The 57,363-nt window shown below is 66.4% G+C and carries 48 protein-coding genes and 1 tRNA gene (1 of these 49 only partly in view); 26 read left to right on the forward strand and 23 right to left on the reverse strand.

The features are described from left to right. Positions 1–149 precede the first annotated feature (149 nt). Positions 150–860, reverse strand: a complete 711-nt coding sequence (locus tag U4Z31_RS06430) for a class I SAM-dependent methyltransferase (RefSeq protein WP_321809769.1) — start codon at positions 858–860, stop codon at positions 150–152. 300 nt (positions 861–1,160) lie between these two features. Here U4Z31_RS06430 and U4Z31_RS06435 point away from each other — a divergent pair, with 300 nt between their 5' ends. Further along, positions 1,161–2,810 carry a DUF3459 domain-containing protein gene (locus U4Z31_RS06435; protein ID WP_321809770.1) on the forward strand — a complete coding sequence of 550 codons (1,650 nt, stop codon included), beginning with the start codon at positions 1,161–1,163 and terminating at the stop codon, positions 2,808–2,810. Positions 2,811–2,847: 37 nt separating this feature from the next. On the opposite strand, the gene U4Z31_RS06440 is transcribed toward U4Z31_RS06435, so the two are convergent. From U4Z31_RS06440 to U4Z31_RS06460, 5 genes are all read right to left on the reverse strand, one after another. Beyond that, positions 2,848–3,432 carry a thiamine phosphate synthase gene (locus U4Z31_RS06440; RefSeq protein WP_321809771.1) on the reverse strand — a complete coding sequence of 195 codons (585 nt, stop codon included), beginning with the start codon at positions 3,430–3,432 and terminating at the stop codon, positions 2,848–2,850. Positions 3,433–3,454: 22 nt separating this feature from the next. Then, a complete protein-coding gene (locus tag U4Z31_RS06445) occupies positions 3,455–4,795 on the reverse strand; it encodes a hemolysin family protein (RefSeq protein ID WP_321799888.1) in 1,341 nt (446 codons plus the stop codon). Between the two features lie 76 nt (positions 4,796–4,871). Beyond that, the gene (locus tag U4Z31_RS06450) at positions 4,872–5,651 is read right to left on the reverse strand and encodes a sensor histidine kinase (RefSeq protein WP_044846580.1); all 780 of its coding nucleotides are present in this window, start codon (positions 5,649–5,651) and stop codon (positions 4,872–4,874) included. 67 nt (positions 5,652–5,718) lie between these two features. Then, entirely contained in the window at positions 5,719–6,642 is a 924-nt protein-coding gene (locus tag U4Z31_RS06455; protein WP_124921418.1) for a DMT family transporter, read from the reverse strand. A gap of 41 nt (positions 6,643–6,683) precedes the next feature. After that, positions 6,684–7,541 carry a LysR family transcriptional regulator gene (locus U4Z31_RS06460; protein ID WP_321809772.1) on the reverse strand — a complete coding sequence of 286 codons (858 nt, stop codon included), beginning with the start codon at positions 7,539–7,541 and terminating at the stop codon, positions 6,684–6,686. Positions 7,542–7,650: 109 nt separating this feature from the next. Here U4Z31_RS06460 and U4Z31_RS06465 point away from each other — a divergent pair, with 109 nt between their 5' ends. The 3 genes from U4Z31_RS06465 to U4Z31_RS06475 all read left to right on the forward strand — a co-directional run bounded on the left by U4Z31_RS06465 (position 7,651) and on the right by U4Z31_RS06475 (position 10,699). Further along, on the forward strand, positions 7,651–8,034 hold the full coding sequence (locus U4Z31_RS06465; RefSeq protein WP_321809773.1) for a tautomerase family protein: 384 nt from the start codon (positions 7,651–7,653) through the stop codon (positions 8,032–8,034). Between the two features lie 139 nt (positions 8,035–8,173). Next, complete coding sequence (locus tag U4Z31_RS06470; protein ID WP_321809774.1) at positions 8,174–9,805, forward strand: CHAD domain-containing protein; 1,632 nt, start codon at positions 8,174–8,176, stop codon at positions 9,803–9,805. Between the two features lie 48 nt (positions 9,806–9,853). Next, on the forward strand, positions 9,854–10,699 hold the full coding sequence (locus U4Z31_RS06475) for a TOBE domain-containing protein (protein ID WP_124486439.1): 846 nt from the start codon (positions 9,854–9,856) through the stop codon (positions 10,697–10,699). A gap of 182 nt (positions 10,700–10,881) precedes the next feature. Here U4Z31_RS06475 and U4Z31_RS06480 read toward each other — a convergent pair whose 3' ends face one another. The 4 genes from U4Z31_RS06480 to U4Z31_RS06495 form a co-directional block, all read right to left on the reverse strand. After that, complete coding sequence (locus U4Z31_RS06480; RefSeq protein ID WP_321809775.1) at positions 10,882–11,583, reverse strand: sulfate/molybdate ABC transporter ATP-binding protein; 702 nt, start codon at positions 11,581–11,583, stop codon at positions 10,882–10,884. A 106-nt stretch (positions 11,584–11,689) separates the two neighbouring features. Continuing rightward, positions 11,690–12,367: a molybdate ABC transporter permease subunit gene (gene modB, locus U4Z31_RS06485; RefSeq protein WP_124921428.1), complete on the reverse strand. Its 678-nt coding sequence runs from the start codon at positions 12,365–12,367 to the stop codon at positions 11,690–11,692. A gap of 10 nt (positions 12,368–12,377) precedes the next feature. Further along, a complete protein-coding gene (modA, locus tag U4Z31_RS06490) occupies positions 12,378–13,175 on the reverse strand; it encodes a molybdate ABC transporter substrate-binding protein (RefSeq protein WP_321809776.1) in 798 nt (265 codons plus the stop codon). A gap of 136 nt (positions 13,176–13,311) precedes the next feature. Beyond that, positions 13,312–14,010 (reverse strand): phosphatase PAP2 family protein, encoded by a 699-nt coding sequence (locus U4Z31_RS06495; RefSeq protein WP_321809777.1) that lies wholly within the window; start codon positions 14,008–14,010, stop codon positions 13,312–13,314. A 248-nt stretch (positions 14,011–14,258) separates the two neighbouring features. Here U4Z31_RS06495 and U4Z31_RS06500 point away from each other — a divergent pair, with 248 nt between their 5' ends. Both U4Z31_RS06500 and U4Z31_RS06505 read left to right on the forward strand, forming a co-directional pair. Beyond that, positions 14,259–15,353, forward strand: a complete 1,095-nt coding sequence (locus U4Z31_RS06500) for a PHB depolymerase family esterase (RefSeq protein ID WP_124486435.1) — start codon at positions 14,259–14,261, stop codon at positions 15,351–15,353. A gap of 96 nt (positions 15,354–15,449) precedes the next feature. Further along, a complete protein-coding gene (locus U4Z31_RS06505) occupies positions 15,450–15,626 on the forward strand; it encodes a DUF3563 family protein (RefSeq protein ID WP_006753395.1) in 177 nt (58 codons plus the stop codon). 108 nt (positions 15,627–15,734) lie between these two features. On the opposite strand, the gene U4Z31_RS06510 is transcribed toward U4Z31_RS06505, so the two are convergent. The 5 genes from U4Z31_RS06510 to U4Z31_RS06530 form a co-directional block, all read right to left on the reverse strand. After that, entirely contained in the window at positions 15,735–16,154 is a 420-nt protein-coding gene (locus tag U4Z31_RS06510; protein ID WP_040139352.1) for an organic hydroperoxide resistance protein, read from the reverse strand. A 153-nt stretch (positions 16,155–16,307) separates the two neighbouring features. Further along, positions 16,308–16,760, reverse strand: coding sequence for a MarR family winged helix-turn-helix transcriptional regulator (locus tag U4Z31_RS06515; RefSeq protein WP_044845259.1), 453 nt, complete (start codon positions 16,758–16,760; stop codon positions 16,308–16,310). Between the two features lie 157 nt (positions 16,761–16,917). Next, positions 16,918–17,727 (reverse strand): BPSS1780 family membrane protein, encoded by an 810-nt coding sequence (locus U4Z31_RS06520; protein WP_044845260.1) that lies wholly within the window; start codon positions 17,725–17,727, stop codon positions 16,918–16,920. Then, a complete protein-coding gene (locus U4Z31_RS06525; protein ID WP_321809778.1) occupies positions 17,718–18,716 on the reverse strand; it encodes a homoserine kinase in 999 nt (332 codons plus the stop codon). Before U4Z31_RS06525 ends, U4Z31_RS06520 begins: the two co-directional genes overlap by 10 nt. A gap of 107 nt (positions 18,717–18,823) precedes the next feature. After that, complete coding sequence (locus U4Z31_RS06530) at positions 18,824–19,231, reverse strand: hypothetical protein (protein WP_044845262.1); 408 nt, start codon at positions 19,229–19,231, stop codon at positions 18,824–18,826. A gap of 140 nt (positions 19,232–19,371) precedes the next feature. Here U4Z31_RS06530 and U4Z31_RS06535 point away from each other — a divergent pair, with 140 nt between their 5' ends. Beyond that, complete coding sequence (locus tag U4Z31_RS06535) at positions 19,372–20,898, forward strand: AMP nucleosidase (protein ID WP_044845316.1); 1,527 nt, start codon at positions 19,372–19,374, stop codon at positions 20,896–20,898. Between the two features lie 119 nt (positions 20,899–21,017). Here U4Z31_RS06535 and U4Z31_RS06540 read toward each other — a convergent pair whose 3' ends face one another. Further along, complete coding sequence (locus U4Z31_RS06540; protein WP_044845263.1) at positions 21,018–21,308, reverse strand: hypothetical protein; 291 nt, start codon at positions 21,306–21,308, stop codon at positions 21,018–21,020. Between the two features lie 394 nt (positions 21,309–21,702). Further along, positions 21,703–22,461, reverse strand: coding sequence for a TIGR00730 family Rossman fold protein (locus U4Z31_RS06545; RefSeq protein ID WP_044845264.1), 759 nt, complete (start codon positions 22,459–22,461; stop codon positions 21,703–21,705). A 1-nt stretch (position 22,462) separates the two neighbouring features. Between U4Z31_RS06545 and polA the strand changes: the two genes are divergently transcribed. From polA to U4Z31_RS06560, 3 genes are all read left to right on the forward strand, one after another. Continuing rightward, a complete protein-coding gene (polA, locus tag U4Z31_RS06550; protein WP_124523276.1) occupies positions 22,463–25,216 on the forward strand; it encodes a DNA polymerase I in 2,754 nt (917 codons plus the stop codon). 280 nt (positions 25,217–25,496) lie between these two features. After that, positions 25,497–26,831: an NAD(P)/FAD-dependent oxidoreductase gene (locus U4Z31_RS06555; protein ID WP_044845266.1), complete on the forward strand. Its 1,335-nt coding sequence runs from the start codon at positions 25,497–25,499 to the stop codon at positions 26,829–26,831. A 426-nt stretch (positions 26,832–27,257) separates the two neighbouring features. Then, positions 27,258–28,133 (forward strand): dienelactone hydrolase family protein, encoded by an 876-nt coding sequence (locus U4Z31_RS06560; protein WP_321809779.1) that lies wholly within the window; start codon positions 27,258–27,260, stop codon positions 28,131–28,133. A gap of 49 nt (positions 28,134–28,182) precedes the next feature. Here U4Z31_RS06560 and U4Z31_RS06565 read toward each other — a convergent pair whose 3' ends face one another. Together U4Z31_RS06565 and U4Z31_RS06570 are read right to left on the reverse strand one after the other, a co-directional pair. Further along, on the reverse strand, positions 28,183–29,052 hold the full coding sequence (locus U4Z31_RS06565) for a sulfurtransferase (protein WP_124486430.1): 870 nt from the start codon (positions 29,050–29,052) through the stop codon (positions 28,183–28,185). Between the two features lie 116 nt (positions 29,053–29,168). Further along, positions 29,169–30,275, reverse strand: a complete 1,107-nt coding sequence (locus tag U4Z31_RS06570) for an aromatic ring-hydroxylating oxygenase subunit alpha (protein ID WP_044845269.1) — start codon at positions 30,273–30,275, stop codon at positions 29,169–29,171. A 271-nt stretch (positions 30,276–30,546) separates the two neighbouring features. Here U4Z31_RS06570 and U4Z31_RS06575 point away from each other — a divergent pair, with 271 nt between their 5' ends. From U4Z31_RS06575 to folE2, 4 genes are all read left to right on the forward strand, one after another. Then, on the forward strand, positions 30,547–30,840 hold the full coding sequence (locus U4Z31_RS06575) for an exodeoxyribonuclease VII small subunit (RefSeq protein WP_044845270.1): 294 nt from the start codon (positions 30,547–30,549) through the stop codon (positions 30,838–30,840). Continuing rightward, on the forward strand, positions 30,837–31,721 hold the full coding sequence (locus tag U4Z31_RS06580) for a farnesyl diphosphate synthase (protein ID WP_321809780.1): 885 nt from the start codon (positions 30,837–30,839) through the stop codon (positions 31,719–31,721). Before U4Z31_RS06575 ends, U4Z31_RS06580 begins: the two co-directional genes overlap by 4 nt. Before the next feature lie 80 nt (positions 31,722–31,801). Next, entirely contained in the window at positions 31,802–33,706 is a 1,905-nt protein-coding gene (gene dxs / locus U4Z31_RS06585) for a 1-deoxy-D-xylulose-5-phosphate synthase (RefSeq protein WP_044845272.1), read from the forward strand. A 154-nt stretch (positions 33,707–33,860) separates the two neighbouring features. Next, complete coding sequence (gene folE2, locus U4Z31_RS06590) at positions 33,861–34,670, forward strand: GTP cyclohydrolase FolE2 (protein ID WP_044845273.1); 810 nt, start codon at positions 33,861–33,863, stop codon at positions 34,668–34,670. Between the two features lie 131 nt (positions 34,671–34,801). Here the strand turns inward: folE2 and tsaD are convergent, their stop codons facing one another. After that, the gene (gene tsaD / locus U4Z31_RS06595) at positions 34,802–35,842 is read right to left on the reverse strand and encodes a tRNA (adenosine(37)-N6)-threonylcarbamoyltransferase complex transferase subunit TsaD (protein WP_044845274.1); all 1,041 of its coding nucleotides are present in this window, start codon (positions 35,840–35,842) and stop codon (positions 34,802–34,804) included. Positions 35,843–36,205: 363 nt separating this feature from the next. On the opposite strand from tsaD, the gene U4Z31_RS06600 reads away from it, so the two are divergent. From U4Z31_RS06600 to U4Z31_RS06640, 9 genes are all read left to right on the forward strand, one after another. Further along, positions 36,206–36,472 (forward strand): hypothetical protein, encoded by a 267-nt coding sequence (locus U4Z31_RS06600; protein ID WP_321809781.1) that lies wholly within the window; start codon positions 36,206–36,208, stop codon positions 36,470–36,472. 148 nt (positions 36,473–36,620) lie between these two features. Then, positions 36,621–37,037: a sulfocyanin-like copper-binding protein gene (locus tag U4Z31_RS06605; protein ID WP_321809782.1), complete on the forward strand. Its 417-nt coding sequence runs from the start codon at positions 36,621–36,623 to the stop codon at positions 37,035–37,037. 235 nt (positions 37,038–37,272) lie between these two features. Further along, positions 37,273–38,349, forward strand: a complete 1,077-nt coding sequence (locus U4Z31_RS06610) for a TIGR03118 family protein (RefSeq protein ID WP_321809783.1) — start codon at positions 37,273–37,275, stop codon at positions 38,347–38,349. Positions 38,350–38,979: 630 nt separating this feature from the next. Further along, positions 38,980–40,200: an NAD(P)/FAD-dependent oxidoreductase gene (locus tag U4Z31_RS06615; RefSeq protein WP_321809784.1), complete on the forward strand. Its 1,221-nt coding sequence runs from the start codon at positions 38,980–38,982 to the stop codon at positions 40,198–40,200. Positions 40,201–40,306: 106 nt separating this feature from the next. Further along, the gene (gene rpsU, locus U4Z31_RS06620; protein ID WP_006479415.1) at positions 40,307–40,519 is read left to right on the forward strand and encodes a 30S ribosomal protein S21; all 213 of its coding nucleotides are present in this window, start codon (positions 40,307–40,309) and stop codon (positions 40,517–40,519) included. Positions 40,520–40,704: 185 nt separating this feature from the next. Continuing rightward, complete coding sequence (locus U4Z31_RS06625; RefSeq protein WP_257770406.1) at positions 40,705–41,151, forward strand: GatB/YqeY domain-containing protein; 447 nt, start codon at positions 40,705–40,707, stop codon at positions 41,149–41,151. A gap of 72 nt (positions 41,152–41,223) precedes the next feature. Beyond that, positions 41,224–43,095 carry a DNA primase gene (dnaG, locus tag U4Z31_RS06630; RefSeq protein ID WP_321809785.1) on the forward strand — a complete coding sequence of 624 codons (1,872 nt, stop codon included), beginning with the start codon at positions 41,224–41,226 and terminating at the stop codon, positions 43,093–43,095. 88 nt (positions 43,096–43,183) lie between these two features. Further along, positions 43,184–45,601, forward strand: coding sequence for an RNA polymerase sigma factor RpoD (gene rpoD / locus U4Z31_RS06635; RefSeq protein ID WP_082088531.1), 2,418 nt, complete (start codon positions 43,184–43,186; stop codon positions 45,599–45,601). A gap of 138 nt (positions 45,602–45,739) precedes the next feature. Then, a tRNA-Ile gene (locus U4Z31_RS06640) sits at positions 45,740–45,818 on the forward strand. Positions 45,819–46,283: 465 nt separating this feature from the next. Here the strand turns inward: U4Z31_RS06640 and U4Z31_RS06645 are convergent. Both U4Z31_RS06645 and U4Z31_RS06650 read right to left on the reverse strand, forming a co-directional pair. Continuing rightward, positions 46,284–47,273, reverse strand: a complete 990-nt coding sequence (locus U4Z31_RS06645) for an alpha/beta hydrolase fold domain-containing protein (protein WP_321809786.1) — start codon at positions 47,271–47,273, stop codon at positions 46,284–46,286. Between the two features lie 179 nt (positions 47,274–47,452). Continuing rightward, the gene (locus U4Z31_RS06650) at positions 47,453–50,014 is read right to left on the reverse strand and encodes an ATP-binding protein (protein WP_044845318.1); all 2,562 of its coding nucleotides are present in this window, start codon (positions 50,012–50,014) and stop codon (positions 47,453–47,455) included. A 260-nt stretch (positions 50,015–50,274) separates the two neighbouring features. On the opposite strand from U4Z31_RS06650, the gene U4Z31_RS06655 reads away from it, so the two are divergent. Then, a complete protein-coding gene (locus U4Z31_RS06655) occupies positions 50,275–51,246 on the forward strand; it encodes a LysR family transcriptional regulator (protein WP_044845281.1) in 972 nt (323 codons plus the stop codon). 681 nt (positions 51,247–51,927) lie between these two features. On the opposite strand, the gene U4Z31_RS06660 is transcribed toward U4Z31_RS06655, so the two are convergent. Beyond that, entirely contained in the window at positions 51,928–52,146 is a 219-nt protein-coding gene (locus U4Z31_RS06660) for a hypothetical protein (protein WP_321809787.1), read from the reverse strand. Between the two features lie 1,288 nt (positions 52,147–53,434). Between U4Z31_RS06660 and U4Z31_RS06665 the strand changes: the two genes are divergently transcribed. Together U4Z31_RS06665 and U4Z31_RS06670 are read left to right on the forward strand one after the other, a co-directional pair. After that, positions 53,435–55,885 (forward strand): glucose/quinate/shikimate family membrane-bound PQQ-dependent dehydrogenase, encoded by a 2,451-nt coding sequence (locus U4Z31_RS06665; RefSeq protein WP_321809788.1) that lies wholly within the window; start codon positions 53,435–53,437, stop codon positions 55,883–55,885. A gap of 417 nt (positions 55,886–56,302) precedes the next feature. Then, positions 56,303–57,363, forward strand: partial view of a phospholipase D family protein gene (locus U4Z31_RS06670; RefSeq protein ID WP_321809789.1) — the 5' portion only. 490 nt of this gene lie beyond the right edge of the window; the window shows 1,061 of its 1,551 coding nt (coding positions 1–1,061); the start codon lies at positions 56,303–56,305; its stop codon lies off the right edge, out of view.

Genomic DNA, 57,363 nt, shown 5'->3' on the forward strand with positions numbered 1-57,363 from the left:
TGGCTCGCTATCGAGACAGCGAGCGATCGGCGGATGCGTGCCGCCGTCGCCACGCGCCATCGCGGCTTCGAGCGGAAAGCGCGTCCGGATGGTGGCCGCGCTGACGCTGCGGCTCGCCGCCTCGCCCCGACTCACGCCGCCTCATGCCGTCACGCGCCGCGCCGCACCGCGATCCACGCGCCCCAGAACAGGCTCGAGAAAAAGCGCAGCGGCGCATCGAAGCCCGCATCGTGCAGCAACGCGAAGACGGCTTCCTCGGCAGCGGGCGGATCGGCGCCCTGCAGGATTTTCGCCAGCTGCGCACGCACGGCGTCGGGCGTCGCGCCCTTCATCCGCCAGCGCTGCTGCCACGCGTCGAGCAGGCGAGGGTGCTCCGCATAGCGGCGATAGTTGGCCGCGATCACGAGCGGTGCACCGGGCTTCAGGCGGCGCGCGATCGCATCCAGCAGCGCGGCCTTCGCCGCATCGCCGGGGACGTGATGCAGCACGCCGATCAGCGTCGCGCCGTCGAACGCCGGCGCATCGGGCAGCGCGTCGACGCCGGCCTCGACGAATTGCGTGCGGGCGGCGAACCCCGCCGCTTCGACGTTGGCACGCGCGAGCGCGAGCATCGGCGCGGACGGATCGACGGCCGTGAACTGCCAGTCCGGTTCGAGCGCCGCGGGCACGCAGATTTCCTGCCCCGTGCCGCCTGCGCCCACGACGAGGAGCCGCGCATCGCGTACACCGATCGCCGACGCGAGCATGCACGCGGCGAGTTCGTGGCACGCGTCGTAGCCGGCGAGCGCGATGCGGGATTGTTCGGCGTATTCGTGCGCGCGTGCCGGATCGAACTTCGCGGCGCTGGCGGGGAGCGACATGGAGATTCCTCGAATTCGGGCGCGGGCGGGGTGCCCACGCGCATCGCACCGAGCGTAAGCGCGGGGCCGCGGCGCAACAAGGCGAGCGACCATTCCGGTATGCGGACTACCCGATTCGGCGCGCATCGCGCGCAATCGATGCCGGGGTCGATTCGCATTTAAAAATGTGAGGATTCGATGCGTCGCGATCGTGAAAGCGGCGCATACTTTTCTTCCCCCCAGCCTGGCCGTCGCATGCCGGGCCCGATGCGCCGCGCGGATCGCGCGGCCATGCCGCTCGGCACGCACGAGGAGCGCATCATGTCAGATTGTCCGCACGATCCGTATGCGCAGCACTACATACACTGCCTGCCGTCCGGCGCGCAGCCCTGCGGTGCGCTCGGCACGTCGCCGCGCACGCATTTCCGCGTGTGGGCGCCGGGCAGCACGCATGTTCAGCTCGAACTCGATACCGGCTCCGGCCCGACGCTCGTCCCGATGACGGCGGCCGGTCCGCACTGGTTCGAAGTGTTCGTCGAATGCGGTGCGGGCGCGCGTTACCGTTACCGGCTCGACGATGTCGTGTCGATTCCCGATCCCGCGTCGCGTTCGCAACCGGACGGGCTCAACGGCCCGAGCGAGGTCGTCGATCCGCGCGCGTTCACATGGCGCAACACGTTCTGGCGCGGCCGCCCGTGGGAAGACATCGCGCTGTACGCGATTCGTCCGCACGCGGTGGGCGGCTTCGACGGCGTGCGCCGCCGGTTGCCGCAGCTCGCGCGCCTCGGCGTGACCGCGCTGGAGTTGCTCGCGTCGCCGCACGACAGCCTGCCGTTCGCGCCGCTCGCGTCCGAGGGCGGTCCCGACGCGTTGAAGGCATTGATCGACGCCGCGCACGGCTACGGTCTCGCGGTGCTGCTGGAACTCGATTACGCGCGCTTCGGCAGCGGCACCGACGCACTGCGCCATTACGCGGTGCCGTTCTTCCATACGCGCGACGATCCGCTGCAGGCGGCGCCGCTTGCGCTCGACCATCCGGAAGTCTGCGACTTCTTCTGCGACAACGCGCTGTACTGGATCGACGAATACCGTTGCGACGGCCTGCGGTTGCGCGAGGCCGACCGGATCGGCACGTCGTGGCTGCGCGAGATCGCCGACCGCGTGCGCGCGGCCGTGCCGGCCGACCGGATGATCCACCTCGTGCTCGGCAGCGAGCGTCATCCGGTGCACCTGGCCGATACGCATTTCGATGCGCAGTGGAACGGTTGCGGAGAACGCGCATTGCACCGGCTGACGGGGCGCGACACGTCGGCGCACGAAGGGATTTCGCCCCACCAGTCGATCCACACGCTCGCGCGCGCGCTGACCGCCGCAGGCGCGGCGTTCCAGCCGGCGGCGGCGGGCGACGGCCCGTGCGCCGAAGGGCTGTCGCTCACGTCGCTGGTGCTGTCCGACGGCGCGTGGCGCGACAGCGAACAGCGCGACAGCGAGCAGGCGGCGGGCCTCGCGGCGCTTGCGTTGTCGCTGCTCACGCCGCAGATCCCGCTGATCTTCGACGAAACCGCGCGCGATGTCGATCGCGCGCATTTCGTGCAGTCGGCGCTCGCGGTGCGCGCGAAGCTGATCGCGCCGCGGCTGTCCGATTGCCGGCCGCAGGACGCGCATGCGTTGAAGGCGAGCGGTGACGGCGATGCCGACGCGCTGCTCGCGTCATGGCGGCTCGCCGACGACGAGACGCTGACCATCGCGTTGAACCTGTCGCCCGACGCGGTGCCGTTCGATGCGCCGAGCGGGCAGGTCGTGTTCGAGACGCCGGCACGCGCACGCGACCGGGTCGACGAAGGAGAGTTGCCGCCGTATTCGCTCGTCGCGTGGCTGACGGGCGACGTCAACCAGTACGCGCTGACGCACGACGTGCGTCGGATCGACGACCGCGCATGGCGCGCGATGCGTCCCGTTCCGCACGCGTGATGCCCGGAGGGTCGGGCGCTGGCGCGCCCGGCCGCCCTTACCAGAAACCGCGAATGCCCGCGACGCCGTACGCGCCGTGGCGGCGCGCGTCGTCGAGATGCGCGCGCGTCATGCCGCCGAGCGCATAGACCGGCATCGCGGCCTGCGCGGCCAGCGCAGCGAATTGCGTCCAGCCGAGCGTCGGCGCGCCGGGATGGCTCAGCGTCGGCAACACGGGCGACAGCGTGACGAAATCCACGCCCGCACGCGCGGCCAGCACGAGATCGTCGGCCGCATGGCAGGCGGCCGACATGCGACGAGCGGCCGGCAGCGGCCGTTGCGCGACGGCGCGCAGCGCGGCGCCGTCGAGATGCCAGCCCGCGCCGTCGAGCCGCATCACGCCGGCCGCGTCGATCGGCCCGTTGAGCATCAGTTGCGCGCCGGCCGCGTCGCAGCGCGCGAGCGCATCGGCGGCCAGCCGCGCGAACGCGGCCGCGTCGAACGACTTCACGCGCAGCTGCACGAGCGTTTCGCCGCGCGCGAGCACGGCCGACAGCGTGTCGAGGAATGCGCGGCAATCGGCGGCCGACGCGGACGCCGGCTCCGGCGTGATCACGCAGCAGCGCGGCAGCGTCGGCGTCATCGCGCGCGGCCCGCGGCGGCCGTCATTCGTCGGCCTCCTTCGCGATCTTCGGATAGACGCGCACCAGCACGATGCGCGGACCGTTCATCTTCTTCACGACCACGTCGAAGCGATCGAACGACACGCGCTGCCCTTCGGTCGGCAGATCGCTGAGCGCGTGAATCACCAGGCCGCCGACCGATTCCGCACGCCCTTCGTCGATGTCGATGCCGAGCGCCTGCTCGAGCGACACGACGGGCAGGCTGCCCTTGCCCATCAGCGTGCCGTCGTCGAGGCGGCTCCAGTCCGCGTCGCCCTGGCGGAACTCGTCGTGGATCTGGCCGACCAGCGCACCGAGCAGGTTGTCGAGCGTCAGGAAGCCGATCGGCTTCTCGCCCTTGTTGCCGACCAGCGCGAAGTGCGGCGCGCCCTTGCGGAAGCGGCGGAACAGCTCCAGCGCCGGCGTGTCGGGCTTCACGTACTGCACCGGGCGCACGTAGTCGGACAGGTCTTCGAGCGCCGCCCCGGCGTGACGCGCGAGCAGCAGGTCCTTCAGGTGGATCAGCCCGCTCACCTGTTCGCGCGACGCATTCTCGAACAGCGGATAGCGGCTGAAGCGGTGCCGCGCGACGATTTCCATGTTGTCGGGCAGCGGCAGGTCGCGGCGCAGGCCGATCATTTCATGCGCCGGCCGCATCAGGTCCGACACCGTCATCGACGAGAAATCGAGTGAGTGCGCAAGCGTGTTCCACTCGTCGTTGGTGTACGTGCCGCGCGCCGGCTGGGCCGCGTTGCCCGCGCTGCGGCGGCTGCGCAGGATCAGCTTCAGCTCGTCGGTCGAGTAGTGCGCATCGCCGCCATGGTCGGCCGACAGGCCCGCGAGCTTCAGCACCGCGTTCGCGCTGGTGTTGAGCACCCAGATCGCCGGATACATCGCCCAGTAGAACGCGTAGAGCGGCAGCGCGACCCACAGGCCGACCTTCTCCGACTGGCGGATCGCCATCGATTTCGGCGCGAGCTCGCCGACCACGATGTGCAGGAACGAGATCAGCGAGAACGCGAACACGAGCGAAATCAGGTGCACGATGCGCTCGGACTGCACGCCGATCAGGTCGAGCAGCGGGCCGATCAGTTCCGCGAACGCCGGTTCGCCGACCCAGCCGAGGCCGAGCGACGCGAGCGTGATGCCGAGCTGGCAGGCGGACAGATACGCGTCGAGCCGGCCGTGCACGATCGCGAGGATGCGCCCGCGCAGGCCGTGCTTGCGGGCAAGTGTCTTGACGCGCGTCGCGCGCAGTTTGACGAGGCCGAATTCGGCTGCGACGAAAAACCCGTTGAGGGCCACCAGGAACAACGCGCCGATGAGCGCGAAGATCTGTAACAAAGAATCGCTCCAGTCATGACAGGCCCAACAGTATAGGGCCGGAAAGGGGAATGTAATGTGTCGGGCGGCCGATGGCTTACACCGGCGCCTCGCAGGGGACGGTGAGCGACAGGGTGACGGCGGCGCCGTCGGCGAACGGGGCGTGGGTGAACGAGCCGCCGTGCGCGAGCGCGACACGCTGGCACAGCGCGAGCGCCGCTGCGACGCGCTTCGCGTCGCGCGGGTGCAGCATCTCGCGGCGCGCGAACGGTTCGAATGCATGCGGCAGCGCCGGATCGGCGAGGGCGGCGGCGTTCACGTCGCAGGCGACGTGCGCGACGTACTGCGCGCCGTCACGCGCGCACGTGAACGTCACGCGGCTGCCGGCGGCGCTGGCTTCGACGGCCGTCGTCAGCATCGTCCAGAGCGCCTGCGCGATGCGCTCGCGGTCGGCGGTCAGCGACGGCTCGCCGTCGGGCAGCGTCGCGTCGACGCTCACCTGTCGTGCGTCGGCGAGTGCGCAGCGCACCAGTGCGAGCGTGTCGTCGAGCAGCGGGCGCAGCGCGAACGGCTGCGTGGCGATCGCCAGGGTGCGTGTTGCCGCGCGCGGTGCGTCGAGCACGTCGTCGATCAGCGCGACCTGCTGGTCGATCCCCGCGCGGATGCCCGCGAGCGCGCGTTGCAGGTTCGGGTCGGCGCTGGCGAGCTGGCGCTCGAGCACGTACGCCCAGCTGTGCATCGCGTTCAGCGGGCTGCGCAGGTCGTGCGAAGCGATGGACAGCGCCTGGTCGCGCTGGAACAGCGCGGCCTCGGCGGCATAGTGCGCTGCGCGTTCGCGCAGCAGGTCGGCGGCGGGATCGACGGGAGTGGACGTCACGGGGCTGGCCTGTCGGAAGCGGTTGGCATGAAAAGCACGCGAACCGCCATTATAGGGATCGTGCGTGTCACGCCGGCAGCGCGTCCTCGTCCTTTTTCCGTGCGTCGCCGTTCGGCAGCAACTGGCAGGCGAGCAGGCCGGCGAGCATCAGCGCGCAGCCGACCAGCGCGCGTAGCGTCAGCGTCTCGCCGAGCGCGGCCCAGCCGGCGATGGCCGCGAACACCCCCTCCATGCTGAAGATCACGGCCGCGTGCGCCGGCGCCGCATCGCGCTGCGCGACGACCTGCAGCGTATAGCCGACGCCGACCGACAGCAGCCCGCCGTACAGCAGCGTCGGCAGCGCGCGCTTCAGCATCGCGAGGTTGACCGGCTCGATCGCGAGGCCGGCCGCGAGGCACAGCACGCCGCACGCGACGAATTGCAGGAACGCGAGCACGAGCGGATCGTGCCGCTTCGCGAAATGGCCGACGGTCATCACGTGCGCGGCGATGACCACGGCGCCCGCGAGCTGGAACCAGTCGCCGTAGAGCACCGAGAAATGCTCGTCGATGCTGAGGAAGTACAGGCCGAGCGCCGCGAGCAGCGCGCCGAACCACGTGCCGGCGCCGATCCGGTGGCGGACGAACACGCCCATCAGCGGCACGATCACGACGTACAGCGAGCTGATGAAGCCCGCGTTCGCGACCCGCGTGTACTGCAGGCCGACCTGCTGCAGCGAGATCGACACGGCGAGCAGCACGCCGAGCGCGAGGCCCGGCGCGAGCAGGGCCGGCTCGCGGCGAATCGCCGCGAACTGCGCGCGCGAGCCTGCGTTGACCATCAGCAGCGGGAGCAGCACCAGCGCGCCGAGCAGGAAGCGCAGCCCCGTGAACAGGAACGGCCCGATCACGTCGAGGCTCAGTCGTTGCGCGACGAACGCCGAGCCCCAGATCGCGGCGGCGGCGAGCATCAGCAGGTTGGCACGGAGGTGCTTGCGGGCGTCGGGTTTCATCGGCATTCGTCAGGGGATTGCGGGCAGCGGAACCGCGTAGTTTACGCCGAGATTGCAAGGCTGTCGGAAAACCTGCGAAGTGCGGCCGCCGCGCGGGCGTCGCGCACGCGTGAATACAGCACGACCTGCGAATGCGGCAGCGGCGGCAGGCCGAATTTCGTGCCGACGTCGACCAGCGTGCGCGGCGCGACCCGCCGGGCCAGCGGGCAGACCGCGAGCCCGGCCGCGGCGGCGGCCGCGACCGCCGCGACGCCGCCGCCCGTAAAGCGCTCGCGCCACGGCCGCCCCGCATGCTCGAGCGCACGCAGCGCGGCGGCCCGCACGCCGCACGGCCCGGCCAGCACCGCGAGCGGCAGCGGCTCGCCCGCGCGCGGCGCCCAGTCGGGCGCGGCGAGCCATGCGAGCGGTTCGGTGAACAGCAGCGTGCCGTCGTCGCGCGGCGGATCCTCGCCCGGTTCGTGCCGCACGATCGCCGCGTCGAGCCGCCGTTCGTCGTATTGCGCGAGCAGGCTCGCCGACATGCCCAGATGCATTTCCAGCGACAGCCCGGGATCCTGCCGGTGCAGGCTCGTCAGGACGGCCGGCAGGTCGGGCACCGCGACATGCTCGCTGACCCCGAGCGACAGGCGGTGCGTGCCGGCCGAAATCGCGCCGAGCGCCTGGTCGTGCGCGTCGAGCAGCGCGCGGGCGGCCGGCAGGAAGTTCTCGCCGTCCGCCGCCAGCTTGACGACGCGCGGCGTGCGTGCGAGCAGCGGCTTGCCCAGGTGCGCTTCGAGCCGCTTCAGCTTCAGGCTGACGGCCGATTGCGTGGTGCCGAGCGCGTCGGCGGCGCGCGTGAAGCTCGCGAGATCGGCGACCAGCACGAATGCGCGCACCGCATCGAGGTCGAGGACTTTCATTGCAAATGTAAATGAATGAAATATCGGATGATGACTGTTCATTATAGTTCTGCGCGCCTAACCTGACCTTGCGTTTCCGATTCTCAACGTCACCGAAAGGAGCAGGACCATGCCATTCACCCGTATCGCCGTGCGCGAAGGCAAACCGGCCGCCTACCGTGCGGCGCTCGTCGACGGCGTGCACCGCGCGCTGATGCAGACGTTCAACGTGCCCGAGGACGACATCTTCATGGTCGTGACCGAGCATTCGGCCGAGAACTTCTTCTTCGGCCGCCACTACCTCGACATCGAACGCAGCGACGATCTGGTGATGGTCCAGATCACGGCGAACAACACGCGTACGCTCGAGCAGAAGCAGGCGCTGTACCGGACCATCGCCGAGAATCTCGCGCGGCAGCCCGGCGTGCGGCCGCAGGACGTCTTCATCAGTCTCGTCGAAGTGCTGAAGGAGGACTGGTCGTTCGGCAACGGCATCGCGCAATACGCCGTCTGATACGTCGTTTGATGCGTGACACGGGCGACAGGGCCAGATCGTCGCCAGCGCATATTGGCCGCGTGTACTATGGAAGCTGCTTCACGGACTACGCCGGCACGGAGGACGTGCCGGCGATTCTTCATGTGCAGGAGCCTCCATGTCGCGTGTGCTGGAAATCGTGTTGTGCCTGTCGCTGGAAGGTTGGCCGGTCAGGGCCGGAAGCCGGGCCCGTGGTGAGCAGCGCGACTTCGGCGCCGAACTCGTCCGTGCGTGGCGGATCTGTCCGCAGGTGCGGATGCGGCGCGGCCAGGAACGCGTGACGATCGAGCCATGCCAGGTCGAGGAAGCCGAGCCGAGCCCCGGCGAGTGCTGGTGGACGTGGATCGAGTCGAACGCGCACGGCCGGCGGGTCGTCGCGTCGCGTACGAAGGCATTCGCGCCCGGCGTCGTGGAGCGCGAACTGTTCGATGCCGAACACGCGGGCATCGCGGTGGCCACGCCCGCATCGGCGCCGATCGCCGATGCGGATGCGCCGCAGGCGACCGGCGAGGGCGACCGCGTGACGCCCGACGCCGTTGCCGAAGCGGCGCTCGCCGCATCGTCCGGGCCGGCGCCGCTGCGGCTCGTCAGCGAGCGGCGGCGCGGGCGCTGGGCGGACGACAGCGGCGTGGTGGTCGAGATGACGCTCGACGACATCATTCTGCACCGTGGCACCGAACCACCGCGCCGCCAGGTCGAGCTGCGCCTCGCGGCGCCCGACTGGGAAACCGTCGCCGCGCGCACGGCCGCGCTGCGCGCGCTGTTCGCCGCCGCGCGCGAGCTCAGCGGCGCATGGCCCGCGTTCGTGCAGCTCACCAGCGTGATCGATCGCGCGTGCGCGGGCGAGCCCGCCGTCGCTCGGCCGGTCAAGGCGCAACTCGTCGACCTGACCGGCATCCGCACGCAGCGGGCCGCGCTGTTCGCGCTGTCCGGCGACATCGCCGCGCAATGGCTCGGCAACGAGGGCGGCGTGCTCGATCGCGACGATCCCGAGTTCGTGCACCAGATGCGCGTCGCGCTGCGCCGGCTGCGCACGCTGATGCGCTTCTTTCCACGCTTCGCGGACGAGCAATGGAAGAACACGTTCGGCGCCGACTTGCGCTGGGTCGCGTCGCTGCTCGGCACGGTGCGCGACTGGGACGTGTTCTCGACCGAAAGCCTGCCCGCGCTGATCGCGGCCGACGGCGGCAGCGCCGACTGGGACGGCACGCTCGACGCCGCGCGCGTCCAGGCGACGGGGGCACGCGTCGAACTGCGCCAGGCGTTGCATTCGGCGCGCTATGCGCGCCTGACGCTCGGCTGGCTCGAATGGCTGAGCGCGCTCGCGCTGCCGCCGGCCGCCGGCGACGACGACACGCCGTCGCTGCGGCGCCACGCGACCAAGCGCGTGCGGCGGCTGTTCGGTCACCTGTATGCATCGCCGTCGCTCACGTCGCTCGACACGGCCGCGCGGCACCAGGTGCGGATCGACGCGAAGCGGCTGCGCTACGCGCTCGAGTTCTTCGCGTCGCTGGCCTCGCGCCGCACGCGCAACGAAACGGTCAAGACGCTCGCGCGCGTGCAGAGCGTGCTCGGCGAGGCGAACGACACGATCGTCGCGCTGCATCATCTCGAGCAACTGGCGGCGCCCGCGTACCAGCTCGGTTTCGTGCGTGGCTACGGTGCGGCGCTCGAGCAACGCGCGGCGCGCGACGCCGAGGCGCTGCTCGCGAGCCTGCGCCCGCCGAAGCTCGACGGCAAGCCACGTTGAGCGGCGCGCGCTCACTATAATGGCCACCCGTTTTCTTCCGACAGACCGATGAGCGACGCATCGCCTCCTTCCTCTTCCGCCGGGCCGCTCGAACTGGGCGGCGAACTGTGGCTGCGCGCGGGCGAGCAGACGCTCGGCGGCGCCACCCGCATCGCGCTGCTCGCGGCGATCGGCGACACCGGGTCGATCACGCGCGCGGCAAAGGCCGTCGGGCTCAGCTACAAGGCCGCGTGGGAGGCGATCGATACGATGAACAACCTGGCCGGCGAGCCGCTCGTGACGCGCTCGACGGGCGGCAAGGGCGGCGGCGGCACGACGCTGACGCCGCGCGCGACGTCGCTGATCGCCGCGTTCCGCACGATCGAGCGCGAGCATCGCCGCTTCATCGACGCCGCGAGCGCGGCGGTGTCCGGCTTCGACGTCGACTGGGCGCTGATCGGCCGGATCGGGATGAAGACGAGCGCGCGCAACCAGTGGTTCGGCAAGGTCGAGTCGATCGTGCGCGGCACGGTGAACGACGAGGTGACGCTCGTGCTGCCGGGCGGGCAGGCGATCGTCGCGGTGCTGACGCACGAAAGCGCCGACGCGCTCGGCCTGCAGCCGGGCGCGGATGCGTGCGCGCTCGTGAAGGCGTCGTGGGTCGTGCTGGCGGTCGACGACGACGGCGGAGCCGACGCGACCTTGAAGGTGTCCGCACGCAACCAGTTGCACGGGACGGTCGAAACGGTCACGGCGGGCGCGGTGAACAGCGAGGTGACGCTGGCGCTCGACGGTGGCGGGACGCTCACGGCCGTGGTCACGAACGACAGTGTCGGCGCGTTGCAACTCGACGCCGGCCGGCGTGCGATCGCGCTGTTCAAGGCATCGAGCGTGATTCTCGCGGTGACGGGCTGATCGCACGACGGCGGCGCGCGCCGTCCCTGTCGATGACCGTGGGCGGACGCGGCGAAACCGGCGCCGCCCGACATGCAGGAGGCGCCGGTTTCGATCCCCTTTTCAGCTCGTTCCAGCTTGTGCCGCACGTGCGGCTTCTCTCAGGCTCCAACGTGGCCACATGGGCCACCGCCTTCGCGCGATCACGTGACGCGCGTCGGCCACTCGGCGTGCGGCGTTGCGGCCTGCACGCGTCCTTCGCTCAATTGCACGACCTGGTCGCCGAACGCGGCGACGTCGTCGGGATCGTGCGAGATGAGCACCATCGGGATATCGAGCCGCGCCTGCAGTTCGGCGAGTTCGTGGCGCATGCGCTGGCGCAGCGCGCCGTCGAGCGCCGCGAACGGCTCGTCGAGCAGCAGGATGTTCGGCTGCGCGACCAGCGCGCGGGCAAGCGCGACGCGCTGTTTCTGCCCGCCCGACAACTGCGACGGGAATTGCCCGGCGAGCGTGTCGAGTTCGAACGCCTGCAGCCAGTACGCGACTTCGGGCGGCACCGCCTTCGCACGCGGGTTGCGCAGGCCCGGCGTGAGCCCGAACGCGATGTTCTGGCGCACGTTGAGGTGAGGAAACAGCGCGTAGTCCTGGAACAGATACGCGACGCGGCGCGCACGGGTCGGCACGTCGACGCCGCGCGCGGAATCGAACAGCGTTTCGCCGTTCAGCGTGATCGTGCCTTCGTCGGGTGACAGCAAGCCGGCGATCGCCTGCAGCGTCATGCTCTTGCCGGCGCCGGACGGCCCGAACAGCACGACGCGCTGCGTGCCGGCCGTGAACGACACGTCGAGCGTGAAGCGGCGCTCGGCGTTCGCGTAGGTCTTGCGGATATCGACGGCGACGCTCATGCGGGCCTCCGTCGTGCCGCGCCGTGCGTGCGCGAAACCGCCCGCGCGACGGGACGGCGTGTTGCCGCGACCGGTGCGGCGCAGCGGTACGGATGCGGCCGGCGCGTCATGTCGGCTGGCTCCGTCCGGCACGCGACGGCACGAGCCAGCCGGTCGCGAGCAGCACGAGCACGCAGGTGATCGACGTCACCAGCACGAGGAAATTGGCCGTGCTGTCGTCGCCGGCCTGCACCGCCGCATAGATCGCGACCGACAGCGTCTGCGTGCGGCCGGGCAGGTTGCCCGCGATCATCAGCGTCGCGCCGAATTCGCCGAGCGCGCGCGCGAAGGCAAGCAGCGCGCCGGCCAGGATGCCGCGCGTGGCGAGCGGCAGCGTCACGCGGAAGAACACCGCGGCTTCGCCGAGCCCGAGCGTGCGCGCCGCGCGCTCGAGATGCGGGTCGACGCTTTCGAACGCGGCGCGCGCCGATTTCAGGATCAGCGGAAACGCGACGACCATCGACGCGATCACCGCGCCCTGCCACGTGAAGACGAGTTCGATGCCGAGCGTGTCGAGCCACGCGCCGAACACGCCGTGCCGGCCGAGCAGCACGAGCAGGTAATAGCCGAGCACCGTCGGCGGCAGCACGAGCGGCAGCGTCAGCAGCGAATCGACCACGTCGCGCAGCGGCGAGCGCCAGCGCGCGAGCACGAAGGCGGCGGCGACGCCGAGCACGATGTCGAGCGCGGTCGCCCAGCCGGCCACCTTCAGCGACAACAGCAGCGGTACCCAGGCGTCCTGCATCATGCTGCGCTCACTTGCCCGCGGGCTTGAAACCGAAGGTCGCCAGCACGGCCTGGCCCTGCGGCGACGCGACGAAGTCGATGAACGACTGCGCCTGCGCGGCATGGCGGCTGTCCTTGACCACCGCGATCGGATAGGTGATGGCCGTCTGCGTCGGCACGGTCAGCGCGACCTTCACGCGGCCCGGCATGATCGCCGCGTCGGTGCCGAACACGAAGCCCGCGTCGACTTCGCCGCGCGCGACGTAATCGAGGCTCTGGCGCACGTTGGCGGCCAGCACGCCCTTCGCGCTGACGGCGTCCCACACGCCTGCCGCGCGCAGCGCGCCTTCGGTGTAGCGGCCGACCGGCACCGACGCCGGGTCGCCGTACGCGATGCGCTTCACGCCGGGTGCCGTCAGGTCGTTCAGCGACGTCGGCGCGGCCGCACGGCTGTCCGCCGGCACGATCAGCACGAGCGAGTTCGCCGCGAAATCGCGGCGTGTGCCCGGCACGATGACCTTTTCGCTGACCGCGCGATCCATCGCCTTCTGGTCGGCCGAGGCGAACACGTCGGCCGGTGCGCCCTTGGCGATCTGCTGCATCAGCACGTCCGACGCGCCGAAGTTGAACAGCACCTTGGTGTCCGGATGTTGCTTCTGGAACGCATCGCCGACGGCCTTGAACGCGTTCGTCAGGCTCGCGGCCGCCGACACGACCAGCTCGTCGGCAGCGCAAGCCGGCGCGCTGAACGCGATGCCCGCGGCAAGCGCGGCGAGCGGCAGCAGGCGGAGCAGGGTGCGGCGAAGCGGGCGGACGGTCGAGCGCATGGTCGGGGCGTTTGAGTGGTTGGAAACCGTAATCGTAATATAGGGCGGGTTATAACGCTCGACATACCGCTAATGCGACGGCGCGCATGACGATCTTCAGACTTGAAAGGCGACCGGATGACGTGCGTGCGGCCCGTCACGCGTGCAGCAGCGGCTGCGACGAATCGGTGCGCTGCAGCGACGACGGCTGCGATGCCGGCCGGTAGTTCGGATTCGCTTTCCAGCGGGCGCGGACGAACGGCCGCTCGTGCCCCGACAGCTCCAGCGCGACCCTGGTGACCCAGCGGTGCGACGGCACCGTGATGCCGTGCAGTGCGACGGTGACGAGCGCGAGGCTCGCGACGACCGCCGCCACCGACCAGCGGTGCGGCACCGCGTGCCACGAGCCGGCGATGAACGCCAGCGCGGCGATCGCGCCGACGATGCAGCCGGTGATCGATTCGGACGGCGAATGCGCGTCAAGCGCGACGCGCGACACGCCGACCGCGATGCCGGCCGCGAGGCCGAGCGCGATGCCGGCGATCCGCACCGGCGTGCGCGTGCGGATCAGCGCGAGGAAGATCGCGACGGGATAGACCGACGTCGACAGCATCGCGTGGCCGCTGAATCCCGTGAAGTCCCACGCGCGGATGCCGATGCCCCAGCCGAGGAAGGCGATCTTCGTGAGCGCGACGACCCCGATCGCGGCCGCGAGCACGCCGAGCCACGCGGCCGCGCGCTGCCACGAGTAGCCGAGCGCGAGCCATACGGCGATCGTGATCGCGAGCGGCAAGGTCAGGCTGGCGCCACCGAACGCGGTGATCGTGATCCACAGGTGAGAGGGCAGGTCGAACATCGGGAGGGGAACGAGCAGGGGCGGGACGAATGCTTAAATCAACGCGCGAGCCGGGAAGAACGACTACAACGGATACAAGCGGCCAAACCCCAGTATAGCGCCGCGTGTGTTCGAGGCCCGTTTTTTGCGCCGAGGGGAACTCTCCGCACGCAGGAAAAATCCCAGAAACAATGTTATGGTGCATTGCACAAAGTCGAATGATGCACCCCGTGTCGTATCCCTATTTTTCCTGACTGCGAGCCCGATTGATGACCAAAAGTCTGACGAAGGTATGGCTAGGCGGCATGAAACGAATGCTGTCTCCGGCCGCCAAACGCGCGGCGCGCGAGGCCCAGCGGATCGCGCGCGATACGCTCGAGGCCGCCGCATCGCCCGCCGCAACCGATCTGTCCCCGCCACGTGAGTCGCGCGTGCGGCCGCGCGCGGCCGCCTGGGCGGCCGGCGAGTGGACGCGCGGCGAGCATCCGATGGCGCCCGCGCTGGGCCGCCTGGTCCAGCAGCTCGCCTACGGCCTGTACGTTCCGCCTGGCCGGCGGCGCGGCGCGATACCGCTGGTCGTGATGCTGCACGGCTGCCAGCAATCGGTCGACGAGTTCGCGCAGGGCACCCGGATGAACCTGCTGGCCGACAAGTACGGTTTCGCGGTGCTGTATCCGGAGCAGTCGCTGCGGGCGCATGCGCACGGCTGCTGGCACTGGTATGAAGACACCGACCGCGCGGGCCGCGGCGAGGCGGATGCGGTCGCGTCGCTCGTCGATGCGCTCGTCGACGAGCACGGCTTCGATGCATCGCGCGTGTATGTCGCCGGGCTGTCGGCCGGCGCGGGCCTGGCGGCGCTGCTCGCGCTGCATCACCCGGACCGCTTCGCGGCAGTCGCGCTGCATTCGGGCCCCGCGCTCGGCGAGGCGAATTCCGGGATCAGCGCGATGGACGTGATGCGGCGCGGCCTGCGGCAGAACCCGGCTGCGGTGGTCGACACGCTGGTCGACACCGGGGCCTATCCGGGCATGCCCGTGCTGATCGTGCAGGGCGACGGCGACCATGTCGTCGCACCGAAGAATGCGGACCAGCTGACGGTGCAGTTCATGCGCCTGAACGGGCTCGCGGACAGCCGCGGCGCACTGCGCGGCGGCGAGCGGGTGGAGACGCGCGAGGCCGGCGCGCAGATCACCGACGTGCGTCGCGACGGCGAGTCGATCGTGCGGCTCTGTCACGTGAAAGGGCTCGATCATGCATGGTCGGGCGGCGACGAGGCGGTGCCGTTTCACGCGGCGGTCGGCCCCGATGCGAGCGCAATGATCTGGACCTTTTTCGAAGAGAATCGCCGCACTGTGGCGACCTGACGACGCACCTTCCGATCGACGCTGGCCAAAGTCTAGGGTTTTCCCTATAATTCGGGAAAACCCTAGTCAAAGAACCTCTGGATTGCGAGATCGACCATGTACCTGCTGAGCCACCTCTTCCTGATGCTGACCAAGAACGCTGAAAAGGCCGCGAAAGAGCGCGCCGACGCGTACCTTTCCGAAGCAACCGACATCTACGATCTCGAATTCCGCATGCGCAAGATCGATCGCGAAGCGGCGATGAACCGTCCGTTCTCGTTCGGCTCGCGTTAAGCAGCGCAGCGCGGGCCGGCATGTCAGCCGGTCCGGCGAATCACGCAAAAGGGCGTGTGCGGCAAGCAGCCGCACACGCCCTTTTTGCATTCGACGTCGTGCGTCGCGTCAGACGACCGTCAGGCGCACCGGCACGTTGTTGCGGGTCGCGTTCGAGTACGGGCACACGTGGTGCGCCTTGTCGACCAGCGCCTGCGCATCGGCCTTGTCGAGCCCCGGCAGCGACACGCGCAGTTCGATGTCGAGCCCGAAGCCGCCTGCGTCGTTCGGGCCGATGCCCACTTCCGCGGTCACTTGCGTGTCGGCCGGCAGCGTCTGCTTGTTCTGGCCCGCGACGAATTTCATCGCGCTGAGGAAACAGGCCGAGTAACCTGCGGCAAACAGCTGTTCCGGGTTCGTGCCCTCCGCGCCCGTGCCGCCGAGTTCGCGCGGCGCGGCCAGCTTCACTTCCAGCCTGTTGTCGGCGGATACCGCGCGGCCGTCGCGGCCGCCCGTGCTCGTGGCGCTGGTCTTGTACAGAATGTTCATGGTGCAGCTCCTGTCGGAAGAATGGGAGGAAGCGGTCCGGTCGGACGGGTGTCGCCGGCCACGAGGAAAATATAGAACACAAATGATTTGTGTGCAAATGAAATTTTGAAGAAAAGGCCCGGCAGTGCCGGGCCGTTTGCGGCCGCGGGTTCGTCAGCCTTCGTTGGCGGCCGACAGCGCGTGGCGCAACTGCTGGAGATCCGCGCGCAGCCTGACCAGGAACTCGGGCGTTTGCTGCATCGCGCAAAAGAGATCGGCGGGCACCGAGCGCGCCTTGTCCTTCAGCGCGCGGCCTTCCGTCGTCAAGCGCACGTTGACGATGCGCTCGTCGGTGACGCTGCGCACGCGTTCGACGTAGCCGAGCGCCTCGAGCCGCTTCAGCAGCGGCGTGACGGTGGCAGGATCGAGGTCGAGGCGGGCGGCGATGTCCTTTACGGCGATGTCGTCGCGCTCCCACAGCACGAGCATCGCCAGATATTGGGGATAGGTCAGCGACAGCTTGTCGAGCAGCGGTTTGTACGCCTTCGTCATCGCATGCGATGTCGAGTAGAGCGCGAAGCACAGTTGCTCGTCGAGCGTCTGGGGCAGCGGGGGCAGGCGGTCCATGATTCGGGCGGCGCGGCGGACGCGCTAACGATTTGTACGCAAATTATTTTGCGCGCAAAAGATTCGGTTGAACAGGGTGGGGCGTGGCGCGGAGGACCCGCGCCGGGCCGGCCGGGAGTGGGACGGGCGGCCGGCGGCGTGCGCCGGCCGAGCGGCATCAGCGGCCGGTGGTGGGCGTCGCGGCGCCCGGTTCCTGCACGCCGAAGCAGCCGCGATAGGTCGCGTAGAACGAGCAGTACATCATCGTGACGATGAGGATCGTCACCGGCATCATGATCGTCAGCACGTAGGCGCCGGCGCCGAGCGCCTGCAGCAGCAGCGACAGGCCGAACGACGTGCCGAGCGCGACGGCGAACCACAGCAGCCCGTACACGACGAATGCGCCGCGATTGCGCCAGCAGCTGACGATGCTGAAGAACAGCGCCTTGGCCGGCGGAATGTCGTGCCACGCAGTGAGCACCGGCGCGAACCAGAACAGCATCGCGACCGGCGCGTAGAGCAGCGTCGCCAGCAGCAGCGCGCCGAGCGTGCCTTGCGCGGCGAGCGTTTCCGGCGTTGGACTCGCTTCGTTCGTGGCGCCGAGCATCATCTGGAGCAGCCCGCCGCCGTCCACGAGGGACGACGCGGCGAACACCAGCACCATCAGCGCGACATAGACCACGCCGAGCACGAGCAGCCGCTGCGTCGTCGCGGTGCCGTACGAGCGGAAGCCGTCGATGAGGATCGTCGGCATCACCGGCTTGCCGGCCACCGTGTCGCGGCATGCGGCCATGAAGCCGACCGCGATGCCGGGGATGAACAGCAGCGGCAGCGCCGCGCCGATCACCGGCACCATCGACACCAGCGTGATCGCCAGCAGGTACGTAAAAAACAGCGTGATGAACGCGAGCGGGTTCCGGCGGAACAGCCAGATGCCTTGACGGAACCAGACATAGCCCGCTTTCGCGGGCACTTCGATCAGTTGCATGCGGTATGGGTCTCGGGAAGCGCGGGCGTGTGGACGATACGCTCACGCAGGATGCGTTCGAAATGACCGGGATCGTGCGGTTTGAGCATTTCGGCCGCGCGCGGCAGGTAGAAGTCGTACAGGCGCGACACCCAGAAGCGGTACGCGCCCGCGCGCAGCATGTCGCTCCAGTGGCGGCGCTCCTCGGCCGTGAACGGCCGGACCGTCTGGTAGGCGCGCACCAGCGCATCGGCGCGCGCGACGTCGAGCACGCCCGTCGCGAGGTCGACGCACCAGTCGTTGACGGTGACCGCGACGTCGAACAGCCATTTGTCGCAGCCCGCGAAATAGAAATCGAAGAAGCCGCCGAGCCGTACCTCATGACCGGTGCCGGGCGCCGCGTGCGCGAACAGCACGTTGTCGCGGAACAGGTCGCAGTGGCACGGGCCGCCCGGCAGCGCCGCGTAGTCGTCCGACGCGAAGAACGCGGCCTGGTGCGCGAGTTCGTCCTCGAGCAGCGTGCGCTGCGCGTCGGAAACGAACGGGACGATCGCCGGCACGTTCTCCTGCCACCACGGCAGGCTGCGCAGGTTCGGCTGGTGACGCGCATAGTCGCGCCCCGCGAGGTGCAGGCGCGCGAGCATCTGCCCGACCTCGATGCAGTGTTCGACCCCCGGCGCGAGTTCGGCGGCGCCGTCGAGCTTCGTGACGATCGCCGCCGGCTTGCCGTGCAGCTCGCCGAACAGTGCGCCGTCGTCGCGCGGGACCGGATCCGGCACCGGCACGCCGTGGCTCGCCAGATGGCGCATCAGGTCGAGGTAGAACGGCAGCTGTTCCGCCGTCAGCTTTTCGAAGATCGTCAGGACGTACTCGCCGCGCGTCGTCGTCAGGAAGAAGTTGCTGTTCTCGATGCCGGACGGAATGCCGCGGAACGCCAGCACGTCGCCCAGTTCGTAGTGGCGCATCCATTGCGCGAGATCGGAGTCGGAAACAGCGGTGAAAACGGCCATGCGAGATGCGTCTGGTCAGTTGTCGGCACGCGCGCGGCGTGCGGCGCGACAGGAGGTGAAGGGAATGCCGGCGCGCCGCGTCGGGACCGACGCGGCGCGGCAGGAAATCAGTAGCGCAGGTTGACCGACGGCAGGCGCGTGATCGGGACGCCCGCGTCGTGCGGCTTCGGCGACGTGTCGAGCGTCGAGCTCATCTGGTAGCGCGTGCCGAAGTTCGACTTCACGTCGATTTCGACCGGCTTGCCGCGATCGCGATACTCGGTGACCTCGGTGCCGCTCTTGCTCTTGGCGTGGAAGCTCGGCGTGCGGCGGATGTCGGCGAAGTCGACTTTCGACGTGACTTCGGCGCCCGGCCGGTTGATCTTGCGGAGATCGGGCAGGCCGGCGGCCTCGTTGGCCTCGGCCCGGGCCTGCGCGTCGGCGTCGGGCGTGCCGCCGGCGGCGTAAGCGGCGCCGGCAGCGGCAAACGTGCCCGCGAACACGGCGGCAGCGGCGACGAGAATGAGCGGCTTCATGATGAGTCTCCAGTGAACCTTCCGATTTTAGCAAATACTGCGCGCGGCCCGGCCCTCGCGTGCAAGCGGCGTGCAAGCGGGCGGCCATGAGCGTGACCGGGTTCCGTGGTAATGTCGTCCGATCAGACGAGGTGATGAAAATGAAGAACGATTTGAGCCGCCGGCATCGGGTGCTGACGCCCGAGAGTCCGCCCGTCGAAGCATTCGACGATTCCGTCGCCGCCGTCGCGCGGCTGTCGGCCATCTACGACACCAACACGGGCTTCCTGCGCGATGCCTTCGCACGTTATCGCCGCCACGAACCGATCACCGAGCACGTGCGTGCGTGCTATCCGTTCGTGCGGATTCGTACCGACGTCAACACGCACGTCGATTCGCGCCGTTCGTACGGTTTCGTCGCGGGTCCCGGCGTGTTCGAGACGACCGTCACGCGCCCCGACCTGTTCGCGAACTACTATCGCGAGCAACTGCGCCTGCTGTCGAAGAACCACCATGTGAAGATCGAGATCGGTGTGTCGTCGCAGCCGATTCCGGTTCACTTCGCGTTTCCCGAAGGCATCCACCTCGAAGGCGAGCTCGACCGCGACCGCCTGCTCGCGATGCGCGACATCTTCGACACGCCCGACCTGTCGTACCTCGACGACCGCATCGTCAACGGCACGTTCGAGCCGGCGCCCGGCGAGCCGCATCCGCTCGCGCTGTTCACCGCCGCGCGCGTCGACTTCTCGCTGCACCGGCTGCGTCACTACACGGCGACGTCGCCCACGCACTTCCAGAACTACGTGCTCTACACGAACTACCAGTTCTACATCGACGAATTCGTGAAGCTCGGCCGCACGATGATGACGGAGAGCGACGATCCCGAGGTGCGCGCGTACCGCAGCCAGTACAGCGCGTTCGTCGAGCCGGGCGACGTCATCACGTACAACGCTAACCTCGGCAGCGAGCCGGCCGAGGGCGCCGCGCCGCCGCGGCTGCCGCAGATGCCCGCGTATCACCTGAAGCGCGCGGACGGCAGCGGGATCACGATGGTCAACATCGGTGTCGGCCCGTCGAACGCGAAGACGATCACCGATCACATCGCGGTGCTGCGTCCGCACGCGTGGGTGATGCTCGGCCACTGCGCGGGCCTGCGCAACACGCAGCGCCTCGGCGACTACGTGCTCGCGCACGGTTACGTGCGCGAGGATCACGTGCTGGATGCGGACCTGCCGCTGTGGGTGCCGATCCCGGCGCTCGCCGAAGTGCAGCTCGCGCTCGAGCGCGGCGTGGCCGAGGTCACCCGTCTCGAAGGCGCCGAACTGAAGCGCGTGATGCGCACGGGCACGGTCGCGAGCGTCGACAACCGCAACTGGGAGCTGCGCGATCACCGCGAACCCGTGCAGCGGCTGTCGCAGAGCCGTGCGATCGCGCTCGACATGGAAAGCGCGACGATCGCCGCGAACGGGTTCCGGTTCCGCGTGCCGTACGGCACGCTGCTGTGCGTGTCCGACAAGCCGCTGCACGGCGAGCTGAAGCTGCCGGGCATGGCCGACACGTTCTATCGCGGGCAGGTCGACCAGCATCTGCAGATCGGCGTGAAGGCGATGGAGATCCTGCGCACGAACGGGCTCGACAAGCTGCATAGCCGGAAGCTGAGGAGCTTCGCGGAAGTGGCGTTTCAGTGATGTGAACGCCGCGCAAGCCGCGGGCGTAACGACAAAGGCCGCACGCGAACTTTCGTTCCCGTGCGGCCTTGTTCTTTGTCCTGCAGTGCGCGAGCCCGATCGAACCCGCACTCGGATGCTCAGCACTCACCCTTCTTCGCGTGTCCCGGCGGGCAATGGTAGCCGCCGTGACCATGATGGCGCTCGTGATCTTCCCACTCGCGGCGTTCCCAGTAGCGGCGGCCGTCCCAGTAACGATCGCCATGCCAGCCGACGATGACCGCGGGCGCTGGTGCGACCACGACAGGCGCGGGCGCGACGACGACCGGCGCGGGCGTGCCGATGTTGACGTCGACGTTGACGGCGTGGGCGAGGCCGGACAGCGAAACACCGAGGCCGGCGAAGGCGAGGGCGATCAGCGAACGTTTCATGTTGTTTTCCGTGATGTCGTTGTCAAAGGGCCGGCGCGACGCGATGGACGCGAGGGGGGATCGTTCCACCGGGGGGACGCCACGCCGACAAGAGGCAGTGTGCGGGCGCCGCACGGAAAAGGCGAGCGGCATTTGTTACGGCAGATTGACGTCAGGCCGGCCGGCTGGACCGATGGCAGGCAGCGTGATTTGACAATGGTCGGTCCCGGGCGTGGCACGCGTCGAATGCGTTGTGCGGCACCGCCCGCCCGAATTTGACATTCGACGGTGCGCGGCCGCGTTGCGGGATTAACGCGGCGTTACAAAATGACGCGCGGCAGGTGGCGGAATCGCCATGCCTGCCGCGCGGGAAGCGGGATGCCGGCCGTGAAGGCCGGCCATCGAGCCGATCGAATTACAGATAGAACATGCGGTCTTCTTCGGGTCGCGGCGGATGATCGTCGCCGTCCGCGCCTTCTTCCTCGCCGCTGTCCTCGTAGAACGCGAGCACGGCGTCGAGCACCTGGTCGGGATCGTCGATCACCTGCATCAGGTCCATGTCTTCCGGATTGATGAGGCCGTTCGGGATCAACTGGTCGCGGAACCATTGCAGCAGCCCCTGCCAGAACGTGCTGCCGACGAGAATGATCGGCACGAGGCGCGACTTCTTCGTCTGGATCAGCGTGAGCACTTCGGACAGTTCGTCGAGCGTGCCGAAGCCGCCCGGCATCACGATCACCGCGTCGGAGTTCTTCACGAACGTGACCTTGCGCGTGAAGAAGTGGCGGAAGCGCAGCGAGATGTCCTGGTAGTGGTTGCCGGCCTGCTCGTGCGGCAGCTCGATGTTCAGGCCGACCGACGGCGCCTTGCCGGCGTGCGCGCCCTTGTTCGCGGCTTCCATGATGCCGGGGCCGCCGCCGGAGATCACCGCGAAGCCGGCGTCGGACAGCTTGCGCGCGATCTGCACGGCCAACTTGTAGTGCGGCGTATCGGGCTTCAGACGGGCAGAACCGTAGATGCTGACGGCCGGGCGGATCTCCGACAGGTACTCGGTCGCCTCGATAAACTCTGCCATAATCGTGAACATCTGCCACGATGCGCGCGCCTTCTTGGCCGTCGCGCGTTCTTGATCTGCGAGCGAACGCAGACTCGGAATCACTTTTCTCTTGTTCATAATGCCTGAAGAACGAAATCTGGAAGGTAAGACCCTGCTATTGGTTGACGGTTCGAGCTATCTGTATCGGGCTTACCATGCGATGCCTGATTTGCGTGGCCCTGGCGGGGAGCCGACCGGAGCGCTCTACGGAATCATCAACATGCTGCGTCGTATGCGCAAGGAAGTCAGTGCAGAGTATAGCGCTTGCGTGTTCGATGCAAAGGGCAAGACGTTCCGCGACGACCTTTATGCCGACTATAAGGCAAACCGTCCGTCCATGCCGCCCGATCTTGCATTGCAGGTCGAACCGATTCACGGCGCCGTGCGCGCGCTCGGCTGGCCGCTGCTGATGGTCGAGGGCGTCGAGGCCGACGACGTGATCGGCACGCTCGCACGCGAAGCCGAACGGCACGGGATGAACGTGATCGTATCGACCGGCGACAAGGACCTCGCGCAACTCGTCACCGATCACGTCACGCTCGTCAACACGATGACCAACGAGACGCTCGATCGCGACGGCGTGGTCGCGAAGTTCGGCGTGCCGCCCGAGCGGATCATCGACTACCTCGCGCTGATCGGCGACACCGTCGACAACGTGCCCGGCGTCGAGAAGTGCGGGCCGAAGACGGCCGTGAAGTGGCTGTCGCAATACGACAGCCTCGACGGCGTGATCGAACACGCAGGCGAGATCAAGGGGGTGGTCGGCGACAACCTGCGTCGCGCGCTCGACTTCCTGCCGCTCGGCCGCAAGCTCGTGACCGTCGACACGGCCTGCGATCTCGCGCCGCATCTCGAATCGATCGAAGCGTCGCTGAAGAGCGACGGCGAAGCACGCGACCTGCTGCGCGACATCTTCGCGCGCTACGGCTTCAAGACGTGGCTGCGCGAAGTCGACAGCGCACCCGCCGAAGGCGGCGGCGCCGATGCGCCGGAAGGTGACCCCGCCCCGGTGGTGGCCGCAGACATCGTCCGCGAGTACGACACGATCCAGACCTGGGAGCAGTTCGACGCATGGTTCGCGAAGATCGACGCGGCCGCGCTGACCGCGTTCGACACCGAAACCACGTCGCTCGACCCGATGACCGCGCGGCTCGTCGGCCTGTCGTTCTCGGTCGAGCCGGGCAAGGCCGCGTATCTTCCGGTCGCGCATCGCGGCCCCGACCTGCCGGAGCAGCTGCCGATCGACGACGTGCTCGCGCGCCTGAAGCCGTGGCTCGAATCGGCCGACCGCAAGAAGGTCGGCCAGCACCTGAAGTACGACGCGCAGGTACTCGCGAACTACGACATCGCGCTGAACGGCATCGAGCACGACACGCTGCTCGAATCGTACGTGCTCGAATCGCACCGCACGCACGACATGGACAGCCTCGCGCTCCGTCATCTGGGCGTCAAGACGATCAAGTACGAAGACGTGGCCGGCAAGGGCGCGAAGCAGATCGGCTTCGACGAAGTGGCGCTCGAGCAGGCCGCGGCGTATGCGGCCGAGGATGCGGACATCACGCTGCAGCTGCATCAGGCGCTGTATCCGCAGGTCGCGCGCGAGGCGGGCCTCGAGCGCGTGTATCGCGAGATCGAGATGCCGGTGTCGCTCGTGCTGCGCAAGATGGAGCGCACCGGCGTGCTGATCGACGACGCACGCCTGCAGGCGCAAAGCAGCGAGATCGCGACGCGGCTCATCGAGCTCGAGGGCCAGGCGTACGAACTGGCGGGCGGCGAGTTCAATCTCGGCTCGCCGAAGCAGATCGGGCAGATCTTCTTCGAGAAGCTGCAGTTGCCGGTCGTGAAGAAGACGCCGAGCGGCGCACCGTCGACCGACGAGGAAGTGCTGCAGAAGCTGGCCGAGGATTACCCGCTGCCGAAGCTGCTGCTCGAGCATCGCGGGCTGTCGAAGCTGAAGTCGACCTACACCGACAAGCTGCCGCGCATGGTGAATCCCGCAACGGGCCGCGTGCACACGAACTATGCGCAGGCGGTCGCGGTCACGGGCCGTCTCGCGTCGAACGATCCCAATCTTCAGAACATTCCGGTGCGCACGGCCGAAGGCCGGCGGATCCGCGAGGCGTTCATCGCATCGCCGGGGCATCGCATCGTGTCGGCCGACTATTCGCAGATCGAACTGCGGATCATGGCGCACATTTCCGGCGACGCATCGCTGCTGCGCGCGTTCTCGCAGGGCGAGGACATCCACCGCGCAACCGCCGCCGAAGTGTTCGGCGTGACGCCGCTGGAGGTCAATTCCGACCAGCGCCGGATCGCGAAGGTGATCAACTTCGGGCTCATCTACGGGATGAGCGCGTTCGGCCTCGCGTCGAACCTCGGCATCACGCGCGATGCGGCGAAGCTCTACATCGACCGCTATTTCGCGCGCTACCCGGGCGTCGCGCAGTACATGGAAAACACGCGCGCGGTGGCGAAGGAGAAGGGCTACGTCGAAACCGTTTTCGGCCGCCGCCTGTGGCTGCCGGAGATCAACGGCGGCAACGGCCCGCGCCGTCAGGCCGCCGAGCGCGCCGCCATCAACGCACCGATGCAGGGCACGGCGGCCGACCTGATCAAGCTGTCGATGATCGCGGTGGACGACTGGCTCACGCGCGACCGGCTCGCGTCGCGGATGATCATGCAGGTGCACGACGAACTGGTGCTCGAGGTGCCCGACGCAGAACTGTCGCTCGTGCGCGAGAAGCTGCCGGAAATGATGTGCGGCGTGGCGAAGCTGAAGGTGCCGCTGGTCGCCGAAGTGGGCGCCGGCGCGAACTGGGAAGAGGCACACTGACGCACCCCCGTGCGATTCCCGTTTCCCGCGGCATATTGTTGCAGGGATGCTGAATATCGAGATGGTTTGCTTGTGGTCAACGCGCAAGCTCCCGGACAATGCAAGTCAGTCAGGTCATTGTCGCGGGGGCAGCGCGCCCCGTGTTCCGGCATCGGACGCATCGAAGTGTTTCGAACTGCACATCGATGATGTCCGAACCGGTTAATCCAACGGGCGGCGCGAACGCATCGCGTCTGCCTCGTGCGGCGGCAGCAGTTTCGAATCGCAAAGGGGGAATCAGATGCATCGGATCATCATCGTAGGCGGCGGCGCAGGCGGCCTGGAACTGGCGACGCGGCTCGGCGACCGTTACGGCGCGCGCGGCAATCGTCCCGCACGTGCGCTCGTCACGCTCGTCGACCGCAATCCGACTCACATCTGGAAGCCGTTGCTGCACGAGGTCGCGGCCGGCAGCATGGACCCGTTTACGCAGGAGCTCGAATACGCGGCGCAGGCGCGCTGGCATGGCTTCGAGTTTCAGCAGGGCGAACTGACCGCGCTCGACCGCACGGCGAAGCGCATCACGCTGTCGCCCGTCAACGACAGCGACGGCGCGGAGCTGCTGCCGGCGCGCGACCTGGAATACGACACGCTCGTGATCGCGATCGGCAGCACGACGCACTTCTTCGGCGTGCAGGGCGCGGCCGAAAACGCGATCGCGCTCGATACGGTCGGCGAGGCCGAGCGCTTCCGCAAGCGCCTGATCGCCGCGTGCATGCGCGCCGAGCATCAGGCGCCGGCGCAGCCCGCGCCCGGGGCGGCGGCCGAACCGCGCATCCAGGTCGTGATCGTCGGTGGCGGCGCGACGGGCGTCGAGTTGTCCGCCGAGCTGCGCAATACCGCGCAGGTGCTGTCCGTCTATGGGCTGCACAAGCTCGACCCGCAGCACGACGTCGGCATCGTGCTGATCGAATCGGGGCCGCGGATTCTGCCCGCGCTGCAGGAGCGCGTATCGACGGCAACGGCCGAGCTGCTCGAAAAGCTCGGTGTGCGCTTGATGCTCGCCGAGCGCGTGACCGAAGTCGCGCCGGGTTTCGTGCACACCGCGAGCGGCAAGACGGTGCGTGCGGATCTCACGGTATGGGCGGCCGGCATCAAGGCGCCGTCCGTGCTGTCGAATCTCGACGGCCTGCAGGTCAACAAGCTCGGCCAGCTCGACGTGCGCCGCACGCTGCAGACCTTCACCGACGACAACGTATTCGCGCTCGGCGATTGCGCGGCCTGCGTATGGCCCGGCAACGAGCGCAACGTGCCGCCGCGCGCGCAGGCGGCGCACCAGCAGGCGAGCTTCCTGCTGAAGGCGATCGGTTGCCGGCTCGACGGGCGTTCGCTGCCGGAATTCACGTATCGCGATTTCGGATCGCTCGTGTCGCTCGGTCATTTCAGCGCGGTCGGCAACCTGATGGGCGGGCTGATCGGCGGCAACATGCTGATCGAAGGGCTGTTCGCGCGCTTCATGTACATGTCGCTGTACCGGCTGCACATCGCGGCGCTGCACGGCTATCCGCGCATGATGCTCGATACGGTCGCGCACTGGCTGCGCCGCACGACGCTGCCGCGCGTCAAGCTGCACTGACGCGGCCGCACGTTCGTGCGCCGGGCGGGCAGGGAATGCGCATCGCGAGCATTTCCTGCCCGTTGTCGTTTCAAGTGCCGGGTGACCGCGGGTTCGCTCGCCGGGTCTGTTTATTGCGCGTCGTTTCGTGCCGACCCGCAAGTATTCGAGCGCGCGAAGGCGCTTGCCGCATGTGCGCCGCGGATGAACTTGCCGGGCCGGATCGCGGTTATCGATACCGTGACGGACGCCCGCCGGATTACGCCTTCGTAATCGAGTCTTACACATCTGACAGTTGACGTGACAACGGATTATTGGGCATCTTGTGCGGGTTTCCGCTTGCGGCGGAGTGTCAACCGCCGCGACATCCGCGCCGTCCGCCGGCGCGATGCCCCGTCAGGTCCAAGCCATGACCGTGACGGCGGCGCCCAATCGAGGAGTGCATTCATGTTGAAACCCGAAGTCGACAGCCTGGTTCCCCGTGTTCCGTTCTCGCGCCGCAAGTTCATGCAGGCTGCGCTCGGCGGCACCTTCGCGGCGGCCGTGCTGCCCGTGTCGGCGCAGACGATCACGACCGACAGCGCCGGGCTGGACGTCGACACCATCGAGATCCGCTCGGGCGACGCGAGCATCCCCGCGTATCGTGCGCAGCCGGTCGGCAAGACGAACCTGCCGGTCGTCATCGTGATCCACGAGGTCTTCGGCGTGCATGCGCATATCGCCGACGTCTGCCGTCGCTTCGCGAAGCTCGGCTATCTCGCGATCGCGCCCGACCTGTTCGCGCGCCAGGGCGACGCGTCGAAGTATCCGACCATCCGGGCGCTCGTCGACAACATCGTCAACAAGGTGCCGGACCGTCAGGTCACCGAGGATCTCGATGCGACCGTCGCGTGGGCCGGCAAGAATGGCGGCGACCTGTCGCGTCTCGGCGTGACGGGGTTCTGCTGGGGCGGCCGCCAGGCGTGGCTGTATGCGGAGCACAATCCGCACGTGCTGGCGGCCGTCGCGTGGTACGGGTTCGTCGAAGGCAAGACCGACGAGATGACACCGTTCAATCCGGTCGATCATGCGTCGTTGCTGAAGGTGCCGGTGCTCGGGCTGTACGGCGAGAAGGATACGAACATCACGCAGGCGGCGCTCGCGAACATGCGCAAGGCGATCCAGGCGAGCGATTCGAAGCTCGCGCGCCAATCGGAGATCGTCGTCTATCCGGATGCCGGTCATGCGTTCTTCGCCGATTACCGGCCGAGTTACGTGAAGGGCGATGCCGAGGACGGCTGGAAGCGCGCGATCGAGTGGTTCCACAAGTACGGCGTGATGTAAGCGACGAGGCGGCAGATGCCGTCGCCTCGTCGACGTGTCGCGCCGGTGCTTACGGGTTCGGGCCGGTCGCGATCGGCCGCGACGGATCGGCGCTCCATTCGCTCCACGAGCCCGGGTACAGCGACGCACCGTGAAGCCCGGCGATCTCGAGCGCGAGTGCGTTGTGGCACGCGGTCACGCCGGATCCGCATTGCAGGATCGCGTTGTTCGGTTCGGTGCCGGCCAGCAGCGCGGTGAACGTCTCGCGCAGTTCGTGGCCGGTCTTGAAGCGGCCGTCGGCGGCCAGGTTGTCCTTGAAGAACCGGTTGCGTGCGCCGGGAATATGGCCGCCGACACGATCGATCGTTTCGTTTTCGCCGCGATAGCGATCCGGCGCGCGCGCATCGATCACGACGCGCTGGGCCGACGTCACGTTCGCGAGCACGGCTGCCGCGTCGACCGTCGATTCGAGCGGGGCCGCCGCGCGGAAGTCGCCGGCGGCCGGGTGCGGCACGTCGGCGGTCAGCGGCTGGCCGGCTGCTTCCCATGCCTGCAGGCCGCCGTCGAGCACTGCGACGGAATCGTGCCCGAGCCAGCGCAGCAGCCACCACAGGCGCGCCGCATAGGCGCCGCCGTGTGCGTCATAGGCGACGACCTGCTGGCCCTGCTTGACACCGCGGCTGGCGAGCAGCGTGGCGAGCGCGTCGCGGGTCGGCAGCGGATGGCGGCCGTTCGTGCCGGTCTTGCGGCCGGACAGGTCGCGGTCGAGATGGAGATACTGTGCGCCCGCGATATGGCCGGCTGCGTAGGCGGCTTCGCCTGCGCCCGGATCGGCGAGATCGAAGCGGCAGTCGAACACGGCAACGCTGCCCGGCGCCGCGGCCAGGCGCTCGGCGAGATTGGTTGCTGAGATGAGCGTGGTGTAGTGGGTATGTGGCATGACGGCTCCCTGGAGTGCAAACGGCCTGATACTCCAAGTCTAAACAAAAAAAGACGGGCCGGAACCCGTCTTTTCATATGCCGAATGCCGTGCGGCGCGCAAGCGCCGCGTGCAGGTCAGAGATCGCCGAGGTGGCGGCGCAGGAACTCGTGGAAGTGCTGCATGCCGTCTTCCATCGGGCTCTGGTACGGGCCGACCTGCGATTCGCCGCGCGCCATCAGTGCACGGCGGCCTGCGTCCATCCGCATCGCGATTTCGTCGTCCTCGATGGCCGTCTCCATATAGGCGGCGCGCTCGGCTTCGACGAACTCGCGCTCGAACAGCGCGATTTCCTCGGGGTAGTAGAACTCGACGATGTTGGTCGTCTTCTGCGGGCCGCGCGGAATCAGCCACGACACGACGAGCACGTGCGGATACCACTCGATCATCAGGCCCGGGTAGTAGACCATCCAGATCGCGCCGAACTCCGGCGGCACGCCGTTGCGGAACTTGAGCACCTGCTCGTGCCACGTCTTGTAGGTCGCGCTGCCCGGTTTCGCGAGCGCGTTGTGCACGCCGACCGTCTGCACGCTGTACCAGTCGCCGAACTCCCATTTGAGATCGTCGCACGACACGAAGCTGCCGAGGCCCGGGTGGAACGGGACGACGTGGTAATCCTCGAGGTAGACCTCGATGAACGTCTTCCAGTTGTAATCGCACTCGTGCACTTCGACGTGATCGAAGTGATACTCGGAGAAGTCGAAGTGATGCTTCGTGCCGAGGTTCGCGAGATCGCGCGCGACGTTGCGGCCTTCGGCCTCGAACAGCAGCCCCTGCCAGTTCTGCAGCGGGCTCTTGCCGAGGTTCAGGCACGGCTTGTCGGGGAAGTGCGGCGCGCCGAGCAGCTGGCCTTCCAGATCGTACGTCCAGCGGTGCAGCGGACACACGATGTTCTGCGTGTGGCCGCGCCCGTTCAGCATGATCGCCTGCCGGTGGCGGCACACGTTCGACAGCAGTTCGATCTGGTTCGCCGGGTTGCGGACCAGCACGCGGCCTTCCTTCTCGGACGGCAGCGCAAAATAATCCCCCGCCTCGGGCACCATCAACTCGTGCCCGACGTAACGAGGTCCTTTCTTGAAGAGGGTTTCGATCTCGCGCTCGAGCAGCGCCTCATCGAAGTATGCAGTGACTGGAAGCTGGCTGTGAGCCGACTTCAACTGAAGCGCATCGCTCAGATTGGACATTCCCACTCCCGGTGTTAGCGTGAAAGCAGTGAACAACCCAACCATCGAAAAATCGATTTAGGGAAACGCGGAATTATACCCGGTTCGCCTCGCAAGGCTAGGATTAAGTGCCTGATTTGTGTCAATTTTTTGTCCGGCGGCGATCGGGTGGCGCACAATGTGTGTCGAAGAAGGGGCCCGAATGCGTGCCCGGGTGCCCAAGTCGGCAGGTCGGAAAATTCTCTTTTGCCGTAGAATGTCCGACTTGTTTTGAAATTTGACACCCTCGTCCATGGCGAAAACCGCATCCCAAGGCGCCACCCCGCCCGGCAATGGCACCGAACCGTTGCCGGACAACTATGAAACGGCGCTCGCGGAACTCGAGACGCTGGTTGCCCGGATGGAAGGCGGCACGTTGAGCCTCGAGGATTCGCTCGCTGCGTATCGCCGCGGTGCGACTCTCGTTGCGTTTTGCCAACAGCAGCTCGAGAAAGTGGAACAGCAGGTTCGCGTGCTCGACGGCGCGACGCTGAAGCCGCTTTCGTCCGGAACGGCCGCCACGGACGGCGAAGACGACGATCTATGACATTCGAACAATGGATGCGGTCCGTGCTCGACCGTGTCGAGGACGCACTCGGCCACTATTTGCCGGCTGACAACGTGGTGCCCACGCAACTCCACGAAGCGATGCGCTACGCGGTCCTCGGCGGCGGCAAACGCGTTCGCCCGCTGCTGTGCCATGCAGCAGGCGAACTGACCGGCGCGACCGAAGCGGCGCGCAACGCGGCAGCGGCGGCGCTGGAGATGATCCACGTCTACTCGCTCGTGCACGACGACATGCCGTGCATGGACGACGACGCGCTGCGACGCGGCAAGCCGACCGTGCACGTGCAGTACGACGAGCCGACGGCGCTGCTGGTCGGCGATGCGCTGCAGTCGCAGGCCTTCGTCGCGCTGACCGACACCGCCGCGCTGTCGCCGGTGCAGCAGGCCGCGCTCGTGCGCGAGCTGGCGCTGGCGAGCGGCTCGATCGGCATGGCCGGCGGGCAGGCGATCGACCTGGCGAGCGTCGGCCTCAAGCTGACGCGCGAGCAGCTCGAGACGATGCACCGGATGAAGACGGGCGCGCTGTTGCGCGCGGCCGTGCGGATGGGCGCGCTGGCGGGCGACACGCCGTCGGCGGAGGCGATGGCCGCGCTCGACGTCTACGCGGGGGCCGTGGGTCTGGCCTTCCAGGTCGTCGACGACATTCTCGACGTCACGACCGATTCGGCGACGCTCGGCAAGACGGCCGGCAAGGATGCGGCGAACGACAAGCCGACCTACGTATCGATCCTCGGCCTCGACGCGTCGCGTGAGCTCGCAGCCCAGCTGCGCGCCGAAGCGCATGATGCGCTGAAACCGTTCGGCGCACGCGCACAGCGTCTCGCCGAACTTGCCGACCTGGTGGTGAACCGGGTCAGCTGACGCGAAGCCCGCCGCTGCGCACACGCTACGGTGCGTGCAATAGAATGCGGGCGCGTTTGATTTCCTACAATGGAACGACGATGTACGACTTGCTGAAAACCATCGACGACCCGGCGGATCTGCGCCGCCTCGATCGTCGCCAACTCCAACCGCTCGCGGATGAACTGCGCGCGTTCGTGCTCGACAGCGTGTCGAAGACGGGCGGCCATCTGTCGTCCAACCTCGGGACGGTCGAGCTGACGATCGCGTTGCACTACGTGTTCAACACGCCGAACGACCGGATCGTCTGGGACGTGGGTCACCAGACCTACCCGCACAAGATCCTGACGGGCCGCCGCGACCAGATGCATTCGCTGCGCCAGTACGACGGCATCTCGGGTTTCCCGCGCCGCAGCGAGTCGGAATACGACACGTTCGGCACCGCGCACTCGAGCACGTCGATCTCGGCGGCGCTCGGGATGGCGATCGGCAGCCAGCTGAACGGCGACGACCGCTTCTCGATCGCGGTGATCGGCGACGGCGCAATGACGGCCGGCATGGCGTTCGAGGCGATGAACAACGCGGGCGTGTCGGAGGATGCGAAGCTGCTCGTGATCCTCAACGACAACGACATGTCGATTTCGCCGCCGGTCGGCGCGCTGAACCGCCATCTCGCGCGCCTGATGTCGGGCCGCTTCTACGCGGCCGCGCGTGCGGGCGTCGAGCGCGTGCTGAGCGTGGCGCCGCCGGTGCTCGAACTCGCGCGCAAGCTCGAGGAGCACGCGAAGGGCATGGTCGTGCCGGCCACGCTGTTCGAGGAGTTCGGCTTCAACTACATCGGCCCGATCGACGGTCACGATCTCGATTCGCTGATCCCGACGCTGCAGAACATCCGCGAACTGCGCGGCCCGCAATTCCTGCACGTGGTGACGAAGAAAGGCCAGGGCTACAAGCTCGCCGAAGCGGATCCCGTGCTCTATCACGGCCCCGGCAAGTTCAACCCGGCGGAAGGCATCAAGCCGTCGGCCACGCCCGCGAAAAAGACTTATACGCAAGTATTCGGCGAATGGCTGTGCGATGAAGCCGAGCGCGATACGCGCGTCGTCGGCATCACGCCCGCGATGCGCGAAGGCTCGGGCATGGTCGAGTTCGAGAAGCGTTTCAAGGATCGCTACTACGACGTCGGCATCGCCGAGCAGCACGCGGTGACGTTCGCGGGCGGCCTCGCGACCGAAGGGTTGAAGCCCGTCGTCGCGATCTACTCGACGTTCCTGCAACGTGCGTACGACCAGCTGATCCACGACGTCGCGCTGCAGAACCTGCCGGTCGTGTTCGCGATCGACCGCGCGGGCCTCGTCGGCGCCGACGGCGCGACGCACGCGGGCGCATACGATCTCGCGTTCATGCGCTGCATCCCGAACATGACGATCATGGCCGCGTCCGACGAGGACGAGTGCCGCCAGATGCTGCACACGGCGCTGCAGCAGCCGAACCCGACCGCGGTGCGCTATCCGCGCGGCGCGGGCACCGGCGTGCCGACGGTGAAGGAATTCACCGAGATCCCGCTCGGCAAGGGTGAAGTGCGTCGCCGTACGTCGCAGCCGGAAGGCAAGCGCGTCGCGATCCTCGCGTTCGGCACGATGGTCGCGCCGTCGCTCGCGGCGGGCGAGGAGCTCGACGCCACGGTCGCGAACATGCGTTTCGTGAAGCCGGTCGATGCGGCGCTCGTGCGTGAACTCGCCGAGACGCACGACTACCTCGTCACGGTCGAGGAAGGCTGCGTGATGGGCGGTGCGGGCTCGGCCTGCGTCGAAGCCCTGATGGAGAGTGGGGTTATCCGACCCGTAATACAATTGGGCCTCCCTGACCAGTTCATCGATCACGGTGATCCCGCGAAGCTGCTGTCGCAATGCGGCCTCGACGGCGCGGGCATCGCGAAATCGATTCGCGAACGCTTCCTGAGCCCGGCGGCCGATGTCGCCGATCAGGCGAAGCGCGTCGCATAAGCTGGCGCCGCCTGCGGGCGGCGTCGGTGCGACTGGCGCAACCGGTCTACATTGATGCGGAAAACATGGGCCTGCGGGCCCATGTTGCTTTTCCGGCTGCCGCGTGACGCGGCGTGCGCGTCGTCGAACGCGCGGCTTACAAGGATTGAACAAGATGAACCAGATGAATCCCGCCTTCGTGATGCCCGACGTGCAGAGCACGGTGGATACCCGCCAGATTCCGATTCAGCGCGTGGGCGTGAAGGCGGTCCGGCATCCGTTGACGGTGTGCACCGAGAGCGGCGACGTGCAGCCGAGCGTCGGCGTCTGGAATCTCGACGTGCGCCTGCCTGCCGATCAGAAGGGCACGCACATGTCGCGCTTCGTCGCGCTGCTCGAAGAGAACCGTGCGCCGCTGACGGTCGAGCGCTTCCGCGCGATGCTCGCGTCGATGCTCGAGAAGCTGGAAGCCGAGGCCGGCCGCATCGAGGTCACGTTCCCGTACTTCGTGAACAAGACGGCGCCGGTGTCGGGCGTGCAGAGCCTGCTCGACTACGAAGTGACGCTCGCGGGCGAATGCCGCGACGGCGAAACACGCCTGTTCCTGAAGGTGCTCGTGCCGGTGACGAGCCTGTGCCCGTGTTCGAAGAAGATTTCGCAGTACGGCGCGCACAATCAGCGCTCGCACGTGACGATCGATGCCGAACTCGCAGCCGACCTGCCGGTCGAGGCGCTGATCCGCATCGCGGAAGAAGAGGCGTCGTGCGAGCTGTGGGGCTTGCTGAAGCGTCCGGACGAGAAGTTCGTGACGGAGCGCGCGTACGAAAACCCGAAGTTCGTCGAGGATCTGGTGCGCGACGTCGCGCAGCGTCTCGACGCGGACGAGCGCGTGATCGCCTACGTGCTCGAAGCCGAGAACTTCGAGTCGATCCACAATCACAGCGCGTATGCGCTGATCGAGCGCGACAAGCGACACGCTGCGTAACGTCGCATCGCTGCGGCGCTGCGTCGAATTGCCGCTGCAATGAAAAAGGCCGCTCGAATCGAGCGGCCTTCTTGTTTTCCGTCCGGCGCGTGCAGGTGCGAGCGACGTTGCGCAGCGCCGTGCCGCGCGACTCAGCGTGCGAGCGACGCGAGATCCCAGCGTGGCTTCACCGTGAACGCGTAGTCCGCATTCGCCTGCTCGGGCCAGCGGCCGAGCCGCAGTGCGCCGGCGAGCGCGATCATTGCGCCGTTGTCGGTGCAGAGCGCGAGATCGGGGTAGTGCACGTCGAAGCCGCGCTTGGCCGCGGCTGCCGACAGCGCCGCGCGCAACTGGCGGTTCGCACCGACGCCGCCCGCGACCACGAGGCGCTTGAGCTTCGTCTTCTTGAGCGCGGCGAGCGATTTCGCGACGAGCACGTCGACGGCTGCGTCGACGAAGCCGCGCGCGAGATCGGCCTTCGCGCGCTCGAGCGCAACGCCCTCCAGCTTCGCCGCTTCGAACTTCTTCATCTGCGTGAGCACGGCCGTCTTCAGGCCGCTGAAGCTGAAGTCGAGATCGCCCGAATGCAGCATCGGGCGCGGCAGCACGACCGCGCCCGGCGTACCCGTTTCCGCGAGCTTCGACACTTCCGGGCCGCCCGGGTAGCCGAGGCCGATCAGCTTCGCCGTCTTGTCGAACGCTTCGCCGGCCGCGTCGTCGAGCGTCTCGCCGAGCGTCTCGTACACGCCGACGTCGGTCACGCGCATCAGTTGCGTGTGGCCGCCCGACACCAGCAGCGCGATGAACGGGAACGGCGGCGGCTCGTCGACGAGCAGCGGCGACAGCAGGTGGCCTTCGAGGTGATGGATGCCGACGGTCGGCTTGTTCCATGCGAGCGCGAGCGCATTCGCGATGCTTGCGCCGACCAGCAGCGCGCCGGCGAGGCCGGGGCCTTGCGTGAATGCGATCGCGTCGATGTCGTCGCGGCGCGTGCCGCTTTGCGCCATGACTTCCTCGAGTAGCGGCAGCGCGCGGCGGATGTGGTCGCGCGACGCGAGCTCGGGCACGACGCCGCCGTATTCGCGGTGCATCGCGATCTGCGAATGGAGCGCGTGCGCGAGCAGGCCGCGCTGCGTGTCGTAGAGCGCGAGGCCGGTTTCGTCGCAGGAGCTTTCGATGCCGAGAACGAGCATGGGTCAGGGCGGGGCGCGCTGCATCGAGCGCGCCGCAGGAAGGTAGACGTAACCGCAAATTATAGCAGGCGAGGGTCGATCGCCGCTTTGCGCGGCCCGGGCCGCAGGCCGGGCAGGTTCAACGCTTCTGTAACCTTCGTGGGGTCGGTTCACATGTCGAACAGGATGCTGAGTCGCTTCAACGCGGTTCCAATCCGCGCCGGTCGACGACGGATGGCTCTGTGGCGACAGACGTCAAGACTCTCGGCTGCGTTCTCGTGGAGGCTCGGAGTAGGCCATGTTCCAGATCGCCTCCCTGTACCGGGGAAGACGTATGAGTCGCGCGAATGCACAGCCGGCACACGACGGCCAGGTTGACGGCCGATGCAGCGCGTTTCCGGTGAAATCGAGCTGAAGCGAGTTGCCGGACACTTGCGCGACGGCATCGATCTTCACGCGTCGATGCCGCCGCCGATTTCGTCAGATGGCGAACAGCATCGCGGCAAAGGCTGCATGGAGCCAGCCAACATGTGCGAGTTGGCGGTTACGCACCTGCGTTGCACGGAACGACCATTGCAGGAAGCGATGGCCAGTACCGTGATGAACGCGGCGAGAATGGACGGCGCCGCCCCTGCGCGGCTCCGGGAATAAGTGCCCCGATGCGTACGTTTAGGTATCGCGCGCCCCCGAGAACGTTCATGCCGTCACACAGGCAGGGGGCCTTGCGCGTTCGATGAATAGCGCACGCAGTCGCTCAACTCGCGGCAGACGCGATGCTTCAATGTCTATGGAGGGAGCCATGTATGCCATTTGCAGAGTCATCGTCGTCGCGGGCGCGGCCGTCCTTGGTGTGACGCCGCAGGCAAGCTGGGCGCAGCATACAGTCGACGCGACATTGCTATCCAACTCGATTCAGCTCAAGACGCACACCGTGAAGTCTGGTCGCGTCACGCTTGATGTCAAAAATGCCGCTGACAACAACATGGAACATGAGCTCGTCGTGCTCAAGACGGATCTGTCTGACGATGCGCTCCCTGTCAGAAAAGGAGAGGTAATGGAGCACAGGCTGACGAAAATCGGGGAAGTCGAAGATATCGCGCCCGGCAGGAGCAAGCGTGTGTCATTCAAGCTCGCACCCGGCCACTACGTGCTGATCTGCAACAAGCCGGGGCACTATGAATCCGGCATGCACACAGTGCTTGTCGTGGCACCGTGAATTGCAACGCGGGCTTGCTAGAACAATGGCCGTCAACGACACGTGTCGATATGCGGAGACTTACGTGCATCGGCGTTCGGCTTCCGCCGACAACTATGGATCGACATCGATCGGAGCGAGTTCGCCCGCTTCGGTGACCATGCTTCGAAAATTCATGATGCGCGGGCGAGACGGGCGGAATAAACGAGGTTGCCGATTCGTTTACTAGCTGCTCTTCCACGTTCGGAGTTCCATCATGAAACAGATCCATGCGGCGTTCGGTGCTGCGTTGTCGGCTGTCGTGCTGGCGAGCGTCGTGGCGTGTGGCGGCGGTTCGTCTCACGAGAGACAGTACGCGGTCAGTGCGCTGGTCTCCGACGGCGCTGTTCCGGCTGCGCACGTGGATGCCAACCTGAAGAATCCATGGGGCATTGCCTTCAATCCCAAGGGCTTCGTCTGGGTCGCGGATAACGGCACGCAGCACGCGACGCTCTACGATGGCAACGGCGTGCCGCAATCGCTCGTCGTGACGATCCCGCCGGGCACGAGCGGCGACCCCGATCCGACCGGGATCGTGTTCAATGGCACGAATGACTTCATGGTGACCCAGGGCGCCAAATCGGGGCCTGCAGCGTTCATTTTCGTTGGCGAGGGCGGGACCATGACCGCATGGTCGCCCGCGGTCAACCCGACGTCGGCAATCACCGTGTTCGACAGCGGCGGCGCCGCCGTCTACAAGGGACTCGCGATTGCCAGTAACAACGGGGCGAATTTCCTGTACGCGACGGACTTCCACAACAACCGGATCGACGTGTTCGACCGGACCTTCGCCAAAGTCACGCCAGTCGGCGCGTTTCAGGATCCCGCTTTACCTGCGGGATTCGCGCCATTCGGCATCCAGGCGCTCGGCTCGAAACTGTTCGTCGCCTACGCGAAGCAGGATGCGGCAGCACATGATGACGTCAAGGGCGCAGGCTTCGGCGTGATAGATGTGTTCAGTCCGTCGGGACAATTCCTGCAGCGCTTCGCTACCGGTGGGTCACTGAATGCGCCGTGGGGTATGGCACTGGCTCCCGCGAATTTTGGACGCTTCAGCAACGCCGTCCTGATCGGCAACTTTGGCGATGGCATGATCCACGCGTTCGATGCGACTTCCGGGACCATGCTCGGGACCCTTGAGCACACTGACGGCAGCGCAATCGTCGAGCCTGGACTGTGGGGCATCGCATTCGGGAATGGGCTCAACAGTCAGCCCACTAATACGCTGTTCTTCGCGGCCGGCACGAACGACGAAGCGGATGGTCTCTATGGCCGCATCGACGTGGGACCGTGATCGCCAGGATGACCTCAGCAGCCAACTCAGGAGCGAGCCGCGCCGAGACTTGATCGGGCAGTCGAAATCCATAAGCGTCGGTTTGGCCAAATGTCACCTCATTCATCGATTGGGGCGGTCGATCTGCAGGGGCAAGTGAATTTTCGTAAGCGCCTCGGAGCTTCACAAGTGACCTCATTGACTCGCTCAACCTGCCGAGGCTGTGCGGAGCCAGTTCCAATGCGACCTTGACTTCCACCAAAAAAAATCAAATACCGTGCGGTCAATGGAAAGAGAACAAGCGCATCGTCCGAACAGAATCCGAGAGTGTCTCTGGACGGCAACCGTCCATGTTGTCCCAAGGCGGGATCGGGAACCCGGGATCGGGCCGGCTGCTGACGAGGAAGTCGCTGGTGGATGAGATCAGCCGCATTCAGGTTCTCCTGCCGACCAGCAAGGATGAGGGCCGTCGATTCACGGTTGCGAGCGCAACCTGCGAATCGGGGCTGCGCCACCATCCAAGCGTTGCGTTCTCCGCCGTCGCATGTATCATTCGCCCTTCCTCAAGATATTCATCAGTCGCCTACCTCTAAGTGGCTGATAAATATGCATAATTCCTAGCCTATGCAAAGTTCCTGAACAAACCGCGCCATGGAAACTTACGACATCGCCGTGATCGGCGCGGGCGCCGCCGGAATGATGAGCGCCGCGGTCGCCGGGCAACTCGGCCGCCGCGTGGTGCTGATCGACCATGCGCCGCGGCTCGCCGAGAAAATCCGCATCTCGGGCGGCGGCCGCTGCAACTTCACGAACCTCCATGCGGGTCCCGACAACTACCTGTCGTCGAATCCGCATTTCGCGCGCTCGGCGCTTGCGCGCTACACGCCGCGCGACTTCCTCGGGTTGCTCAAGCGTCACCACGTGACCTGGCACGAAAAGCACAAGGGGCAGCTCTTTTGCGATCACGGCAGCGACGCGGTCATCGACGTGCTGAAGCATGAATGCGACGCGGGCGGCGTCGCCTGGCGCCGGCCGGTGGTCGTCGACGCGGTGCGCCACGCGCCGTCCGACGGCTTCACGCTCGACACGCAGCAGGCGGGGCCGATCCGCGCACGCGCGCTGATCGTCGCCACCGGCGGCCTGTCGATCCCGAAGATCGGTGCCACCGACTTCGGCTACCGGCTCGCGAAGCAGTTCGGCCACAAGCTCGTCGATACGCGGCCCGCGCTCGTGCCGCTCACCTTTGCGTCGCAGGACTGGGAGCCGTTCGCGGCGCTGTCCGGCGTGTCGCTCGAAGTGCGCGTGTCGACCGGCGACAAGAAGCGCGGCGGCGAATTCGTCGAGGACCTGCTGCTGACCCATCGCGGCCTGTCGGGCCCCGGCATCCTGCAGATCTCCAGCTACTGGCACTCCGGCGACCCGATCCGTATCGACCTGCTGCCGCAGCGCGACGCGGTGGCCGACCTGCTCGACGCGAAGCGCACGTCGAAGCGCCAGATTGGCTCGCTGCTCGCGGACTGGGTGCCGTCGCGCCTCGCCCACGTCTGGCTCGACACGCACCGCGTCGCGGCCGACGCGCGGCTCGCGGACCTGCCCGACAAGACGCTGCGCCAGATCGGCGACGCGCTGTCCGGCTGGACGCTGACGCCGAACGGCACCGAGGGCTACAAGAAGGCCGAGGTGACGAAAGGGGGCGTCGATACGCGCGAACTGTCGTCGGCGACGATGATGAGCGCGCGGGTGCCGGGGCTGTTCTTCATCGGCGAGGCGGTGGACGTGACGGGCTGGCTCGGCGGCTACAACTTCCAGTGGGCATGGGCGTCCGGCACGGCGGCCGGGCAGGCGGCGGCGGAGTTCTCGCGCGGCGCCTGACACCGGCTGCGCGCCCTGCCGTTGACGGGACCCGGCCCTTATGTCTTTGCACGACGCTCTGCTATACTCGTAAGTCTTCCCTGCAAACCTTTATTCGTGTCGGATCATGACGATCATTCGCGTTAAAGAAAACGAGCCGTTCGAAGTCGCCATGCGTCGCTTCAAGCGCACGATCGAGAAGAACGGTCTGCTGACCGAGCTTCGTGCGCGGGAGTTCTACGAAAAGCCGACCGCCGAGCGCAAGCGCAAGAAGGCTGCTGCGGTGAAGCGTCATTACAAGCGGATTCGCAGCCAGACGCTGCCGAAGAAGCTGTACTGAACGATTGAGCGCCGCGCGGTTCGCTGAGCGGCGCACCGGCGACCTCCGCACGATCGGCCTCGTTCCGGGGCCGCGAGTCGCCGATGCCGGATTCGAGCAACCCGCTTGAGACTTAGTCCCAAGCGGGTTTTTGTGTTGACGCCCGTTCTCGGGTGTCGAAGTCACGTTTCCATCCCGGGTGCAAGATGAGTTTGAAAGAGCAGATCAGCGAAGACATGAAGGCCGCGATGCGCGCGAAGGAAAGCGAGCGTCTGGCGACGATTCGCCTGCTGATGGCCGCGATCAAGCAGCGCGAGGTCGATGATCGGGTGACCCTCGACGACGCGGGCATCACCGCGGTGATCGACAAGATGATCAAGCAGCGCAAGGACTCGATCAGCCAGTTCGAGGCCGCCGGCCGCGACGATCTCGTCGCGAAGGAGCAGGCCGAACTGACGGTGCTGGGCGCCTACATGCCCGCGCAGCTGTCGGACGCCGAAGTGGCCGCCGAAGTCGAGGCCGCGGTCGCGGCAACCGGCGCAGCCGGCCCGCAGGACATGGGCAAGGTGATGGGCGTGCTGAAGGGCAAGCTCGCCGGCCGCGCCGACATGACGGCCGTTTCCGCGCAGGTCAAGGCCGCGCTGTCGAAGTAAAACCCGCTTCCCGGCGCGTCGCATGCGCGTGCGCCGGAGCGTCGTATTGTCTTTTTTTCGCTCGATCCCACGGTGATTCCGCATTCGTTCCTGCAGGATTTGCTGAACCGCGTCGATATCGTCGACGTGGTGGGCCGGTACGTGCAGCTCAAGAAGGGCGGCGCCAACTTCATGGGGTTGTGCCCGTTCCATAACGAGAAGAGCCCGTCGTTTACCGTCAGCCCGACCAAGCAGTTCTATCATTGCTTCGGCTGCGGCGCGCACGGCACGGCGATCGGCTTCCTGATGGAGCATGCGGGGCTCACGTTCCCGGAAGCCGTGCAGGAGCTCGCGCAGTCGGTCGGGCTGACCGTGCCGCGCGAGCCGTCGATGCGCGGCGGCGGCGGTGGGGGCGGCGGCGACTATCCGGCGCCCGTGTCGAAATCGGTCGCGACCGCGCTGTCCGACGTGATGTCCGCCGCGTGCGACTACTACCGCAAGCAATTGCGTGGCGCGACCGTCGCGATCCAGTACCTGAAGAACCGGGGCCTGACCGGCGAGATCGCCGCGCGCTTCGGGCTCGGCTATGCGCCGGACGGCTGGCAGAACCTCGAAACGGCGTTCCCGGACTACCGCGACGACTCGCTCGTCGAATCGGGGCTCGTGATCGTCAGCGAGAAAACCGACGCGCAGGGCGTGGCGCGACGCTACGACCGGTTCCGCGAGCGGATCATGTTCCCGATCCGCAACGTGAAGGGGCAGGTGATCGGGTTCGGCGGACGCGTGCTCGGCAGCGGCGAGCCGAAGTACCTGAATTCGCCGGAAACGCCGCTGTTCAACAAGGGCAGCGAACTGTACGGGCTGTTCGAGGCGCGCCTCGCGATCCGCGAGCGCAAGTACGTGCTGGTCGTCGAAGGCTACATGGACGTCGTCGCGCTCGCCCAGCTCGGCTTCCCGAACGCGGTCGCGACGCTCGGCACGGCATGCACGCCGATCCACGTGCAGAAGTTGCTGCGCCAGACCGACACGGTCATTTTCAGCTTCGACGGCGACTCGGCCGGCCGGCGCGCGGCGCGCCGCGCGCTCGAAGCGTGCCTGCCGCATGCGGCGGACAACCGGACGATCCGATTCCTTTTCCTGCCGGCCGAGCACGATCCGGACAGCTATGTACGCGAATTCGGTGCGGACGCGTTCTCCGAGCAGGTCGAGCGCGCGATGCCGCTGTCGCAATTTCTGTTGAACGAAGCAATTGCGGGCAAGGCGCTCGATCAGCCGGAAGGTCGCGCGAAGGCGCTGTTCGACGCGAAGCCGCTGTTGCAGGCGCTGCCGGCAAACGCGTTGCGCGCGCAGATCATGCACATGTTCGCCGACCGTCTCGATATCCCGTTCGAGGAAGTCGCGGGATTGTCGGACGTCGATGCACGCATCACGGCGCCGCCGCGCCAGGCGCCCGCGCGCAGCGAGCGGCGGCGCGTGACGGACAGCGAAAAGCGCGCGTTGCGTACGCTCGTGATGCATCCGCGGATCGCGTCGCAGCTCGACGACGAACAGCTTGCGACCCTGCGCGCGCTGCCGCGGATCGGCGAGCTGTTCGCCGAAGTCGTCGAGCATGCGCGTGCGCTGGGTGACGGCGCGGAGTTCCGGCTGCTGTCCGATGTCCTGCGGACCTCCTCGAACGGCGCGACTTACGAGGAGATCTTCCGCGAAATTCTGGACTATGATGAAAACGTCCGCGATTTGCTGTTACAGAATCCGGAAGACGAGACGGTGCCCGAGCGGCAGCGTGAACAGGAACGGATCGCGGGGGAGGAACTGCAGGCCGCGGTGCTCAAGATGCGCTATGACGCCTGCTGCGACCGGCTCGATCGGCTGGCGCGGCAATCGACCTTCACACCCGAGGAACTGGCCGAATTGACGGAATTGAACCAGCAGCGAACCGACATGAAACGTCGGCTCGGGCTGTAGGCGGCCGGGGCGCTGAGAGAGGGCGCACCAGCGTGCTATAATATAAGGTTTCCAGCGGTTTGTTTTCTAAGCAGAGGCGAGATTCGCGATGGCAAAGACGACAGGCGGAAAGAAAGCAGCAGGCAAGGGCTCGACGGAGCCGACCACCAAGGTCACAGCGGCCAAGTCTGCTTCTTCCACCAGGACAACGTCTTCAGCCACGTCAGCCCCTGCAGGAAAGAAAACCGCGGCCGGCACTGCTCAGGCTGCGCCGGCGCCGGCAGCCAGAACACGGGCTGCCGCCAGACCCGACTCCGGGCCGGCCCAGCCGGCGGCGAAGCGGGCAAGTGCGAAAAGCGCAAGGGACACGACTGCCGCCGCGGACGAAACGGCAGTACGTACTACTCATGCACCTACGGTTCAACCGGCTGTCGTCCAGCAGCCGCGAGTCGATATAGCCGGTACGGCGAACTCCATGACCAAAAAGCTGAACGAAGTATCCGTCGATGACGACGCAAATCAGAGCGACGAGCAGCCCGCAGCCGCGGCTGCCCCGGGCAAATCCAAGGTGCGCGATCGTCGCGCCAAGGAAAAGGCGCTGCTGAAGGAAGCGTTCGCGACGAGCACGCCCGGCACGGCCGAGGAGCTCGAAGAGCGCCGCGTGAAACTGCGCGCGCTGATCAAGCTCGGCAAGGAGCGCGGCTTCCTCACGTATGCCGAAATCAACGACCATCTGCCGGACAACTTCACCGAGACCGAAGCCCTCGAAGGCATCATCGGCACGTTCAACGACATGGGCGTGGCGGTTTACGAGCAGGCTCCGGACGCGGAAACGCTGCTCCTGAACGACAACGCGCCGGCCGCGTCGTCGGACGATGAAGTCGAGGAAGAAGCGGAAGTCGCGCTGTCGACCGTCGATTCGGAATTCGGCCGCACGACCGATCCGGTCCGGATGTACATGCGCGAGATGGGCACGGTCGAGCTGCTCACGCGCGAAGGCGAAATCGAGATCGCGAAGCGGATCGAGGACGGCCTGCGCCACATGGTGATGGCGATTTCCGCGTGCCCGACGACGATCGCCGACATCCTCGCGATGGCCGAGCGCGTCGCGAACGAAGAGATCCGCGTCGACGAGCTCGTCGACGGCCTGCTCGATCCGAATGCTTCGGACTCCGCCGATACGGACGGTTTCTCCGCGAAGGAAGCGGAAGCGATCGAGAACGAGGACGAGGAAGCCGAAGAAGAAGAGGAAGAAGAGGAAGAGGAGGAAGACGACGGTGCCGCTCAGGCGTCGGCCAATGCCGCCCAGCTCGAAGCCCTCAAGCGCGCCTCGCTCGACAAGTTCTCGCAGATCAGCGAGTGGTTCGACAAGATGCGCCGCGCATTCGAGAAGGAAGGCTACAAGTCGAAGTCCTACCTGAAGGCGCAGGAAACGATCCAGACCGAACTGATGACGATCCGCTTCACCGCGCGTACCGTCGAGCGTCTGTGCGACACGCTGCGTGCGCAAGTGGACGAAGTGCGTCAGGTCGAGCGTCAGATCCTGCACATCGTCGTCGACAAGTGCGGCATGCCGCGTTCGGAATTCATCGCGCGCTTCCCCGGCAGCGAGACGGATCTCGACTGGGCCGAGAAGATCGCGGCCGAAGGCCACGCGTACAGCGCGGTCCTGTCGCGTAACGTTCCGGCGATCCGCGAGCAGCAGCAGCGTCTGATCGACCTGCAGGCGCGCGTCGTGCTGCCGCTGAAGGACCTGAAGGAAACCAACCGCCAGATGGCGGCCGGCGAACTGAAGGCGCGTCAGGCGAAGCGTGAAATGACCGAGGCGAACCTGCGTCTCGTGATCTCGATCGCGAAGAAGTACACGAACCGCGGCCTGCAGTTCCTCGACCTGATCCAGGAAGGCAACATCGGCCTGATGAAGGCGGTGGACAAGTTCGAATACCGTCGCGGCTACAAGTTCTCGACCTATGCGACGTGGTGGATCCGCCAGGCCATCACGCGTTCGATCGCGGACCAGGCGCGCACGATCCGTATTCCGGTTCACATGATCGAAACGATCAACAAGATGAACCGCATCTCGCGGCAGATCCTGCAGGAAACCGGTCTCGAGCCGGATCCGGCAACGCTCGCCGAGAAGATGGAGATGCCGGAAGACAAGATCCGCAAGATCATGAAGATCGCGAAGGAGCCGATCTCGATGGAAACGCCGATCGGTGACGACGACGATTCCCATCTCGGCGACTTCATCGAGGACAACAACACGGTCGCGCCGGCGGATGCCGCGCTGCATGCAAGCATGCGCGACGTCGTGAAGGACGTGCTCGATTCGCTGACGCCGCGTGAGGCGAAGGTGCTGCGGATGCGCTTCGGTATCGAGATGAGCACCGATCACACGCTCGAGGAAGTCGGCAAGCAGTTCGACGTCACCCGCGAGCGGATCCGTCAGATCGAGGCCAAGGCGCTGCGCAAGCTGCGTCACCCGAGCCGTTCCGACAAGCTGAAGTCGTTCCTCGAAGGGAACTGATTTCCAGCGTCTCACTTGCGAACGCCGCCGGTATCCGCGTGATGCCGGTGGCGTTTGTCCTCTTTAGCGGCTTTGTTGTTACAATGCCGGCCCGGCTTCGTTGCCGGGGTGGCGTGTAGCACAGGTTGCTTCCCGTCTGGGCCCCTAGCTCATGCTTGGTTAGAGCAGCGAACTCATAATTCGTTGGTGCCGGGTTCGACTCCCGGGGGGCCCACCAGATTCGCTTCCAGGGTTATCCGGGGAAGTCTGTGCCGTTGAGCATAAGTTGTCCACCTGGACACGTTATGCCTTATTTCCCGATTATGACGCCTCGGATGCCGGTCATGGTCTCACGGGGCATCCGGGTTGAACGACTGCGCCGGCGACTGATCGACCGGCACGCAGCAGTTGCTCGAAGATGGCCGTCTGCGCGCGTCGACTTTCGGAGGGCGGTGGCCCGGCCGTCGTCTGCGCTCAAAAAGGCGCACGCCTATCCATAACAGAGTCGCGATATACACGAGCGACGAGAGTCCCAGTTCTGTCGACGGTGCATCCCTGCGCGGCTTCCTCAAGACAGTGCAGAACCTCGAGTGCATGACTACCGCAGGCATCGCGGTCTACTACTCGATTTCCTGAGGGGATGGGAAGGTTGAGCTGTGGCGTTCGTCAATGCAGTCAACGGACATATCGATCTGTCCCATATTCAGTGTCCGCGTAGCGTCGCGCGGATCGTGCCGCATGCCAATCGCAATGCAGCCTCGGTAGGCGGCGTGTCGGCGAGGCCGTCGAGTACCGTGAAATCGTGAATCGTGCCGAGGCAGCGAACCGCGCTTACCCGAACCCCGGCGAGCATCAGCTTGCGGGCGTAGGCTTCGCCGTCGTCACGTGCGACATCGTTTTCGGCTGTGACGATCAGCGCGGGAGGCAGGTCTTCGAGGTCCGTGTAACTCGCGTTTAGCGGCATTGCGATTATTTCGCCGAGGTTTTCTGACGAAAAGCGCGTCCGTGCGTGCATGCGCCCGGTGTGTGGGGTCAAGCCGGGACCGTCGGCGTATTTCGCTGCCGAGGCGCCCGCCGGGCTTGTGGAAAGCGTCGGACACAGCATGACCTGAAGCGCGATACGGGGGCCACGGCGCGCCTTGACGAGCAGCGCGAGGGTGGCGGCGAGATGACCGCCCGTGCCTTCGCCTGCGACGATAAGGGTGCCTGCGTCGAGATTCAATGCGCGTGCGTGCTCGTGCAGATGGACGAGCGCGGTGAATGCCTGCTCGTTTTGGGTCTGAAAGCACGCAGCGGGTGCCGAGGTGTAATCGACGAGCACGACGGCCGCCTCGGCGTCGGTGGCAATCCTGCGCGCGAGCCGGTTGTCGCTTTGGCCACCCGCGAAGCTCACGCTGCCCGGCAGGAAGAGCACGGCGGGCAGCGGAGTGGGCGCCGCCTGCGGCGGTCGTACGATCCGTATCGTGAAGCCCGGATCCGCAGCGCCAGCTTTCAGCGCGATTTCTTCGGCGTGGATCGCATCCGTAGCATCGCCGTTTGCCCATTCGCGCAGACGCGCTGCCGGAACCCCTGCCTCAGTGGCATGGTCGAGGAACGATTGCGTTTCCGCATCGAGGACCGGATACGAGTCTGCGGATCTGATCAGGCCCGGTGCGGCGTCTTCGGGCGGACGGGCAGACGTGAAATCATCCATGGGGCAGTTTCCGATGAGTAAGGCTTGCTTGTCGATCCGGCACCGTTGGCCGTCGACAGAACAAATTTTCATCGGATTCCCGCACGAGCCACAGTTAAGCGTTGCTAAGAGGCGTTAAGCCCGTGTCCAGCAAAGCGTTCAGGCTAGTGACGCACGCTTCGAGCCGATTTACCGTCGCTTCAGGTCTGCACACCGCGCATTGCCGCAGCCTCCTGCAAATGCACCTGTAACCACGACGGCGTGTTCCCCCGTCCAGCTTCGATCAATGCGTTTGCGCTCCCTGCGTCGCCAGCGCGCGCGAACACTTCGAGTTGCATCGGGGTTGCGCCGTCCGGCGTGACAGGTCTCCCTTCGTGAATGGCCTCGAAGCCCTCGCCCCATTTGTCCCAATACGCGAGACCGCGCCGGCGCGTGCGCTCGCGAAGCCGTGCGGTCCATTCGCGCGCGAGCGCCACTTCACCTTCCCATGTCGCGACGGCGATCGAGCCGATCGCGAGCCCATAACAGACGGTCAGATCGTGATCGATCGCCAGCGCCTCCGTCGCGCAGTCGCGCGCGAGCGCCATCGCCGCGTCGGTCTCGCCTTGCAGCCACAGAATGCGCATCAGAATGGAAATCGCAGCGATATGCGCGTCGACCTGCGCGTGATTCGCGTGCGTCGCGCGCACCGGGTCCTTGTCGCGAGCCATCACCCCTTCGATCAGCGCCCGCGCGATATCGTGGTCCCCGAGGAAGTGATGTGACAACGCGCACATCCGCTCGCCGGTTTGCGTCGTCGCAAAATCGCCCGTCCGCGCGGCGGCAGCGCGAAACGCACGCGCATGTTCGAGGCTTTCCGCATACGCGCCCGCGAGCGTCCGATGCGCCCACACGCCCCACAGCGTGCGCAATGCGAGCCGGTCGTCGCCGAGGCGCTGCGCGGCGGCCTGTGCGGCGTCGAACGCGTTCGCCATGTCCGCCGTCGGCCCACGCGTGTGCCACAGCGCGTGACCGTACGCGGCGAGCAGCTCGATATACTGCTCCTTACCCGCCAGATCCGAGTTTTCCGCCGCGGCGATCGCGCGCTCGGCCATCCCGAGGAACTCGTGAGGGAGCGAAAGATGGAACCACAGCGGCGCCGTCGCGATGAGCAGGTCGATCGCGAGCTTCGGCTCGCCATCCTGGCCGGCTGCCCAATCAAAAGCGGCTCGCACGTCGTCGATTCGCTGGCTGTGAATCGCGAGCCACTGACGCGGCGCCTTGCCTTCCCACGCCGCCACGGGGTCGGCAAAGATCGCACAGCAGTACAACGCATGACGGCGGCGCGCTTCATCGAGTTCGTCCGCCTCTTCAAGTCGCATATATGCGTAATGGCGCGTCGTGTCGAGCAGTCGATAGGGATGGTCCGAATCGTCGATTACGCAGGCGATCAGCGACTTGGCGATCAGGCCAGTGACGGCGTCGAAGGCGGCGAGGTCATCGACGTCGCCACTGGCCGCGACAGCCGCAGCGGCATCTATGCCGAAGGCAGCCCGCATGACTGAGAGGCGGCGCAGCACCTGGCGCTCCTCCGGCCGGAGCAATTCATAGCTCCAGTCGAGCGTCGCGCGCAGCGTCTGCTGGCGCGGAAGTGCCGTGCGGCGGCCCTGCGTGAGTAGCGCGAAGCGGTCGTCGAGCCGCGCTGCAATCGAATGCACGTCCATCAAGCCGACGCGCGCCGCCGCAAACTCGATCGCGAGCGGGATACCGTCGAGCCGTCGGCAAATATCGATCACGGGGCCCAGATTCGCCTCGCTCAACGCAAACCGGTCATTGGCGGCGCGTGCGCGGTCGTGAAACAGGGCGATCGCCGGGAACTGCACGGCGTCGTGGAGGCTCACGCCTGCGTCAGTGTCGGGCGACGGCAACGCGGCGAGGCGATGGACGGATTCGCCTTCCGCGCGCAGCGGCTCGCGGCTCGTGACCAGCAAATGCACGCCGGACGCGCCTTGCAGCAGTTGCTCGGCGAGTACGGCAACGGCATCGATCAGATGCTCGCAGTTATCCAGCACCAGCAGCACCGGCGACGCCCCAAGCGCCTGGACAAGATCGGGCACCGGATCGCCGCTCGGGACGGCAACACCTAGCGCCGACGCGATCGTACTGGCCGCGCTCGCGGCCGCGGAAACCGGCGCGAAATTGACGAACACGGCGCGCATGCCGGTGCGCTGGGCGAAGCGATGCGCGACAGCGACGGCCACGGTCGTCTTGCCCATGCCTCCCGGGCCAGCGATGGTGAGCAAGCGTCGCTCGGGCAAGTGGTCAGTCAGACCTGCGATGACGTCCTCGCGGCCTATCACGCGAGCGAGCGTGACCGGCAGACTGCGTGAACCGCTTTCGGACCCGGTGGAAGGCTGCACTGCGTGCGGATGAGGCCGTGGTGCGGCAGGGTCCGCTGCTTCGGCCCGGGTAACGGGCGCGGCGAAACGATAGCCGCGTCCGGTCTCGTTGACGATGTAACGCACACCGTCCGGTCCGTCGCCGAGCACCTTGCGCAGCGCCGACAGATGCACGCGCAGCGCGCCTTCCTCGACGACGTTGTCCACCCAGACGCTGTCGCACAGATTGCGCGTCGAGACCAGCGCGCCCGCATGCTCGACAAGTACGACGAGAATGTCGAGCGCGCGGCTGCCGATTTTCAGCGGCGTCCCGTCCTTGAGCAGGACTCGTTGCGGGAATTGCAGCGTAAAAGGGCCGAACGCGAGGCTGTAAGGAGCGGTCATCGAGAGCGTCATCGCGCGGGTTGAGTGTCGGCCAATACGGTGCGCTGGTCGCGCACACTGACGCAAAAACAGCCAATCATTGCGCAGAAGCGCAGTACGCGCCCTTAAAAGATCTTAAAAAAACCGCTTTGTTCCAGCCGACGAAGCTTGGCACGGATCCGGGCGCCGACTTAGCAACGCTTAACAAGTCGTAACTGGCCCGATGCGCGTCTCCCCGCCAACATTGCTCCATGCAAGCCAATCAATGATCGGAGGTCGATATGGAGCGTCTGAAAGCGCTGGAGGTATTCAAGGCAGTGGCGGACCACGGCAGTTTCACGCGGGCGGCGGACGCCACGAATATTGGCGTACCGTCGGTGAGCCGCGCGGTGCAGGATCTTGAAACGATGCTCGGTGTGCAGCTCTTCAACCGGACCACGCGCCGCGTCGCGTTGACCACGGCGGGCCATGCGGTACTCGAGCGCGTCACGGGCGTCCTGTCCTCCTATGAAGACCTCGCGCGTACCGGCAGCGACGAAGCCGGCGATTGCGCGGGTAACGTCCGCATCGAGGTGCCGGCAATCTTCGATACCGCCCGCCTCACTTCCGTCCTGGTCCGCTTCATGCGCGCCTGGCCGAAAGTACGGGTCGACGTACGGCGCGTCGACCACCTGGCCGACACGCTCGGCGATCTTGCAGACCTCGCAATCGTCGTCGGTCGCTCGGCGCCGTCGTCGTGCATCGCGCGAGCACTCGCGGACGTGCCTTTCGGGCTCTATGCGAGTCCTGCCTGGCTCGAACGGACCAACGATCTCGCTCACCCGCTCGATGTGCCTGCCGAGGCTTGCCTCGCGACGGGGGCACAGCATTCGGTGTGGACGGTCAGCCATGAAGCATCCGGGGAGTGTGTGTCGCTTGCCCCGCGCGCGGCGCTGCGCACGAATTGTCCTCATGCGCTTCTCGCGGCGGCCGTCGACGGCGAGGGGGTAGCAATCCTGCCCAACCAGCTCGCACAAGCGGCGCTCAATCGCGGCGAACTCGTGTGCGTGCTCGATGCGTGGCAGGTGGCGCCACTGGAAGCCTGCCTCGTCTACCGGTCCAGACGCAATCTCCCCGCGCGGGTGCGCAGATTGACCGATTATTTGCTCGACGCCTTCGGCGAGCAGCGCGACGAGGTTGGCGCAATGGTGGCTGTACCGAACATTACTCAGATTGCAGCGACGCAGGCGACGCTAACGCCGTGCGCAGCTTGATGAATATCTTGCTTATACGAATGCAGGGGAAACAACGAAATGATGGTTGATTTTGCTGGATGTCTGCTGGACGTGTCGTCGCGGTATCTCGGACTCGCGACCAAGAACCGGACGGTAGTGGCTGACGTCGACGCCGGATCAGGACACGCAACGCGTGTGAGCGATTCACGTTGGCACGGGTTGCAGTGGTTTCCCAACTCGGTGGCGAATGTCTCTACGGCAGACGCTACAGTTGAGAGCAGTGTGCTAGACGCTCCTCCAATGATGTCGGCGCGGTAAGTAGTGCGTCAGTCGAATTGGGAAGATATGCGGCAGCCAAGACCGAGAGTACAAAACCGGATGGGATCCCCGACAATAGGCGATTGCGCAGATATCGGTGATGAAGAGATCGCGTCATTCTTCACAACTGCTACGACCTAGGCATAAAGTCGTCGGCGCCCCATAGTCGAAGTCATGTTGAGTGGTGTAATAGGGCTCAGTAGCAGTTTGTAAGGTCGTAAATGACTGGTCGGCGTACGAAAAACGCAGCTCGTCGGACGTGACTTGTCGGCGGGCGCCGTTCCATACCTCAGCGAGCTCGAGGTTATGGCGTCTGGTTGGTTCTTCGCGGAGCACCAGCCTCCCGGCGGTATGCCATGGAAATCGTGAGGTCGATGTCGAATACCCGGTGCCGGTATGCTCTCAACATCCCAGCGGGTCGTTTTCTTCGGTCTGTGAATCCAGCCACGCTCGCGCCCCGGCGTCTCTTCTCGCTCGGTACTCTTGTACGGAAGCGAGGTCGATGTCGAACTGACCAGAAGGGTTTCTCGGCAAAACTTCCATCAGTTTCCCGTGGGCGAGCAGCATGTTGATATGAGCGCAACTCACGAAGAGATACTTTGCTGCTTCTTCAACGGTCATGGTGAACGCATTTACGATCGATTATTCAATTCAGGCCGTTCGTCGCCGGTCGCAATGGCTGGCTGTTCGCGAAGTTACCACCGTCGTGACTGCCGACGACTATGCGGTGCTCATGCCATGGATCTAGAAATAACCTACGGATTTCGTCGTTTGATTAAGCTCGCACCAGCGCTTCCATACATAGTCCGCATTGTCTGACCAACCGGGCTCCCCGATGAGCTGATAAATGCGGCCGGAGCGCATCTCGCCGCGTCAACTCTCAAGGTCGAACGTAACGACCTCAGAGCTGGCGCGTCCTGTGCGGTCTCGGTTGTCTGCGCCGACAAAATGTCGAGTCCCGTCCGATGTTTCCAAGATTCTCCAGCGCGATCGCGAGACCCCCGGCTCGTCAATTACGGGGGCGATTCTCCAAATAGGCATGAGCATCTCCTGTTCGCCGCTGAGGGCCTGGCGGGAAGACGTCGTCTCCCACACTGGCGGCACGTCATTCATGGTATTCGAATTCGCGTCGCGTTAAAGTTAAAAACTGGATTATTTTATTGGTAATTTTTCGGACGGGATATGCTTTATATTTAACTGATTGGTCGATTTATGGTTTTTTGAGGAAAATGTGATTGCAGGTGGTGACATAATGTGTGGACCGCTTATTCTTTATCTCGAGGACGAGTTATGCTTAACGGCACAGCGGTGCAACCGACCTCGATTGGACGCGAAAAGCCGGCCCGGTGGGCCGGCTTTTTCGTTTCTGGGCTTCAACGCGCCGGATCCGGGCAATCCATGGCTCCGGACTACCCGAACGGGTAGGGACCGTTCGTGTTCCCCATCCCTAAACTGCCTTCCTGAAGATTTCGCGGCGAGCGATCGCTTGTCTGCGTATTCGACGACAGACCGGTGCGCATCGAAGCGGGCCATCGGCATCCGCAGGCGAGCTCGACGCACTCGCTACCACCTATAATCCGAGCAAGCGCGCCTTCTTGTACGGCACGGTCGCTCACCTGGACAACAGCAAGAACGGTAACTTCCCGGTGTTTGCGACGGCGCGCGATTCCAGCTTCCAGCTCGCCGACCCGTCCGAACATGGACGAAGGGCAAACCGGCGCGTACGTCGGGATGATGCACGTCTTCTAAAGCAACAGGCCGTTTCGCGGAGCGTTTTCCGCACAGCCGGCCACTGCGGGCACAGCGCAGTGGCTGGACGACTCGCCGGTGTTCGCGCGGGCGAGCCTCGCCACAGGCATCGCGTGACAAGCGATGCTGGCGCCGTCCTCAAAAGAAGGTTGAGATCATCATGACCAGATCAAGCGATTCATCATCGCCCGGGTTCATCGGCGTCGTAACGCTCCTGTTTATCGCGCTTACATCGCTCTTTCTGCTGATAGGCGGCGCGTACCTGCTCTCGCTCGGTGGCTCGGCGTATTACGTCGTGACCGGCGTCGTGCTGCTGGCAGTCACGTGGCTGCTATATCGCCGCAGTCCCACTGCGCTCGTGCTCTACGCGCTCGTGCTCGTGGGCACTGCCATCTGGTCGATCTGGGAGTCGGGTCCCGACTTCTGGGCGCTCGCGCCGCGCTCGGGGGTGCTCGTCGTGTTCGGCGTGTGGTTGCTGCTGCTCGTGAGCTGGCGTCTCGAAGTACCGCGCAAGCTCGGCGTGCAGTCGCTCGTCGGCGCGCTGGTGATCTGGGCGGGGGTGCTCGTGTATGCCTGCTTCAACGATCCGCAGACGGTCAATGGCATGATGGCTTCGTCTGTCGGTTCGCCCGCCGCGAACGCCAACGGCATCGACGCCTCGGACTGGCCCGCGTACGGCCGCACTCAGGAAGGCACGCGCTACGCGCCGCTGCAGCAGATCACGCGGGACAACGTGAAGAACCTGCAGGTGGCCTGGACGTTCCGCACGAACGACATGAAAGGCCCGAACGATCCGGGTGAAATCACCGACGAAGTCACGCCTATCAAGATCGGCAATCTGCTCTACCTGTGCTCGCCGCACCAGAAGCTCTTCGCGCTCGACGCGCAGAGCGGCGCGCTCAAGTGGACCTTCGATCCGAAGCTCAAGACCGATCCGTCGTTCCAGCACGTGACTTGCCGCGGCGTGTCGTATGTCGATCTGACTGCGAGTGCCGATGTATCGGCAACGGCTGCTCCGGCTAGCGACGCTGCTGCTTCGGCGCCGCAGGCCGCCGCACCGGCAAGCGACGCAGCCGTATCGGCCACGGGGGCGTGCTCGCGCCGTATCTACCTGCCGGTCAACGACGGCCACCTGTACGCGCTCGACGCACTGACAGGCGAGCGCTGCGCGGGCTTCGGCAGCAATGGCGACCTCGATCTCCAGCATGCCATGCCGGTCACCACGCCGGGTATGTACGAGCCCACTTCGCCGCCGGTCGTCACCAGCAAGGTGATCGTCGTAGCGGGCGCGGTGGAAGACAACTTCTCGAACCGGGAACCGTCGGGCGTGATCCGTGGTTACGACGTGCGCACGGGCCAGCTCGTGTGGGCGTTCGATCCGGGCGCGAGTGATCCGAACCATATCCCGGGCCCGGACGAGCACTACACCTGGAACTCGCCGAACTCATGGGCGCCCGCCGCCTACGACGCGAAGCTCGATATCGTCTATCTGCCGATGGGCGTGCGTACGCCGGACATTTGGGGCGGCGACCGTACACCGGAGATGGAGCGATATGCAAGCGGCTTGCTCGCGCTGCACGCGTCGACGGGCAAGCTGGCCTGGTTCTACCAGACCGCTCACCATGATCTGTGGGACATGGACATGCCGTCGCAGCCGACGCTCGCCGACATCACGACCAAGGACGGCAAGACCGTGCCGGTCGTGTACGGGCCGGCCAAGACCGGCAACCTGTTCGTGCTCGACCGCCGCACCGGCGAAACCGTCGTGCCGGCTCCGGAACTGCCGGTGCCGCAAGGCGCCGCGCCTGGCGACCGTACCTCGCCGACGCAGCCGTTCTCCGAACTCACGTTCCGTCCGAAGAACCTGCTCACGGACAAGGACATGTGGGGCGCGACGATGTACGACCAGTTGGTCTGCCGCGTGATGTTCCACAAGCTGCGGTATGAGGGCACCTTCACGCCGCCGTCGCTGCAAGGCACGCTGGTGTTCCCGGGCAACCTGGGCATGTTCGAGTGGGGCGGCATTGCGCTCGACACCGATCGTCAGATCGCCATCGCCAACCCGATTGCGCTGCCGTTCGTGTCGCGTCTGATCCCACGCGGTCCGGGCAACCCGATCGAACCGGCATCGGGTGCCAAGGGGAGCGGTACGGAATCGGGTATCCAGCCGCAGTACGGCGTGCCGTTTGGCGTGACGCTGAACCCGTTCCTCTCGCCGCTTGGCCTGCCCTGCAAGCAACCGGCATGGGGCTACATCGCCGGTATCGATCTGAAGACCAACGAGATCGTCTGGAAGAAGCGTATCGGCACGGTGCGTGACAGCTCGCCGATCCCGCTGCCGTTCAAGATGGGGATGCCGATGCTGGGCGGCCCGATGATCACGGCCGGTGGTGTGGCGTTCATCGGCGCAACGGCGGACAACTACATCCGCGCGTTCGACGTGAACGACGGCAAGCAACTCTGGGAAGCCCGCCTGCCGGCAGGCGGCCAGGCCACGCCGATGAGCTACTCGATCAACGGCAAGCAGTACGTCGTGATCGCCGCAGGCGGCCACGGCTCCTTCGGCACGAAGCTCGGCGATTACGTGATCGCTTACGCGCTGCCGAACTAACACGCGTTGCTGTTCGCACCGAGCGCCGGACAGAGGTATCGAGCCTCGCGGCGCACGGTGCGATCCCCGAAACGGCATGCGTGGCATGCCGTTTTTTTGCCTGCTTTCTGGCGACTCTTTTGCCTTCGGCAAAATCTCGAAACCCGCGACGCCGCAAGGCCTCGCGGGTTTTTCTTTTGCGCGCCGCCTGAACGTGGCGAACGTGTCGAACGTGTTCACGTCCGCGTCGCATGTCGTATCGCCGCCACCGGGAAACACGGAGCGCGTGCCGTCCCGATGTCAATCGAAGTATGCTGTGGCGCGACCGGCGCGCGCGCTCGGGATTCGTCCAGCGCGCGGACCGGGGATCCGCGCCGCGCCCCGTCCGGCAGCCAGAACAAACACAAACAGACTTCGCCCGACCGTGGGGTGGCCATCATGATCATGTTGCGTTCGTGGAGTGCGATTCTTGCGTTGCTGATGCTTGCCGCGTGCGCCAGCCTGCCGTCGCAGGCTGATCGTGCGCCGACGCATGCGTTCTCCGATACCGAAAACACGCGCCTCGGCGCGGCGTTCCGCCAGCAGGCCGCCACCCATCCTGGGCAGGATGCGTTTCATCTGCTGCGCGACCCGGTCGATGCGCTCGATGCGCGCGTGCTGCTCGCCGATCGCGCGGACCGCTCGCTGGACCTTCAGTACTACATCTGGCACGACGACCTGACCGGACACGAGCTCGCGGATGCGATCATCCGCGCGGCCGATCGCGGGGTCCGCGTGCGCGCGCTGCTCGACGATCTCGGGACGAACGCGGACGACCGCAAGCTGCTCGAGATCAGCTCGCATCCGAACATCGAGATCCGGCTCTTCAATCCGGTCGCCACGCGCCACTTCAAGAAGATCGGCACGGTGCTCGAGTTCTCGCGGGTCAACCGGCGCATGCACAACAAGGCGATGATCGCGGACAACCAGGCGGCGATCGTCGGCGGCCGCAATATCGGCGACGAGTACTTCGGCGCGTCGTCGATGCTGGAGTTCGGCGATCTCGACGTGGTCGTGCACGGCCCGGTCGTGAACGACATCTCGACCGAATTCGATACGTTCTGGAATTCGCCGTATGCATATCCGGTCGATGCGCTGGTCGGGCACGACGCGGCGCCCGGCGGCCTCGACCGGGAGCGCGAACGATTGCGCGATTACCTGCGCGCGATGGAGGACAATCCGTACGTGCTCGAGGCGCGGCAAAGGCTCGACCAGATCGTGCACGGGCAGGGGACCGAGCTGTCGTGGGGGCGCGCGACGGTCCTGTACGACGATCCGGCGAAGATCGCACGCTCGCCGAAGGACAGCGACGGGCACCTGATGCCGCAACTGCGCGCACTCGCGCTGCGGCCCGAGCAGGAGCTGCTGATCGTGTCGCCGTACTTCGTGCCGGGCAAGGACATGGTCGAACGGCTGCGTGCGCTCACGGCGCGCGGCGTCCGAGTGACGATCCTGACCAA

The organism is Burkholderia sp. BCC1985 (assembly GCF_905339915.1).
Classification (GTDB): Bacteria; Pseudomonadota; Gammaproteobacteria; order Burkholderiales; family Burkholderiaceae; genus Burkholderia.

What these genes read in the sequence shown, in the direction of transcription:
- U4Z31_RS06430 (WP_321809769.1), bottom strand. Translation starts at nt 860, where the DNA reads ATGTCGCTCCCCGCCAGCGCCGCGAAGTTCGATCCGGCACGCGCGCAC.
- U4Z31_RS06435 (WP_321809770.1), top strand. Translation starts at nt 1,161, where the DNA reads ATGTCAGATTGTCCGCACGATCCGTATGCGCAGCACTACATACACTGC.
- U4Z31_RS06440 (WP_321809771.1), bottom strand. Translation starts at nt 3,432, where the DNA reads ATGACGCCGACGCTGCCGCGCTGCTGCGTGATCACGCCGGAGCCGGCG.
- U4Z31_RS06455 (WP_124921418.1), bottom strand. Translation starts at nt 6,642, where the DNA reads ATGAAACCCGACGCCCGCAAGCACCTCCGTGCCAACCTGCTGATGCTC.
- U4Z31_RS06460 (WP_321809772.1), bottom strand. Translation starts at nt 7,541, where the DNA reads ATGAAAGTCCTCGACCTCGATGCGGTGCGCGCATTCGTGCTGGTCGCC.
- U4Z31_RS06465 (WP_321809773.1), top strand. Translation starts at nt 7,651, where the DNA reads ATGCCATTCACCCGTATCGCCGTGCGCGAAGGCAAACCGGCCGCCTAC.
- U4Z31_RS06470 (WP_321809774.1), top strand. Translation starts at nt 8,174, where the DNA reads ATGTCGCGTGTGCTGGAAATCGTGTTGTGCCTGTCGCTGGAAGGTTGG.
- U4Z31_RS06475 (WP_124486439.1), top strand. Translation starts at nt 9,854, where the DNA reads ATGAGCGACGCATCGCCTCCTTCCTCTTCCGCCGGGCCGCTCGAACTG.
- U4Z31_RS06480 (WP_321809775.1), bottom strand. Translation starts at nt 11,583, where the DNA reads ATGAGCGTCGCCGTCGATATCCGCAAGACCTACGCGAACGCCGAGCGC.
- modB (WP_124921428.1), bottom strand. Translation starts at nt 12,367, where the DNA reads ATGCAGGACGCCTGGGTACCGCTGCTGTTGTCGCTGAAGGTGGCCGGC.
- modA (WP_321809776.1), bottom strand. Translation starts at nt 13,175, where the DNA reads ATGCGCTCGACCGTCCGCCCGCTTCGCCGCACCCTGCTCCGCCTGCTG.
- U4Z31_RS06495 (WP_321809777.1), bottom strand. Translation starts at nt 14,010, where the DNA reads ATGTTCGACCTGCCCTCTCACCTGTGGATCACGATCACCGCGTTCGGT.
- U4Z31_RS06500 (WP_124486435.1), top strand. Translation starts at nt 14,259, where the DNA reads ATGACCAAAAGTCTGACGAAGGTATGGCTAGGCGGCATGAAACGAATG.
- U4Z31_RS06505 (WP_006753395.1), top strand. Translation starts at nt 15,450, where the DNA reads ATGTACCTGCTGAGCCACCTCTTCCTGATGCTGACCAAGAACGCTGAA.
- U4Z31_RS06510 (WP_040139352.1), bottom strand. Translation starts at nt 16,154, where the DNA reads ATGAACATTCTGTACAAGACCAGCGCCACGAGCACGGGCGGCCGCGAC.
- U4Z31_RS06515 (WP_044845259.1), bottom strand. Translation starts at nt 16,760, where the DNA reads ATGGACCGCCTGCCCCCGCTGCCCCAGACGCTCGACGAGCAACTGTGC.
- U4Z31_RS06520 (WP_044845260.1), bottom strand. Translation starts at nt 17,727, where the DNA reads ATGCAACTGATCGAAGTGCCCGCGAAAGCGGGCTATGTCTGGTTCCGT.
- U4Z31_RS06525 (WP_321809778.1), bottom strand. Translation starts at nt 18,716, where the DNA reads ATGGCCGTTTTCACCGCTGTTTCCGACTCCGATCTCGCGCAATGGATG.
- U4Z31_RS06530 (WP_044845262.1), bottom strand. Translation starts at nt 19,231, where the DNA reads ATGAAGCCGCTCATTCTCGTCGCCGCTGCCGCCGTGTTCGCGGGCACG.
- U4Z31_RS06535 (WP_044845316.1), top strand. Translation starts at nt 19,372, where the DNA reads ATGAAGAACGATTTGAGCCGCCGGCATCGGGTGCTGACGCCCGAGAGT.
- U4Z31_RS06540 (WP_044845263.1), bottom strand. Translation starts at nt 21,308, where the DNA reads ATGAAACGTTCGCTGATCGCCCTCGCCTTCGCCGGCCTCGGTGTTTCG.
- U4Z31_RS06545 (WP_044845264.1), bottom strand. Translation starts at nt 22,461, where the DNA reads ATGAACAAGAGAAAAGTGATTCCGAGTCTGCGTTCGCTCGCAGATCAA.
- polA (WP_124523276.1), top strand. Translation starts at nt 22,463, where the DNA reads ATGCCTGAAGAACGAAATCTGGAAGGTAAGACCCTGCTATTGGTTGAC.
- U4Z31_RS06555 (WP_044845266.1), top strand. Translation starts at nt 25,497, where the DNA reads ATGCATCGGATCATCATCGTAGGCGGCGGCGCAGGCGGCCTGGAACTG.
- U4Z31_RS06560 (WP_321809779.1), top strand. Translation starts at nt 27,258, where the DNA reads ATGTTGAAACCCGAAGTCGACAGCCTGGTTCCCCGTGTTCCGTTCTCG.
- U4Z31_RS06565 (WP_124486430.1), bottom strand. Translation starts at nt 29,052, where the DNA reads ATGCCACATACCCACTACACCACGCTCATCTCAGCAACCAATCTCGCC.
- U4Z31_RS06570 (WP_044845269.1), bottom strand. Translation starts at nt 30,275, where the DNA reads ATGTCCAATCTGAGCGATGCGCTTCAGTTGAAGTCGGCTCACAGCCAG.
- U4Z31_RS06575 (WP_044845270.1), top strand. Translation starts at nt 30,547, where the DNA reads ATGGCGAAAACCGCATCCCAAGGCGCCACCCCGCCCGGCAATGGCACC.
- U4Z31_RS06580 (WP_321809780.1), top strand. Translation starts at nt 30,837, where the DNA reads ATGACATTCGAACAATGGATGCGGTCCGTGCTCGACCGTGTCGAGGAC.
- dxs (WP_044845272.1), top strand. Translation starts at nt 31,802, where the DNA reads ATGTACGACTTGCTGAAAACCATCGACGACCCGGCGGATCTGCGCCGC.
- folE2 (WP_044845273.1), top strand. Translation starts at nt 33,861, where the DNA reads ATGAACCAGATGAATCCCGCCTTCGTGATGCCCGACGTGCAGAGCACG.
- tsaD (WP_044845274.1), bottom strand. Translation starts at nt 35,842, where the DNA reads ATGCTCGTTCTCGGCATCGAAAGCTCCTGCGACGAAACCGGCCTCGCG.
- U4Z31_RS06600 (WP_321809781.1), top strand. Translation starts at nt 36,206, where the DNA reads ATGCAGCGCGTTTCCGGTGAAATCGAGCTGAAGCGAGTTGCCGGACAC.
- U4Z31_RS06605 (WP_321809782.1), top strand. Translation starts at nt 36,621, where the DNA reads ATGTATGCCATTTGCAGAGTCATCGTCGTCGCGGGCGCGGCCGTCCTT.
- U4Z31_RS06610 (WP_321809783.1), top strand. Translation starts at nt 37,273, where the DNA reads ATGAAACAGATCCATGCGGCGTTCGGTGCTGCGTTGTCGGCTGTCGTG.
- U4Z31_RS06615 (WP_321809784.1), top strand. Translation starts at nt 38,980, where the DNA reads ATGGAAACTTACGACATCGCCGTGATCGGCGCGGGCGCCGCCGGAATG.
- rpsU (WP_006479415.1), top strand. Translation starts at nt 40,307, where the DNA reads ATGACGATCATTCGCGTTAAAGAAAACGAGCCGTTCGAAGTCGCCATG.
- U4Z31_RS06625 (WP_257770406.1), top strand. Translation starts at nt 40,705, where the DNA reads ATGAGTTTGAAAGAGCAGATCAGCGAAGACATGAAGGCCGCGATGCGC.
- rpoD (WP_082088531.1), top strand. Translation starts at nt 43,184, where the DNA reads ATGGCAAAGACGACAGGCGGAAAGAAAGCAGCAGGCAAGGGCTCGACG.
- U4Z31_RS06645 (WP_321809786.1), bottom strand. Translation starts at nt 47,273, where the DNA reads ATGGATGATTTCACGTCTGCCCGTCCGCCCGAAGACGCCGCACCGGGC.
- U4Z31_RS06650 (WP_044845318.1), bottom strand. Translation starts at nt 50,014, where the DNA reads ATGACCGCTCCTTACAGCCTCGCGTTCGGCCCTTTTACGCTGCAATTC.
- U4Z31_RS06655 (WP_044845281.1), top strand. Translation starts at nt 50,275, where the DNA reads ATGGAGCGTCTGAAAGCGCTGGAGGTATTCAAGGCAGTGGCGGACCAC.
- U4Z31_RS06660 (WP_321809787.1), bottom strand. Translation starts at nt 52,146, where the DNA reads ATGACCGTTGAAGAAGCAGCAAAGTATCTCTTCGTGAGTTGCGCTCAT.
- U4Z31_RS06665 (WP_321809788.1), top strand. Translation starts at nt 53,435, where the DNA reads ATGACCAGATCAAGCGATTCATCATCGCCCGGGTTCATCGGCGTCGTA.